The 57,143-nt window shown below is 63.5% G+C and carries 51 protein-coding genes and 1 tRNA gene (2 of these 52 running past the window's edge); 28 read left to right on the top strand and 24 right to left on the bottom strand.

The annotated features are described in order from the left end of the window. Both acnD and prpF read left to right on the top strand, forming a co-directional pair. On the top strand, positions 1 to 2,488 hold the 3' portion of the coding sequence (gene acnD, locus FPB55_RS15890) for a Fe/S-dependent 2-methylisocitrate dehydratase AcnD (RefSeq protein WP_054881603.1). It extends 101 nt beyond the left edge of the window; only the last 2,488 of its 2,589 coding nucleotides appear in the window; the start codon falls outside the window, past its left edge; it ends in the stop codon at positions 2,486 to 2,488. Positions 2,489 to 2,652: 164 nt separating this feature from the next. Then, the gene (gene prpF / locus FPB55_RS15885; RefSeq protein ID WP_144188638.1) at positions 2,653 to 3,843 is read left to right on the top strand and encodes a 2-methylaconitate cis-trans isomerase PrpF; all 1,191 of its coding nucleotides are present in this window, start codon (positions 2,653 to 2,655) and stop codon (positions 3,841 to 3,843) included. Positions 3,844 to 4,448: 605 nt separating this feature from the next. On the opposite strand, the gene acnB is transcribed toward prpF, so the two are convergent. Further along, complete coding sequence (gene acnB, locus FPB55_RS15880) at positions 4,449 to 7,058, bottom strand: bifunctional aconitate hydratase 2/2-methylisocitrate dehydratase (protein ID WP_047149740.1); 2,610 nt, start codon at positions 7,056 to 7,058, stop codon at positions 4,449 to 4,451. 406 nt (positions 7,059 to 7,464) lie between these two features. On the opposite strand from acnB, the gene FPB55_RS15875 reads away from it, so the two are divergent. Both FPB55_RS15875 and FPB55_RS15870 read left to right on the top strand, forming a co-directional pair. Next, the gene (locus tag FPB55_RS15875; RefSeq protein ID WP_009685942.1) at positions 7,465 to 7,932 is read left to right on the top strand and encodes a DUF1289 domain-containing protein; all 468 of its coding nucleotides are present in this window, start codon (positions 7,465 to 7,467) and stop codon (positions 7,930 to 7,932) included. A 128-nt stretch (positions 7,933 to 8,060) separates the two neighbouring features. Continuing rightward, positions 8,061 to 8,657 carry a hypothetical protein gene (locus FPB55_RS15870; protein ID WP_144188636.1) on the top strand — a complete coding sequence of 199 codons (597 nt, stop codon included), beginning with the start codon at positions 8,061 to 8,063 and terminating at the stop codon, positions 8,655 to 8,657. Between the two features lie 13 nt (positions 8,658 to 8,670). Here FPB55_RS15870 and queD read toward each other — a convergent pair whose 3' ends face one another. Together queD and FPB55_RS15860 are read right to left on the bottom strand one after the other, a co-directional pair. Next, entirely contained in the window at positions 8,671 to 9,027 is a 357-nt protein-coding gene (queD, locus tag FPB55_RS15865; protein WP_009685940.1) for a 6-carboxytetrahydropterin synthase QueD, read from the bottom strand. 53 nt (positions 9,028 to 9,080) lie between these two features. Continuing rightward, positions 9,081 to 10,160 (bottom strand): patatin-like phospholipase family protein, encoded by a 1,080-nt coding sequence (locus FPB55_RS15860; RefSeq protein WP_054881342.1) that lies wholly within the window; start codon positions 10,158 to 10,160, stop codon positions 9,081 to 9,083. Between the two features lie 201 nt (positions 10,161 to 10,361). Between FPB55_RS15860 and FPB55_RS15855 the strand changes: the two genes are divergently transcribed. From FPB55_RS15855 to FPB55_RS15835, 5 genes are all read left to right on the top strand, one after another. Beyond that, positions 10,362 to 10,670, top strand: coding sequence for a PepSY domain-containing protein (locus FPB55_RS15855; protein WP_009685938.1), 309 nt, complete (start codon positions 10,362 to 10,364; stop codon positions 10,668 to 10,670). Next, positions 10,670 to 10,984 (top strand): PepSY domain-containing protein, encoded by a 315-nt coding sequence (locus FPB55_RS15850; RefSeq protein WP_009685937.1) that lies wholly within the window; start codon positions 10,670 to 10,672, stop codon positions 10,982 to 10,984. The genes FPB55_RS15855 and FPB55_RS15850 overlap by 1 nt, the downstream gene beginning before the upstream one ends. After that, positions 10,985 to 11,653, top strand: coding sequence for a response regulator transcription factor (locus FPB55_RS15845; protein WP_009685936.1), 669 nt, complete (start codon positions 10,985 to 10,987; stop codon positions 11,651 to 11,653). It begins immediately after the preceding gene. After that, on the top strand, positions 11,650 to 12,966 hold the full coding sequence (locus tag FPB55_RS15840) for a sensor histidine kinase (protein WP_115294379.1): 1,317 nt from the start codon (positions 11,650 to 11,652) through the stop codon (positions 12,964 to 12,966). The genes FPB55_RS15845 and FPB55_RS15840 overlap by 4 nt, the downstream gene beginning before the upstream one ends. 252 nt (positions 12,967 to 13,218) lie before the next feature. Continuing rightward, positions 13,219 to 14,376 carry an HPP family protein gene (locus FPB55_RS15835; protein WP_115294378.1) on the top strand — a complete coding sequence of 386 codons (1,158 nt, stop codon included), beginning with the start codon at positions 13,219 to 13,221 and terminating at the stop codon, positions 14,374 to 14,376. On the opposite strand, the gene FPB55_RS15830 is transcribed toward FPB55_RS15835, so the two are convergent. Continuing rightward, entirely contained in the window at positions 14,350 to 15,216 is an 867-nt protein-coding gene (locus tag FPB55_RS15830; protein WP_144188634.1) for a LysR family transcriptional regulator, read from the bottom strand. The genes FPB55_RS15835 and FPB55_RS15830 overlap by 27 nt on opposite strands. Before the next feature lie 178 nt (positions 15,217 to 15,394). Here FPB55_RS15830 and FPB55_RS15825 point away from each other — a divergent pair, with 178 nt between their 5' ends. Beyond that, complete coding sequence (locus tag FPB55_RS15825) at positions 15,395 to 17,284, top strand: propionyl-CoA synthetase (RefSeq protein WP_047149738.1); 1,890 nt, start codon at positions 15,395 to 15,397, stop codon at positions 17,282 to 17,284. Here the strand turns inward: FPB55_RS15825 and zapE are convergent. Further along, complete coding sequence (zapE, locus tag FPB55_RS15820) at positions 17,281 to 18,357, bottom strand: cell division protein ZapE (RefSeq protein WP_009685929.1); 1,077 nt, start codon at positions 18,355 to 18,357, stop codon at positions 17,281 to 17,283. The two genes, FPB55_RS15825 and zapE, sit on opposite strands and share 4 nt — an antisense overlap. Positions 18,358 to 18,488: 131 nt before the next feature. Further along, positions 18,489 to 18,731: a DUF465 domain-containing protein gene (locus FPB55_RS15815; protein WP_009685928.1), complete on the bottom strand. Its 243-nt coding sequence runs from the start codon at positions 18,729 to 18,731 to the stop codon at positions 18,489 to 18,491. A 257-nt stretch (positions 18,732 to 18,988) separates the two neighbouring features. On the opposite strand from FPB55_RS15815, the gene FPB55_RS15810 reads away from it, so the two are divergent. Next, positions 18,989 to 19,063: transfer RNA gene (locus FPB55_RS15810), tRNA-Gln, on the top strand. Positions 19,064 to 19,204: 141 nt separating this feature from the next. Here FPB55_RS15810 and FPB55_RS15805 read toward each other — a convergent pair. The 3 genes from FPB55_RS15805 to FPB55_RS15795 are packed head-to-tail and all read right to left on the bottom strand — an operon-like array spanning position 19,205 to position 24,344. Then, positions 19,205 to 21,604, bottom strand: coding sequence for a response regulator (locus FPB55_RS15805; protein WP_047149737.1), 2,400 nt, complete (start codon positions 21,602 to 21,604; stop codon positions 19,205 to 19,207). Positions 21,605 to 21,617: 13 nt separating this feature from the next. Next, on the bottom strand, positions 21,618 to 22,079 hold the full coding sequence (locus tag FPB55_RS15800; protein WP_009685925.1) for a response regulator: 462 nt from the start codon (positions 22,077 to 22,079) through the stop codon (positions 21,618 to 21,620). Between the two features lie 6 nt (positions 22,080 to 22,085). After that, positions 22,086 to 24,344, bottom strand: a complete 2,259-nt coding sequence (locus FPB55_RS15795; RefSeq protein WP_054889819.1) for an ATP-binding protein — start codon at positions 24,342 to 24,344, stop codon at positions 22,086 to 22,088. Positions 24,345 to 24,611: 267 nt separating this feature from the next. Between FPB55_RS15795 and FPB55_RS15790 the strand changes: the two genes are divergently transcribed. Genes FPB55_RS15790 through FPB55_RS15760 form a run of 7 tightly spaced genes read left to right on the top strand, consistent with a single transcriptional unit; the run spans position 24,612 to position 30,949 of the window. Then, positions 24,612 to 25,139: a spore coat U domain-containing protein gene (locus tag FPB55_RS15790; protein ID WP_009685923.1), complete on the top strand. Its 528-nt coding sequence runs from the start codon at positions 24,612 to 24,614 to the stop codon at positions 25,137 to 25,139. 30 nt (positions 25,140 to 25,169) lie between these two features. Further along, positions 25,170 to 25,706: a spore coat U domain-containing protein gene (locus FPB55_RS15785; RefSeq protein WP_029886960.1), complete on the top strand. Its 537-nt coding sequence runs from the start codon at positions 25,170 to 25,172 to the stop codon at positions 25,704 to 25,706. 18 nt (positions 25,707 to 25,724) lie between these two features. After that, positions 25,725 to 26,255 (top strand): spore coat U domain-containing protein, encoded by a 531-nt coding sequence (locus FPB55_RS15780; protein WP_009685920.1) that lies wholly within the window; start codon positions 25,725 to 25,727, stop codon positions 26,253 to 26,255. Positions 26,256 to 26,258: 3 nt separating this feature from the next. Next, entirely contained in the window at positions 26,259 to 26,762 is a 504-nt protein-coding gene (locus tag FPB55_RS15775) for a spore coat U domain-containing protein (protein WP_009685919.1), read from the top strand. A 39-nt stretch (positions 26,763 to 26,801) separates the two neighbouring features. After that, positions 26,802 to 27,578 carry a molecular chaperone gene (locus tag FPB55_RS15770; RefSeq protein ID WP_144188632.1) on the top strand — a complete coding sequence of 259 codons (777 nt, stop codon included), beginning with the start codon at positions 26,802 to 26,804 and terminating at the stop codon, positions 27,576 to 27,578. Positions 27,579 to 27,638: 60 nt separating this feature from the next. Then, positions 27,639 to 29,981, top strand: coding sequence for a fimbria/pilus outer membrane usher protein (locus FPB55_RS15765; protein WP_144188630.1), 2,343 nt, complete (start codon positions 27,639 to 27,641; stop codon positions 29,979 to 29,981). After that, on the top strand, positions 29,978 to 30,949 hold the full coding sequence (locus tag FPB55_RS15760; RefSeq protein WP_144188628.1) for a spore coat U domain-containing protein: 972 nt from the start codon (positions 29,978 to 29,980) through the stop codon (positions 30,947 to 30,949). Before FPB55_RS15765 ends, FPB55_RS15760 begins: the two co-directional genes overlap by 4 nt. Positions 30,950 to 30,970: 21 nt before the next feature. Here FPB55_RS15760 and FPB55_RS15755 read toward each other — a convergent pair whose 3' ends face one another. From FPB55_RS15755 to FPB55_RS15740, 4 genes are all read right to left on the bottom strand, one after another. Continuing rightward, complete coding sequence (locus FPB55_RS15755) at positions 30,971 to 32,119, bottom strand: M14-type cytosolic carboxypeptidase (protein ID WP_110677749.1); 1,149 nt, start codon at positions 32,117 to 32,119, stop codon at positions 30,971 to 30,973. Between the two features lie 96 nt (positions 32,120 to 32,215). Continuing rightward, entirely contained in the window at positions 32,216 to 33,019 is an 804-nt protein-coding gene (gene dkgB / locus FPB55_RS15750; RefSeq protein WP_144188626.1) for a 2,5-didehydrogluconate reductase DkgB, read from the bottom strand. Positions 33,020 to 33,279: 260 nt separating this feature from the next. After that, complete coding sequence (locus FPB55_RS15745; RefSeq protein WP_009685913.1) at positions 33,280 to 33,774, bottom strand: DUF934 domain-containing protein; 495 nt, start codon at positions 33,772 to 33,774, stop codon at positions 33,280 to 33,282. Continuing rightward, a complete protein-coding gene (locus FPB55_RS15740) occupies positions 33,758 to 35,410 on the bottom strand; it encodes a nitrite/sulfite reductase (protein WP_009685912.1) in 1,653 nt (550 codons plus the stop codon). The genes FPB55_RS15745 and FPB55_RS15740 overlap by 17 nt, the downstream gene beginning before the upstream one ends. Before the next feature lie 214 nt (positions 35,411 to 35,624). Between FPB55_RS15740 and FPB55_RS15735 the strand changes: the two genes are divergently transcribed. Beyond that, entirely contained in the window at positions 35,625 to 36,701 is a 1,077-nt protein-coding gene (locus FPB55_RS15735; protein WP_009685911.1) for an ABC transporter substrate-binding protein, read from the top strand. A gap of 277 nt (positions 36,702 to 36,978) precedes the next feature. On the opposite strand, the gene FPB55_RS15730 is transcribed toward FPB55_RS15735, so the two are convergent. Then, positions 36,979 to 37,197 (bottom strand): DUF2970 domain-containing protein, encoded by a 219-nt coding sequence (locus tag FPB55_RS15730; RefSeq protein WP_009685910.1) that lies wholly within the window; start codon positions 37,195 to 37,197, stop codon positions 36,979 to 36,981. Positions 37,198 to 37,357: 160 nt separating this feature from the next. Beyond that, complete coding sequence (gene metH / locus FPB55_RS15725; protein WP_144188624.1) at positions 37,358 to 41,065, bottom strand: methionine synthase; 3,708 nt, start codon at positions 41,063 to 41,065, stop codon at positions 37,358 to 37,360. Positions 41,066 to 41,245: 180 nt separating this feature from the next. Between metH and FPB55_RS15720 the strand changes: the two genes are divergently transcribed. From FPB55_RS15720 to FPB55_RS15700, 5 genes are all read left to right on the top strand, one after another. Next, on the top strand, positions 41,246 to 43,546 hold the full coding sequence (locus tag FPB55_RS15720; protein WP_033691013.1) for a fatty acid cis/trans isomerase: 2,301 nt from the start codon (positions 41,246 to 41,248) through the stop codon (positions 43,544 to 43,546). Positions 43,547 to 43,659: 113 nt separating this feature from the next. Continuing rightward, on the top strand, positions 43,660 to 44,694 hold the full coding sequence (locus tag FPB55_RS15715; protein WP_009685907.1) for an acyltransferase: 1,035 nt from the start codon (positions 43,660 to 43,662) through the stop codon (positions 44,692 to 44,694). Positions 44,695 to 44,752: 58 nt separating this feature from the next. Continuing rightward, positions 44,753 to 45,337: a Fe-S biogenesis protein NfuA gene (gene nfuA / locus FPB55_RS15710; protein WP_003250416.1), complete on the top strand. Its 585-nt coding sequence runs from the start codon at positions 44,753 to 44,755 to the stop codon at positions 45,335 to 45,337. Positions 45,338 to 45,639: 302 nt separating this feature from the next. Further along, entirely contained in the window at positions 45,640 to 46,248 is a 609-nt protein-coding gene (locus FPB55_RS15705) for an SCO family protein (RefSeq protein ID WP_009685906.1), read from the top strand. Next, the gene (locus tag FPB55_RS15700; RefSeq protein WP_009685905.1) at positions 46,249 to 46,731 is read left to right on the top strand and encodes a copper chaperone PCu(A)C; all 483 of its coding nucleotides are present in this window, start codon (positions 46,249 to 46,251) and stop codon (positions 46,729 to 46,731) included. Positions 46,732 to 46,763: 32 nt separating this feature from the next. Here the strand turns inward: FPB55_RS15700 and FPB55_RS15695 are convergent, their stop codons facing one another. From FPB55_RS15695 to FPB55_RS15660, 8 genes are all read right to left on the bottom strand, one after another. Continuing rightward, complete coding sequence (locus FPB55_RS15695) at positions 46,764 to 46,991, bottom strand: hypothetical protein (protein WP_029884913.1); 228 nt, start codon at positions 46,989 to 46,991, stop codon at positions 46,764 to 46,766. A gap of 72 nt (positions 46,992 to 47,063) precedes the next feature. Further along, entirely contained in the window at positions 47,064 to 47,897 is an 834-nt protein-coding gene (locus FPB55_RS15690) for an AraC family transcriptional regulator (protein WP_125854537.1), read from the bottom strand. Then, positions 47,894 to 48,208: an AzlD domain-containing protein gene (locus FPB55_RS15685; RefSeq protein WP_009685903.1), complete on the bottom strand. Its 315-nt coding sequence runs from the start codon at positions 48,206 to 48,208 to the stop codon at positions 47,894 to 47,896. Before FPB55_RS15685 ends, FPB55_RS15690 begins: the two co-directional genes overlap by 4 nt. Further along, entirely contained in the window at positions 48,205 to 48,897 is a 693-nt protein-coding gene (locus FPB55_RS15680; protein WP_029884915.1) for an AzlC family ABC transporter permease, read from the bottom strand. The genes FPB55_RS15685 and FPB55_RS15680 overlap by 4 nt, the downstream gene beginning before the upstream one ends. 121 nt (positions 48,898 to 49,018) lie before the next feature. After that, a complete protein-coding gene (locus tag FPB55_RS15675; protein ID WP_047149981.1) occupies positions 49,019 to 49,714 on the bottom strand; it encodes a hypothetical protein in 696 nt (231 codons plus the stop codon). A gap of 139 nt (positions 49,715 to 49,853) precedes the next feature. Beyond that, the gene (locus FPB55_RS15670; protein ID WP_009685900.1) at positions 49,854 to 50,936 is read right to left on the bottom strand and encodes a hypothetical protein; all 1,083 of its coding nucleotides are present in this window, start codon (positions 50,934 to 50,936) and stop codon (positions 49,854 to 49,856) included. Positions 50,937 to 50,975: 39 nt separating this feature from the next. Further along, positions 50,976 to 51,614: a LysE family translocator gene (locus FPB55_RS15665; protein ID WP_115294176.1), complete on the bottom strand. Its 639-nt coding sequence runs from the start codon at positions 51,612 to 51,614 to the stop codon at positions 50,976 to 50,978. Positions 51,615 to 51,616: 2 nt separating this feature from the next. Continuing rightward, positions 51,617 to 52,405 (bottom strand): YqcI/YcgG family protein, encoded by a 789-nt coding sequence (locus FPB55_RS15660; RefSeq protein WP_047149980.1) that lies wholly within the window; start codon positions 52,403 to 52,405, stop codon positions 51,617 to 51,619. 160 nt (positions 52,406 to 52,565) lie between these two features. On the opposite strand from FPB55_RS15660, the gene FPB55_RS15655 reads away from it, so the two are divergent. Together FPB55_RS15655 and FPB55_RS15650 are read left to right on the top strand one after the other, a co-directional pair. After that, positions 52,566 to 53,486: a LysR substrate-binding domain-containing protein gene (locus tag FPB55_RS15655; protein ID WP_029884919.1), complete on the top strand. Its 921-nt coding sequence runs from the start codon at positions 52,566 to 52,568 to the stop codon at positions 53,484 to 53,486. 117 nt (positions 53,487 to 53,603) lie between these two features. Then, the gene (locus FPB55_RS15650; protein ID WP_144188622.1) at positions 53,604 to 54,095 is read left to right on the top strand and encodes a GNAT family N-acetyltransferase; all 492 of its coding nucleotides are present in this window, start codon (positions 53,604 to 53,606) and stop codon (positions 54,093 to 54,095) included. A gap of 52 nt (positions 54,096 to 54,147) precedes the next feature. On the opposite strand, the gene FPB55_RS15645 is transcribed toward FPB55_RS15650, so the two are convergent. Then, positions 54,148 to 55,236 carry an asparaginase gene (locus FPB55_RS15645; protein ID WP_009685895.1) on the bottom strand — a complete coding sequence of 363 codons (1,089 nt, stop codon included), beginning with the start codon at positions 55,234 to 55,236 and terminating at the stop codon, positions 54,148 to 54,150. Positions 55,237 to 55,634: 398 nt separating this feature from the next. Here FPB55_RS15645 and FPB55_RS15640 point away from each other — a divergent pair, with 398 nt between their 5' ends. Together FPB55_RS15640 and FPB55_RS15635 are read left to right on the top strand one after the other, a co-directional pair. Then, complete coding sequence (locus FPB55_RS15640; protein ID WP_009685894.1) at positions 55,635 to 56,588, top strand: sugar ABC transporter substrate-binding protein; 954 nt, start codon at positions 55,635 to 55,637, stop codon at positions 56,586 to 56,588. Positions 56,589 to 56,614: 26 nt separating this feature from the next. Further along, positions 56,615 to 57,143: the 5' end (the start) of a sugar ABC transporter ATP-binding protein gene (locus FPB55_RS15635; protein ID WP_009685893.1), read on the top strand. Its footprint extends 1,025 nt past the window's final position; the window shows 529 of its 1,554 coding nt (coding positions 1-529); the start codon lies at positions 56,615 to 56,617; its stop codon lies beyond the right edge, outside the window.

Raw genomic sequence — 57,143 nt, 5'->3', positions numbered from 1 at the left:
GCCGTACACCTCGCGCGTTCTCGCCGAAAACCTGGTGCGTCGCTGCGACCCGGCCACCCTCGACGCCTCGCTGAGCCAACTGATCGAGCGCAAGCGCGACCTCGATTTCCCGTGGTTCCCGGCGCGCGTGGTGTGCCATGACATCCTCGGCCAGACCGCGCTGGTCGACCTCGCCGGCCTGCGTGACGCCATCGCCGACAAGGGCGGCGACCCGGCCCAGGTCAACCCGGTGGTGCCGGTACAACTGATCGTCGACCACTCGCTGGCTGTCGAGTGCGGCGGTTATGACCCGCAAGCGTTCGACAAGAACCGCGCCATCGAAGACCGACGTAACGAAGACCGCTTCCACTTCATCAACTGGACCAAGAAAGCGTTCAAGAATGTCGACGTGATCCAGCCGGGTAACGGCATCATGCACCAGATCAACCTGGAGAAGATGTCGCCGGTGGTGCACTGCGAACATGGCATCGCCTACCCGGATACCTGTGTGGGCACTGACAGCCACACCCCGCACGTCGATGCCCTGGGCGTGATCGCCATTGGCGTGGGTGGCCTGGAAGCGGAAAACGTGATGCTTGGCCGAGCATCGTGGATGCGCCTGCCGGAAATCGTCGGCGTCGAGTTGACCGGCAAGCTGGCGCCGAACCTCACCGCCACCGACCTGGTGCTGGCCCTGACCGAGTTCCTGCGCAAGCAGAAAGTGGTCGGCGCCTACCTGGAGTTCCACGGTGAAGGTGCGCGCGCCCTGACCCTGGGGGACCGCGCGACCATCTCCAACATGGCCCCGGAGTACGGCGCCACGGCGGCCATGTTCGCCATCGACCAGCAGACCATCGATTACCTGCGCCTGACCGGCCGTGAAGAACAGCAGGTCAAACGGGTGGAAACCTATGCCAAGGTCGCCGGCCTCTGGGCCGACAGCCTGGCCGGCGCGGTATACGAGCGTACCCTGAGCTTCGACTTGTCGAGCGTGGTACGCAACATGGCCGGCCCGTCCAACCCGCATGCCCGCGTGGCCACCAGCGAGCTGGCGGCCAAAGGCATTGCCGGTAGCTGGCAGCAAGTGCCAGGGCAGATGCCTGATGGTGCGGTGATCATTGCCGCCATCACCAGCTGTACCAACACCAGCAACCCGCGCAACGTGATCGCCGCAGGCCTGATTGCACGCAACGCCAACAGGCTGGGCCTCACCCGCAAGCCGTGGGTCAAGTCATCGCTGGCCCCGGGCTCCAAGGCGGTGCAGCTGTACCTGGAAGAGGCTGGCCTGGAGAAAGAACTGGAGCAACTGGGCTTTGGCATCGTCGCCTTCGCCTGTACGACCTGCAACGGCATGTCTGGCGCCCTCGACCCGGTGATCCAGCAGGAAATCATCGACCGTGACCTGTACGCCACCGCCGTGCTGTCGGGCAACCGCAACTTCGACGGGCGTATCCACCCGTATGCCAAGCAAGCCTTCCTGGCCTCGCCACCCTTGGTGGTCGCCTATGCGATTGCGGGCACCATTCGCTTCGACATCGAGAAGGACGTGTTGGGCGTGGTCGATGGCCAGGAAATCCGCCTCAAGGACATCTGGCCCAGTGACGAAGAGATCGACGCCGTGGTGCGTGCGGCGGTCAAGCCGGAGCAATTCCGCAAGGTGTACATCCCGATGTTCGCCATCGAGGAAGACCGCGGGCCGAAAGTGGCACCGTTGTATGAATGGCGGCCAATGAGCACCTATATTCGCCGGCCGCCGTACTGGGAAGGCGCCTTGGCCGGTGAGCGGACCCTGCGTGGCATGCGGCCGCTGGCGGTGCTGCCGGACAACATCACCACCGACCACCTGTCGCCATCCAACGCGATCATGCTCGACAGTGCTGCGGGCGAGTACCTGGCGAAAATGGGCCTGCCAGAAGAAGACTTCAACTCTTACGCCACCCACCGCGGTGACCACCTGACCGCCCAGCGCGCGACCTTTGCCAACCCCAAGCTGTTCAACGAGATGGTGCGCAACGCAGACGGCAGCGTGAAGCAAGGCTCGCTGGCGCGAATCGAACCGGAAGGCAGGGTGACCCGCATGTGGGAGGCGATCGAGACCTACATGCAGCGCAAGCAGCCGCTGATTATCGTGGCCGGTGCCGACTATGGCCAGGGCTCATCGCGTGACTGGGCGGCCAAGGGCGTGCGCCTGGCCGGTGTCGAGGCCATTGTCGCAGAAGGTTTCGAGCGCATTCACCGCACCAACCTGGTAGGCATGGGCGTGCTGCCGCTGGAGTTCAAACCCGGCACCGACCGCAAGACCTTGGGGCTGGACGGTAGCGAAACCTATGACGTGCTGGGTGCGCGTACGCCGCGCGCTACGCTGACCCTGGTGATTACCCGGGCCAGCGGCGAGCGCATCGATGTGCCGGTGACCTGCCGCCTGGACACGGCCGAGGAAGTGTCGATCTACGAAGCGGGCGGGGTGCTGCAACGCTTCGCCCAGGACTTCCTCGAAGCTACCGCCTAACCCTAAGAGCAGGGGCCGCGTTGCGGCCCATCGCCGGCGAGCCAGCTCCCACAGGAGTCGCGCAATCTCGATGGCAGCACGGTCCCTGTGGGAGCTGGCTTGCCGGCGATGGGCTGCAAAGCAATCCCGAGGGTCTCATGCCCATCAGACAGGACAGCAAAGCAATGGCTCACGTACCGCAAACAAGAATACCCGCCACCTACATCCGTGGTGGCACCAGCAAAGGCGTGTTCTTCCGCCTGCAAGACCTGCCCGAGCCGGCGCAGGTCCCAGGCCCTGCCCGCGACGCGCTATTGCTGCGGGTCATCGGCAGCCCCGACCCTTACGGCAAGCAGATCGACGGCATGGGCGGCGCGACCTCCAGCACCAGCAAGACCGTCATCCTGTCGCCCAGCATCAAGCCGGGCCATGATGTCGATTACCTGTTCGGCCAGGTCAGCATCGACAAGGCCTTTGTCGACTGGAGCGGCAACTGCGGCAACCTCTCTGCCGCGGTCGGGTCGTTCGCCATCAGTAGCGGCCTGGTCGACAGCGCGCGCATTCCACCCAACGGCGTGGCCACCGTGCGTATCTGGCAGGCGAACATCGGCAAGACCATCATTGCCCACGTGCCGGTCACTGAAGGCGAGGTGCAGGAAACCGGTGACTTCGAGCTGGATGGTGTAACGTTCCCGGCAGCGGAAGTGCAGTTGGAGTTCCTTGACCCGGCTGCGGACGAGGACGGCGCCGGCGGTGCCATGTTCCCGACCGGCAACCTGGTCGACGACCTTGAGGTGCCGGGTGTCGGCACCTTCAAGGCCACCTTGATCAATGCCGGCATCCCGACCATTTTCATCAATGCTGCCGATATCGGCTACACCGGCACGGAGCTGCAGGACGCCATCAACGGTGACCCGCAAGCGCTGCTGCGCTTCGAGGCCATCCGTGCCCATGGCGCCGTGCGTATGGGCCTGATCGACCATGTCGACCAGGCTGCCGGGCGTCAGCACACACCGAAAGTGGCCTTCGTCGCACCACCCAGCACGTACACGGCGTCCAGTGGCAAGGCGGTAATGGCAAGCGAGATCGACCTGTTGGTACGGGCCTTGTCGATGGGCAAACTGCACCATGCCATGATGGGCACCGCGGCGGTGGCGATCGGTACGGCGGCGGCCATTCCCGGTACGCTGGTCAACCTGGCGGCGGGCGGGGGCGAGCGCAGCGCCGTGCGTTTCGGCCATCCCTCGGGCACGCTGCGGGTCGGCGCCGAAGCCCGCCAGGTAAACGGCGAGTGGACAGTGACCAAGGCAATCATGAGCCGCAGTGCTCGCGTGCTGATGGAGGGCTGGGTTCGCGTGCCTGGCGACAGCTTCTAACTTACCCCTTTCGCTCGGCCTCAAGCGGGGCCGCTGCGCGGCCCTATCGCTGGCAAGCCAGCTCCCACAGGGAGCGCACCAGGGCTGACAGGTGTTTGCCACAAGATGTCACACGCGCTGAAGATGCAGTGGCGAGCACCTGACAACCCTGGTGCGCCACCCTGTGGGAGATTCTATGGTTTCTGGCAAGGGTAGCCGGAGCATCTTCAGCGCCTGTGAGATCGAGCGCCGCCCGCGCGGCGCAATCGCGAGCTGCGCTCGCTCCTACGTTTGTTTCGGGCCAGTTATTCCTGTCGGATTTGCGCGCGAACGCCTTGGCGCATGCCTCAATATCGCGCCGTACAAACAAGGCGGCCGCGCGCGCCTGTCACAGGCGTTACTGGCCCGAAACAAACGTAGGAGCGAGCGCAGCTCGCGATTGCGCCGCGCGGGCGGCGCTCGCTCTAACAGGCGCTGCCATACCTTGTGGCAAACACCTGTCAGCCCTAAGGCGATCCCTGTGGGAGCTGGCTTGCCAGCGATAGGGCCGGCGAGGAACAAAAAAGCCCCGGCATTTCTGCCAGGGCTTCTTCTTGTGGCTTGCAGCTTACAACTTGCCGCTCAGCTTACGCCTGTACCACCGGGATCTTGGCGTTGGCAGCCGCTTCGCGGAACTCGGCGATCTGGTCGAAGCTCAGGTAGCGGTAGACGTCGGCAGCCATGCTGTCGATGTCTTTGGCGTACTGCATGTACTCTTCGACGGTCGGCAGCTTGCCGATGATCGAAGCCACGGCAGCCAGCTCGGCCGACGCCAGGTACACGTTGGTGGCGTCGCCCAGGCGGTTCGGGAAGTTACGGGTCGAGGTGGAGACCACGGTCGAACCGGTCTGCACACGTGCCTGGTTACCCATGCACAGCGAGCAGCCTGGCATTTCCATGCGTGCACCGGCCTTGCCGTAGATGCCGTAGTAGCCTTCTTCGGTCAGCTGGTGTGCGTCCATCTTGGTTGGCGGGGCCAGCCACAGACGGGTCGGAATACCGCCCTTGACCTTCTCCAGCAGCTTGCCGGCAGCGCGGAAGTGGCCGATGTTGGTCATGCACGAACCGATGAACACTTCGTCGATTTTCTCGCCCTGAACCGAGGACAGCAGGCGCGCGTCGTCTGGGTCGTTCGGCGCGCAGAGCACAGGCTCTTTGACGTCGGCCAGGTCGATCTCGATGATTTCGGCGTACTCGGCATCGGCGTCGGCCGACAGCAGCTCAGGCTTGGCCAGCCAGGCTTCCATGGCCTGGGCGCGGCGCTCGAGGGTACGGGCGTCGCCGTAACCTTCGCCGATCATCCAGCGCAGCAGGGTGATGTTGGACTTCAGGTACTCGGCGATGGCCTTTTCTGGCAGCTTGATGGTGCAGCCGGCAGCAGAGCGCTCGGCCGAAGCGTCGGACAGCTCGAAGGCTTGTTCGACAGTCAGTTCGTCCAGGCCTTCGATTTCCAGGATGCGGCCGGAGAAGGCGTTTTTCTTGCCTTTTTTCTCGACGGTCAGCAGGCCTTGCTTGATGGCGTAGTAAGGGATGGCATGGACCAGGTCACGCAGGGTGATGCCAGGCTGCAGCTTGCCCTTGAAGCGCACCAGGATCGACTCTGGCATGTCCAGCGGCATGACGCCGGTGGCCGCAGCGAACGCAACCAGGCCGGAACCGGCCGGGAACGAGATGCCGATCGGGAAGCGGGTGTGCGAGTCGCCGCCAGTACCCACGGTGTCGGGCATCAGCATGCGGTTCAGCCAGCTGTGGATGATGCCGTCGCCTGGGCGCAGCGACACGCCGCCACGGGTGCGGATGAAGTCTGGCAGGGTGTGGTGGGTGGTGACGTCGATCGGCTTCGGATAAGCCGCGGTGTGGCAGAACGACTGCATCACCAGGTCAGCGGAGAAGCCCAGGCAAGCCAGGTCTTTCAGCTCGTCACGGGTCATCGGGCCGGTGGTGTCCTGGGAGCCGACGGTGGTCATCTTCGGTTCGCAGTAGGCACCTGGGCGCACGCCCTGGCCTTCAGGCAGGCCACACGCACGGCCGACCATTTTCTGCGCCAGGGTGAAGCCCTTGCCGCTGTCGGCTGGCTGCTCCGGCTTCTTGAACAGCCCGGATGGGCCTTGGCCCAGTTCGGCACGGGCTTTTTCGGTCAGGCCACGGCCGACGATCAGCGGGATACGGCCGCCAGCGCGCACTTCATCCAGCAGCACTTCGGTTTTCAGGGCGAAGGTGGTGACCAGCTCGTCGCTGCCATGGCGGCGCACTTCACCTTTGAACGGGTAGACGTCGATGACGTCGCCCATGGCCAGGTTGGTGCAGTCGAACTCGATCGGCAGGGCGCCGGCGTCTTCCATGGTGTTGTAGAAGATCGGGGCGATCTTGGTGCCGAAGCAGAAACCACCGGCGCGCTTGTTCGGCACGTACGGGATGTCGTCGCCGAAGAACCACAGCACCGAGTTGGTGGCGGATTTACGCGAGGAACCGGTACCGACCACGTCACCGACATAGGCAACCGGGTAGCCTTGGGCCTTGACCGCTTCGATCTGGGCGAGTGGGCCTACCGAACCCGGCTGCTGCGGCTCGATGCCGTCACGGGCCATTTTCAGCATGGCCAGGGCGTGCAGCGGGATGTCAGGGCGCGACCAGGCATCGGGTGCAGGGGACAGGTCGTCGGTGTTGGTCTCGCCAGGCACCTTGAACACGCTCAGGGTGTACTTGTCGGCGATGGCCGGGCGCGAGGTGAACCACTCGCCGGCAGCCCAGGACTCCAGCACGGCCTTGGCGTTGGCGTTGCCAGCCTTGGCTTTTTCGGCCACATCGTGGAAGGCATCGAACATCAGCAAGGTGTGCTTGAGCTGTTCGGCCGCGACGGCGCCCAGTTCGGCGTCATCCAGCAGCGCGACCAGCGTTTCGATGTTGTAGCCGCCCTGCATGGTGCCCAGCAGTTCGGTGGCGTGCTTGCGGTCGATCAGTGGCGATTGGGTTTCGCCCTTGGCGACAGCAGAGAGGAAAGCCGCCTTGACATAGGCAGCTTCGTCGACCCCTGGCGGTACACGGTGGGTGATCAGTTCTACGAGGAAGGCTTCTTCGCCGGCCGGCGGGTTTTTCAGCAGCTCGACCAGGCCTGCGGTTTGTTCGGCGTTCAGCGGCTGGGGCACGATGCCCAGGGCGGCGCGCTCTTCGATGTGTTTGCGGTAGGCTTCAAGCACAGTTATTTCCCTCATCAGTGGTCCCTAAAGGGGGTCCGGGACGCTCATCCAGCATTCAATGCACCCATGCGCCGCCACGGCTTTTTGAGCCGCCCGGCCAGGGCCGCAAAGAATCCTTACGGAAGCTGCTTTCAAAGTTTTACGCCTGCAGAACGGGGTGCTGATGAGGGCTGGCGCGGGCATGCGAGGGATGCATGGCCCGGGCCAACGCCGTTCTACCGGATCAACTGTGCTCGTGACGCTTTGAAAACAGCTTCCTACGGACATTGTTGCCTGTGAAAAGGCGGGATGATTCTACGGCAAAAAAAGCCCGAAGGTAAGGCGCAGAACATCACTTTAACGAGTGACCCTGGTTAGACAAAGGGCTAACATGGGCGCGTGTTCCACCGCCATGCTGTTGTTTTTCATGTCCAACAACTCCATCAAGACCCCTTGCGTCGGCCTGTGCTCCACGGTGTATGGGGACACGGTTTGCCGCGGCTGCAAGCGCTTCCACCACGAAGTGATCCACTGGAACGGCTACGATGACGCGCAAAAGCGCGCCGTGTGGCTGCGCCTTGAGCAGTTGCTGGTGCAGGTCATGATGGCCAAGCTCGAGGTGTTCGACAAAAGCCTGTTGCGCCAGCAACTGGAGCAGCGCTCCATCCGCTTCGTCGACCAGCAGTCGGAATATTGCTGGGCGTACCAGCTGATCGCCCGCGGTGCGCGGATGATCCGTGATCTGGAAGCCTACGGCATGGTACTGCTGCCGGAATTCCGCGATTGGGAACTGCCGCAGTTGCGCGATGCCATCGACCGCGAATTCTTCCTTTTGTCCGAAGCGCACTACCAGCGTTACATCGCTCCTGCGTTTCTCGACAGCTCGCTGGGCTAAGCGCTGGCATCAGCGCCTTCGCCGCGTTCACGCCTTGTTTGCATGGCCTGGGAGCGGGTTCCGGCTGCAAGCGGGCAACAGCACTCACTACTGTCTCCCTTTTCCGCCAGTGAAGAGGGCTCGACGGCATGTCCCACTACCAATTCCAACCTCAGAAAAGCTTCATTGCCAGGCTGTACTGGCAGCCACGCCTGAGTACGCAAGGGCAGGTTCAAGGCGTGCCCATCGGTGACACAGGTAATGGCGATTCGCCCTTTACCAGTGGTGGCTGGCTGCACGCCGGCGAAGACCATTACACCGACACGGTGGCACCGGCGTATGTGATCTCACGGCGCAAATTTCGCACGCTGTTCTGGTTCGGCTGCTACGAGACCGATGGTGAGTACGACTTCGAGATCCGCGGCGTGGGGGACGAAGACAGCCATCCGCACTGGCGGCGGCGCGGTCACCGCCTGGATGTCAGCCGCAACGGCTATCTGGCCCTGTACTCGGCCGCGCAGGCCGTTGGCCATGACGCCCTGGCCGCCGGTACCATGCTCTGGCGCCTCGATGGCCTGGCGCCAGCGCAGCTTGCCGAAGGCGATGCGGTCAGCGACGTGAGCCTGGTCAGCCTGCATGGCAAGACGGTCAGGCGGCTGGTCGAGGATGGCTTTCCCTACCTCAGCGAGGTGCAAGGTGAAGCAGGCTACCTGCACCTGCAGGTGCTGAGCATAGGGGCCGCCTGACCTTGGCGGTGTTTCAGTCGCCGTAGTATTCGCACCCGCTGGTGCAGGTCTCGTGGATGCGGACTTTGGACAGCTCCGGCAGCAGCGGCTTGACCTGATCCCAGATCCACTTGGCGATTACCTCGCTGGTGGGGTTTTCCAGGCCGGGAATGTCGTTCAGGTAATTGTGGTCGAGCTGCTCGTAGATCGGCTTGAAAATGGCCTTCACCTCGGCGAAGTCACGGATCCAGCCGGTGTGCGGGTCCAGCGGGCCGGTCAGGTGCAGGCCGACCTTGAACGAGTGGCCGTGCAGGCGGCCGCATTTGTGCCCGGCAGGCACGTGGGGCAGCCGGTGGGCCGATTCGAATGTAAATTCCTTGAAGATTTCCACGCTGTCAGAACTCTGAGTGAATCAATAATGCGCGCAGTTTAACAGCATGACCGCTACAAGGCTTGCAGGCGTTCATGCAGCCGCCCGGTGGCGACCAGTTCCAGCAATTCGTCGCCCAGCCGCTGGCTTTCGGCAATGGCCTTGTACCAATAGCGTTTGCGCCCCGCGGCATCGCCCATGAAACGCTTGAAGTCGTTGCGGTCTGGCAACTTGCCGAAGGGCAGGGCGGCCAGATAGTGCGGCGAGGGCGTCATCAGCAACACGTTCTGCAGCCGCCTGGCATCGCCCTTGCGCCAGGGCAGCGCCTTGTCGAACCAGCCGGGTATGACCTTGTCGGTGAAGTGCGGGTACAGCACCAGGTCGTCGCCGTGGTAAGGCAGGTCGAGGTGGTAATCGAGCAAGCCGCCGTCGCGGTAAGTACCGGCGCCCGCCCCAGGAATATCCTTCACTCCCTGCATGACCATCGGGATCGAGCCCGAGGCGAGCAGGGCCTGGCGCAGGTTGGCCAGGTCCAGCGGCAGGCAGCGCGAAGGGAAGTCGGTCAAGGCATCGAGCGGCGGCGCGCTACGCCCGTCATGCAGGATGATGCGCTCGAAGTGGCGCGCCAGGCGTGCCCGGCCCAATAGATTGCTGGCGACCACCGAGCCCAGGCCGAGGCCCAGGCGGGCACGCTGGTCGTGGGCGAGCTGACCATGGCTTTTCACCACCAGGATGTTCAGGCGATAGTGCGGGTTGGCCAGCAACTGGGCGTCGCGGCCCTGCAGCAGGTCATCGAGCATTGTTGCGCAACTGCGGCTGATTTCTGCCGGTGTAACCCCTTTGGCGAAGTCTTGCTCGGTATACAGTTCGCCAAGCCGGCGGATGCCGGCCACCGGGTCTTGCAGGCAGGCACTGGCGAAGCGCCAGGCGCCGATCGAGGCGCCGATCAGTGCGCGTTGGCGGGGTGCCGACGGTAGCCACTCACCGAACAGGGCCAGGTCCAGGCCTTGGATGCCGAGTGGCTTCGGCCCGCCCGCTGCGCCTGGCAGCACACCTACATCGGCCGCCTGTAGCCCGCGCTCGCGGATGTGCTGCAGGGCACGTTGGCCCGCCTTGAACGTGAGCGCAGGGTATTTGATGTGGATGGCGCTCATGACGGATCTCCTGGGTATCGAGCCGGTGATTATAAGGTTCGGTGAAGCGAATACTGCGTGCTGATGCAACGGCTCGGTGGAACATCACACGGCCCCGCAGGCTGCGCTATCATGCCGCCCGTTGCTTTCAGGTTGAATTAAGGACCGCCGGGTAATCTTAACCCCGTAGACAACTTGTACAGCTCTCAGGAGAGAAGCACGATGAAAACCTTGACTGCCCTGTTCACCGCCGCCGCCCTTGCCCTGGGCGCCAATGCCGCTTTCGCCAAGGATGTGCAGCCCGACGAAGTGGTCAAACTGGTAAACGCCAAGACCATCAAGTCGCTGGATGAACTCAAGGCCACTGCCGTCGCCAAGCACCCCGGCGCCACCGTTACCGATTCCGAGCTGGAAGACGAGTACGGCCGTTACATCTACAAAGTCGAGCTGCGCGATACCCAGAACGTGGAATGGGACGTGGCACTGGACGCCAAGACCGGTGAAGTGGTGAAGGACGAGCGAGACAACTGATGCGTCGCTTACCACGGCCAGCGCGCTACCTGGCGCTGGCGCTGCTGGCCGTGTGCTCGCTGGCAGCCGCCCGCGACCTCGATCAGGATGAAGCCCTTAAGCTGCGGCAAAAGGGCGTCATCCTGCCACTCGAACAGTTGCTGGAAACCGCCCTGGGGCGTTACCCCGGGGCGCGTTTGCTGGAAGCCGAACTGGAAGAGGACGATGATCGCTACGAATATGAGGTCGAGCTGCTGACACCTGCTGGCGTGGTTCGCGAAATCAAGCTTGACGCCAGCACCGGCGCCCTGCTCAAAGATGAGGAAGACGACTGAATGCGCCTGTTGCTTGTCGAGGACAACGTACCGCTGGCCGATGAGCTGATTGCCGGCTTGCAACGCCAGGGCTATGCCGTGGACTGGCTGGCCGATGGCCGTGACGCGGTGTACCAGGGCCAGAGCGAGCCTTATGACCTGATCATCCTCGACCTCGGCTTGCCGGGCATGCCGGGCCTGGAGGTACTCGCCCAGTGGCGTGCCGCTGCGTTGGCCACGCCGGTGCTGATCCTGACCGCGCGCGGCTCCTGGGCCGAGCGTATCGAAGGGTTGAAGGCAGGGGCCGATGACTACCTGAGCAAGCCGTTTCACCCCGAGGAGTTGCAGTTGCGCATACAGGCGCTGTTGCGCCGTGCCCGCGGCCTGGCCAACCAGCCCAGGCTGGAAGCGGCCGGCTTGCACCTGGATGAAGGCCGCCAATGCGTGAGCCGCGACGGTGTAGATATCCAGCTGACCGCTGCGGAGTTTCGCTTGCTGCGCTACTTCATGCTGCACCCGCAGCAGATCCTGTCCAAAAGCCACTTGGCCGAACACCTGTACGACGGTGAAACAGAGCGTGACTCCAATGTATTGGAGGTGCACGTCAATCACTTGCGCCGCAAGCTGGGGCGCAGCGTGATCGAAACCCGCCGTGGGCAAGGTTACATCTACGCCGGGAGCGCCGAGTGAAGTCGATCCAGGCGCGCTTGAGCCTGGGCCTGGTCGCTGTGCTGGTGGTGGTGGGCGTGGTGCTGGCACAACTGACCCTGTGGTTGTTCGAAGCCGGCCTGCAACGCTACCTGGAAAACGGCCTGCGCAAGGAAAGCGAGAACCTGCTGGTGGCCCTGGTGCGGGGGCCGTCCGGCCTGCAGCTGGACGAGCGGCGTATCTCGTCGGCTTATCAGCGGCCGTTTTCCGGCTACTACTTCCGCATCGACTTCGACCAGGGCACCTGGCGTTCTCGCTCGTTGTGGGACCTGGATATGCCCAAACCGGCGGCCCCAGGGCTTTCCGACAGCCATGAGCTGCGGCCGGAAGGGCAGCACCTGTTGGCACTGCGTGCCGACTACCGGCGCCTGGGGCAGGATATTTCCATCAGCGTGGCCCAGGACTATTCCCCGGTACGCCAGGGGTTCCGGCGCCTGCAACAGATCGGCCTGGGCATGGGCCTGGTGGCGTTGATCCTGGTGCTGGTGCTGCAGCGCATCACCGTCACCCGCTCGTTGCGGCCGCTGGAGCGGGCACGCCAGCAGATCGCCCAGCTGCAGCAGGGGCAGCGTTCGCAACTGGATGCCGAAGTCCCCAGCGAGCTGGCCCCGTTGGTGGGGCAGATCAACCATTTGCTCAGCCACACCGAAGACAGCCTGCGCCGTTCACGCAATGCCCTGGGCAACCTTGGCCATGCGCTGAAAACACCGCTGGCGGTGCTGCTCAGCCTGGCGTCGAGCGAGCGCCTCAAGGATTTGCCGCAAGTCAGCGCGCAGATGCGTGAGCAACTGGAGCAGATCCAGCAACGCCTGGCCCGTGAGTTGAACCGGGCGCGCCTGGCCGGCGACGCCCTGCCAGGCGCGCAGTTCGATTGCGATGCCGAGTTGCCCGGCCTGCTCGAAACCCTGGGCATGATCCATGGCGAAGGTTTGCTGCTGGCCAGTGATGTGCCGCCTGGGCTGTCACTGCCATGGGACCGTGAAGACGTTCTGGAGCTGCTGGGCAACCTGCTGGACAACGCCTGCAAATGGGCTGACAGCGAAGTGCGCCTGGGGGCCGAGGCGGATGCCGAAGGGTATCGGCTGTGGGTCGATGATGATGGGCCAGGCATCCCCGAGGGGCAGCGCCAGCAGGTGCTGGGGCGCGGGTCGCGGCTGGACGAGCAGGTGGACGGGCACGGCCTGGGCTTGGGCATCGTGCGTGACATCGTGGAGGCCTGGGGAGGGCAGCTGGCGTTGCAGCAAAGCCCGTTGGGCGGGCTGCGGGTGAGCCTGAACCTGCCGCGCAAGGCCTAGTGGTCCCGAGCCGCGCCTGCGGCTGCGGCGGCCTGCTTTGCCGATAGGCACTGCAAAAAAATTGCAGTACAGGCGCATTTTTTTGAATTGGCCCAATCGCGCCGCGGCCGGCACAATGCCTTCACGAAACCGCGTGGTTTCCATTTCTCCACGGACGGAGCCCCTTGTGATATTGCCTGCGCAATACCAGGCCCAGGCAGCTGCCCTGGGCTTTCTTTTCAAACCGAAAAAAACACGACCCCGATAGTTCAAATGCCTGCCTCGCGTTCCGAAAGTCGTCTGCTGCGGCTATTGCCGCCCGCCCTGAATATCCCCCCCAAAGAATGGTTGCGTGCCGGTATTGGCGCACTGCTTGGCTTGTTCCTCGCCGGCTGGCTGACCAGCATGGCCTACGGCCCGGGCATTGCTCTGCACTTGCTCGGCCCGTTGGCCGCGTCGGCGGTGCTGGTGTTCGCGGTGCACTCCGGCCCGTTGGCTCAGCCTTGGCCAGTGCTGGGCAGTTACGCCCTGGCAAGCGCTGTTGGCCTGGCCATGCGCCAGGGGTTCGGCCCCGAGTTGTGGGTGGCCGCCGTGGCGCTGGGGATCTCGATCCTGGTCATGTGCCTGCTGCGCTGCCTGCACCCGCCGGGTGGCGGGGTGGCCGTGAGTGCGGTACTGGCCGACCCAGGCCTGACCGCCTTGGGCGACCACCTGTTGCAACCGGTGTTGCTCAATGCACTGATCCTGGTAACGGTGGCAGTGCTCTACAACCGCCTGACGGGCGTGCGCTACCCCAAGGGCGCGGTAATCCGCAAGGACCTGCACCATACCCATGACCCGCTGCCTACCGAGCGCGTTGGCGTGCGCAGCGAAGACCTGGACCATGCCCTCGAAGAGCTGGGCGAGTTCGTGGACGTCACCCGGGACGAACTGGAGCGCATTATCCTGGCCACCGAGCAGCATGCCTTGCAGCGCAGCCTGGGCGGCATCACCGCGGCGTCAGTGATGTCTCGCGATGTGCAATTCGCCAGCCCCGACACGACGTTAGAGCAGGCCTGGGCCATGCTGGCCAGCCATCATCTGAAAACACTGCCGGTGCTGCAGCACGGCAAACTGGTGGGCATTGTCAGCCTCAGCGATCTGGTTGGCCCGGCCATGCAACGTGGCCGCTTCACCTGGCGCGGACTGTTCGGCCGCCCGCCCGTGCGCCTGGCCCAGGTGATGATGCAGCCAGTGGTCAGCGTCAGCAGCCAGCACCCGCTGGAGCGCCTGCTGCCGCTGCTGTGCGAACAAGGCCTGCATTGCCTGCCGGTGCTCGACGATGGGCGCCTGGTGGGGGTGATCACCCAGACCGACCTGATTGCCGGCCTCAAGCGCCAGTTGCTCAGCAAGGCCCAACAGGTTTCAGAGAACAGGGTCCCAGCGTTGTGACCAGTCGCTTGCGCCGGCGGCCACCAGCCGGCGCAGCACGCTGAACGCCTGCTGCAGGGCTTCGCTGTCGCGTTTGCGCGGGTAGACCAGATAGGTTGGGTAGGTGAATTCAGGCGCGTGCGGGACTCGCTCGAAAACCCCGCTGTCGAGGTAGGCTTGAACCACCCGTGTGCGGAAGTAGCCGCTACCGCCTTGGTCGAGAATGAACTGCAGCGCCAGTGGTCCGAGGTTGAAGCTCAGCGCCGGGCGCGCGCAGTCGGGCAAGGCGGCGTCATGCTGGCGGCGGAAGGCCTGGCCCCAGTCGATGTAGATATACGGCTCGGGCCGATCGACCCGGCGCACGCGGATCAGCTTTTCTTCCATCAACTGCTCGACCTGCAAACCCGGGCCATAGGTTGGCTGGTAGACCAGCGCAGCGTCCAGCAGGCCCATCTGGACCTTGCGCAGCAGCGCCTCGCCGTCGCTGACCTCGCTGCGGATCGCGTGGCTGGGCAGTTCGCGATGCAGGGCGCTGACCCAATCGAGCATCATCGGGTTGCCCAGGCTCACTTCACCGCCTACATGCAGCACCTGCTGGCAGCCCTCGGGCAGCGGCAGGTCACGGCGCGCCGCCTCCCAGGTCTGCACCAACTGGTTGGCATAACTGACGAAAGCTTCGCCATCGCAGGTCAAGCTGGCGCCACTGCGGCTGCGCACGAACAACTGGCAACCCAGCTGCTGTTCAAGGCGCTGCACCCGGGCGGTGATCGCCGTTTGCGAAACGAACAGGCGCTCGGCGGCAGCGACCAGGCTGCCGCAACGCACGATCTCCAGAAAGGTACGGGCCTGTTCGATATCCATGGGCTGCTCGGTGGCTTGAGGGGGGCCTATTCTAGGGGTTTTGCACCGAAATAGGGCGCATTGGCGCGTTATGCAAATTTGCAGGTCGGTTGTGACTTTAGTCGCCTGGCGAGGCGGGCGGTGCAGGCCATACTTCAGGTTCGCCCTTCAATAACAACAAAATCGGGTTCCTTTCGATATGAGCTACCAGCACAGCTACGCCCAGTCCATCTCCGACCCTGCCGCTTTCTGGGCGGAACAGGCCGCTCACCTGGCCTGGTATCAAAAACCTGCCCAGGTCTTGCAAGAGAACGCCGATGGCACCCACCACTGGTTCGCCGATGGCCGGCTCAATAGCTGCTACCTGGCCCTCGATCACCAGATCGAGCAGGGCCGCGGCGAGCAATTGGCGCTGATCTACGATTCGCCGGTGACTGGCGTGCAGCAAACCTACACCTACCTGCAGTTACGCGACGAGGTGGCGCGCCTGGCCGGCTTGCTGCGCGAGCTGGGCGTTAACAAAGGCGACGGCGTGATCATCTACATGCCCATGGTGCCGCAGGCGGCCATGGCCATGCTGGCCTGTGCGCGGATTGGTGCGGTGCACTCGGTGGTGTTCGGTGGCTTCGCCGCCAACGAGCTGGCCCTGCGCATCGATGACGCGCGGCCGGCGCTGCTGCTGACGGCTTCCTGCGGGCTGGAGTTTGACAAGGTGATCCCCTACAAGCCACTGGTCGACCGTGCGCTGCAACTGGCCAGGCACCAGCCGCGCTCAGTGCTGGTGCTGCAGCGGCCGCAGGTGAAGGCCGATCTGCTGCCAGGGCGCGACCTGGATTGGCAGGTAGCGGTGCAGACTGCCAAGCCGGTTGAGCCGGTAGCGCTGGATGCCGGTGACCCGCTGTACATCATGTACACCTCGGGCACCACGGGCAAACCCAAGGGCATCGTCCGCGAAAACGGCGGCAACGCAGTGGCACTGTGTTACGCCATGCGCCATATCTACGGCATGCAAGCCGGTGATGTGTGGTGGGGCATTTCCGATGTGGGCTGGGTGGTGGGGCACTCGCTGATCGTCTACGGGCCGTTGATGAGCGGCTGCACCACGATATTCTACGAGGGCAAGCCGATTCGCACGCCAGACGCCGCTGCCTACTGGCGGGTGGTCGAGCAGTATCGGGTCAATGCGCTGTTCTGTGCGCCCACGGCCATGCGTGCCATTCGCAAGGAGGACCCGCAGGGCGAGCGGGTGCGCAACCATGACCTCAGCTCGCTGCGCCATGTGTTCCTGGCGGGTGAAAAGCTCGACTCGAGCACCCATCAATGGCTGGAGCAGGTGAGTGGCAAGCCTGTGCACGATCATTGGTGGCAGACCGAGACCGGCTGGCCAGTCACTGCGCCCTGCGTGGGGCTGGAGGGCAGCGCGGCACGGCCGGGTTCGAGCAACCGCGCCGTGCCCGGCTATCACGTGCGTGTGCTGGACGACGAAGGGCGCCTGCTTGGCCCCCACCAGCAGGGCTCGATCGTGATCGCCCTGCCATTGCCGCCCGGTTGCAGCCAGACGCTGTGGGGCGACCACGCACGTTACCTGCAGGCCTATCTGCACAGCTACCCTGGCTACTACCACACGGGCGATGGCGGCTACCTGGACGATGATGGCTTCGTTTACATCATGGGGCGCACCGATGATGTGATCAACGTATCCGGGCATCGGCTTTCCACGGGGGAAATGGAAGACCTGGTGGCGCGCCACCCGGCAGTGGCCGAGTGCGCGGTGATTGGCGTGCATGACGAAATAAAGGGCCAGGTGCCGTTGGCGCTGGTGGTGCTCAAGGACGGCGAGGGCATTACCGAGGCGCAGTTGCTGGTCGACCTGGTGCGCTGCGTGCGCGAGGAAATAGGCCCGTTGGCGTGCTTCAACCGAGTGCGGCTGGTGAAGCGCCTGCCCAAGACCCGGTCCGGGAAGATCCTGCGGGCGGTGTTGCGCAAGATTGCAGATGGGCAGGACTACGTCCCGCCTTCGACCTTGGACGACCCGGCAGTGCTGGGAGAGATCGAGGCGCTGCTGGCTGACTTGCCCAGGGCGGTTTAGCCCTGCGGCCCGACCACCTGCAGCTGCCCCAGGCGGCTGCGGGTGCGCATCAGGTCGGCAAGCGGCCCACCCAGGCTTTCTTCCAGTGGTCGTTTGCCGATCACCGTCACCTGTCTGTCCTGGTCGTACAGCACATCCACCAGGTTGACGAAACGTTGTTGCGCCGCCAGTGAGCAGTCCGCCAGGTCATCCAGCCCATCGATGACCCATTCGTCGAACTGCTCGGCCAGCACCAGGTAGTCGATCACCGCCGTGGCTTTTTCGCACAGGTCGTCGAAGCCGAGCACCACGCGCCGGCCATCCACCGCCAGGGCCCGCAGTGGGCGCTTGTTCACGTTCAGCTGCACTGGCCGTGGCGCGGGTACCTGCAACGCCTGGCGCTGTGCCGCAGTGCCGGGCCATACATAATGCCCCTGGGTGAACCGCTGCTGCTCGCGGTTGGCCGGCAGGCTGCGAAAGTCGGTATCGCCACCGACTTCCAGGACCTCCATCGAGCTGTTGATCAGGCGGATCACCGGCAGGAAACGCTCATGGTACAGGGGGTTGGGCAGCAGCCCCTCAGGCGCGTAGTTGGACGTCACCAGCAAAAACACCCCGCGGCTGAACAAGGCATTGAACAGCCGGGTGAGCAGCATGGCATCGCCAATGTCATGTACATGGAATTCATCGAAACACAGCACCCGGCAATCGCCTATCAGCTCGTCCAGGGTCGCGCCCAGTGCGTCGTCCAGCGCCCGGTGGCGATGCATGCCTTGGTGCAGGCGGGCAAAAAAATCATGAAAGTGCAGGCGCTTCTTGGCTTCGACCGGTACGGCCTGATAGAAGCCGTCGAGCAGCCAGCTTTTGCCCCGGCCGACCGAGCCGTACAGGTACAGGCTACGCGGCTGGCCTTGCTCCAATTGTGCCAATTGCCTGGCCATGCAGTGGATCACCCGGCGCTGGCCATCGCTGAGCTGATAACCACGGCTGTGCGCCTTGTCTTCGAACCAGGCGAGCAGTTCGCTCTGATGCGCGGCAGCGCCGCGCAGGCGTTGGCCAAGTTGGCGCAGCGGGGTAGGGATCCAGGCAGGCAAAAGCACAGCTCCTTGGGCATTGACGGGGCAGTGTGCAGCTTGCCCGAGGGCGGCGATTTTGACCAATAGAGAAATTGCGCGGCAATCATCACTTCTCGCGATAGGTGTCGCCGCCACGGCTGCCCGCTGGGCTATGCCTTGCGTTCCAGCTGGCGCTCGATCATGTACTTCACCGCCAGGCGGCGCTCTTTCAGGTGGCGCAGGTCCTCGTCGACGAAATTGCCTGCCGAGATGGCCTCGGCGGCCAGTACCTGGTTGTCGATATCGACGTACTCATCCAGCAAGCGATCCAGTGCCTTGTCGGCCTGGCGACGTTGCTGAACGATCTCGCGTGGGTAGTGCAGGTCCTGGTAAAGGTCGTGAGAGACAGGCATGGGTTCCTCCTTGGTCAATGCAGATGGGTTATCTGATTTGAAGGGAGGAACGCGAATGTGTTGAAGCGAAGCGAGAAGAAAACGACGGATGGTAGGCGGCGGCGGCAGAAATGACTAAGCCGCTGTTTTTTGGCAATTTTTTTTCATCAGGGGGTTCACAGACCGAAACTTTGTTGTTAAAGTGCCGCGCATTCCAAGACAACACGCAGTTGTCACTCACTTGGAATTGTCAGAGCAGCTCACGCTGCATCCGATACAGGGGCGTCGCCAAGCGGTAAGGCAGCAGGTTTTGATCCTGCCATGCGTTGGTTCGAATCCAGCCGCCCCTGCCATTTCCCAGTTCCAAACGTAACTTGCCCGGTGCTTATTCTGATGAGCGTCGGGTTTTGTCGTTTCTGCGCGTGCGAAATGCCACACCCACTGTGGCCGCAGCGTTGCGTTGGCCCAGGGCCGCAAAGCGGCCCAGCCATTGGTCAGCCCTGGCGCACTGCCAGGCCGCCCAGCATCTCGTTGAGCACCCGCGCCAGTTCATCGGCTTGCACCGGTTTCTGCATCACCAGGCTGCCCGGCAATTCCAACCCTTGCAACTCCGCATAGCCAGTAAGAAACACCACCGGCAGGTGCGGGCGCCGCTCGCGGGCCGCTAATGCCAGTTGCCCACCGTTGAATTCCGGCATGGCGAAATCGGTCAGCAGCAAGTCGATCTCGTCATCCAGCAACGCCAGTGCCTGTTCGCCGCTGTGCGCCTGGCGCACCTGGTAGCCGTACTGGCGCAGTACATCGCCGAGCATGTCACGTACCAGGTGGTCATCGTCCACCAGCAGTACGGTCCGGTTACGGCCGCTATCGTTGATCGAAAGGCTGAGCACGGCAGCTGCCGGTTCACTGACCGCGCGGTCTTTCACTGCTGGCAGGTATACCGCCACCTCGGTACCACGCCCTGGCTTGGTGTCGATGCGCACACCACCACCGGACTGTTTGGCGAAACCAAAGACCTGGGCCAGCCCAAGCCCTGAACCCTTGCCGATATCCTTGGTGGTAAAGAACGGCTCGAACACCTTGGCCACCACCTCTTCGCTCATGCCGCACCCGGTGTCGCGAATGCTCAGCATCACGTATTCGCCCCGCTCTGGGTCTTCCGGGCGCTGTGGGGCGGTGTCGATGCAGGTGTTGTGGGTCGCCAGGATCAACTGGCCGCCATCGGGCATGGCATCGCGGGCATTGATGGCCAGGTTGAGGATGATCATTTCAGTCTGGGTCGGATCGGTCAGCGCCTGCCACAAGCTTGGGTCCAGGTCCAGGCGCACCGAGATGTTGCCGCCCAAGGTGCGGCGTAACAGTTCCTCAAGGCCCGCCAGGGTGCGGTTGAGGTTCAGCGGTACCGGTTCCAGGCGCTGGCGACGGGAGAAGGCGAGCAATTGCGAGGTCAACTTGGCACCGCGCTCACCCGCTTCGCGAACATGCTTGAGGCGCGACCGGGCTTTGTCCAGGTCGCCCCGGGTCAGGTCGCGCTCAAGGAAACTGGCACCGGTGAGGATCACGGTCAGCAGGTTGTTGAAGTCGTGCGCCACGCCGGCAGTCAGCTGGCCGACCGCTTCCAGGCGCTGCATCTGCTGCAAGGCGGCCTCGATGCGCTCGCGCTCATCGATCTGCTCGCGCAGGCGAGCATTGGCTTCGGCCAGGCCCAACGCGGTTTCGCGCTCGCTGGTGATGTCCCGGGCGACCACGTAAAGCAGGGTGTCTTCGGGCACCACGACCCACGACAGCCAGCGTTGCTGGCCACTGGCGTGAAGGATGCGGCCAACGAAACGCACGCTGGTACGGCCGTGCGCGAGCGCGGCCAGTTCGGTCAACAGCAGTTCCTGATCGCTGTCGGGCAACAGGTGCAACAGCGACGACTGGCTCAGGCGCTCGCGGGAAAAGCCCAGGCTGGCTTCCCAGGCGGGGTTCAGCGCCACCGGGGTCAGGTCCTTGTTCAGCACTGCCAGCAGATCCTGTGACAGCTCCCAGGCGCGGTCGCGTTCACGGGTACGGCGTTCCACCCGCTCGCCCAGCATCTCGTTGAGCTGGCGCAGTGCCTGGGTGGCCAGGCGCTGGGTGTTGATGTCTTGCAGCACGCCGGAAAAGCGCACGCACTGACCGTTCACGAACTGGCTCTGGCCACTGCTGAGCAACCAGCGCGGCTCCTGGCCACTGGGTTGGGCAGTGCGAAATTCCACCCGGTACTGGCCACCACTTTCGGGCAGCATGGCGTATTCGACGGCATCGCGCACCAGCGCCAGGTCGTCTGGGTAGATGCCGTCGTAGAATACCTGCATGGTCATGTCGGCGCTGGCGGGCAGACCGAACAGGGTCTTGCAGCGCTCGTCGCATATCAACAGGCCATCTTGCGGGCGCAGGTCCCAGGTGCCCATGCCCGCGGCGTCGATGGCGATGCGCGCCCGCGCCTCGACATCGACCAGCGCCTCCTCGGCGCGGCGCCGGCGCTGGCGCTCCTGCACTTCGGTCATTGCCCGGCGTACCGCCTTGGGCAGTAGCTGCAGGTTCTTCTTCAGCACATAGTCGGTAGCACCCAGGCGGATCATTTCCACGGCGTGCTCTTCGCCGTAGATCCCGGATAGAAATATGAACGGGGTGTCGGCAGCCAGGCGCTGGGCGATGGCCAGCACCTCGGTGCCGGACGAGCCCGGCAGCACGCAGTCGCAAAGGATCAGATCGTAGTGGTCCTGCTTCAGGGCATGCTCGACCCCCGTATGGTCGAATACCAGATGCGATTGCACATGCAGCCCGCTGCGCTCCAGGCGCATCAAGGTCAGCTCGGCGTCCATCGAGCTGTCTTCGACCATCAGTAGTTTCAACGGCGTTTGCGGCATCGTTGCGGCGGCCTCAATTGCTACCGCGACGGTTCAGCCGCAGCGAGCCAGGTGGTGGTTCATTCAGTACGGCCCAGAAGATTCCCAGGTCGGAAATGGCGGCGACGAATTCCTTGAATTCCACGGGTTTGACCACATACGCGTTGACCCCTAGCTCGTAGGCGCGCAGCAGGTCGGGCTCTTCGCGGGACGAGGTCAGCATGACCGTGGGGATGCTACGTAGCTCGGCAGTGGCGCGCACTTCCTTGAGCACCTCCAGGCCGTCGACTTTGGGTAGCTTCAGGTCCAGCAGCATTACAGCAGGGTTGCCGTCATCACGATCGGCATAGGCGTTGCGGCGCAACAGGTAGTCCAGCGCCTCGGCACCGTCGCGCAGGACGATGACCTCGTTGGCCAACTGGCTACGCTCCAGAGCCAAAAGCGTCAGCTCCAGGTCTCGTGGATTGTCTTCGACCAGCAGGATGGGTTTGAGCATGATTGTTCAGGTGCCTCGGGTAGTCGCGGGTTGGCGCGGTAGAGAAAAGTGGAAACTGGCGCCATGGTCGATCTGGCCCTCGGCCCAGACACGGCCATCATGGCGCTCGATGATACGGCGTACGCTTGCCAGGCCAATCCCTGTGCCTTCGAACTCTTCCATGCGGTGCAGGCGCTGGAATACCCCGAAAAGCTTGTTGGCGTAGGCCATGTCGAAGCCCACGCCGTTATCGCGGATACAGATTTCGGTTTCTTCCGGATGTTGCTCGGCGCTGATCGAAATGCGCGCGGGCTCACGACCGCGGGTGTACTTGATGGCATTGGCGATCAGGTTGTGCAATGCCAGGTTGATGAATGCCGGGTCCCCGATCACCTTCGGCAGTGGTGCAATGTCCCAGATGATCTCGCGGCCTTGGTAATCGGGCGCCAGTTCGCTGCGGATAGCCTCGACCAGGGCGTTCAGGTCGACATCGGACATGCGCAGGGCAGAGCGGCCCATTTGCGAGAAGTTGAGCAAGTTGTCCACCAGGCTGCCGGCGAAATTGGCGGCTTCACCGATGTGCTGCAGGAAGCGCTGGCCACGCTCGCTCAACCCTGCGCCCTCGATTTCGCCGAGCAGCTCGGTATAGCCGGCAATGTGCCGCAGCGGCGCGCGCAGATCGTGGGAAACGCTGTACGAAAACGCCTCGAGTTCCTTGTTCGAGCGGCGCAGTTCACCGGCCAGCTGTGCCAACTCCTCGGCCTTGCGCAGCACAATGCCCAGCACCGCCGTGCGCAGATCCTGCACGCCCTCGACCACCAGTGGCTCCCAAGGTGCGCAGTAGCCATGCAGTCGCTCCTGCCAGCGCTCGAAACTGTGCCGCGGGTCGAGGTTGCCCTGTGGCCCCACCTGCTTGGTCGGCTGGCCTGCCCAATTCACCGTGCGTACCTGTTCGGGGCGGAACCACAGTAGGTAGTGCGAATGGATCTGCGAAATCGCAACGGCCAGCACGCCACCGGCATGGTCTGCCAGCTCGGGCAACTCGTCGATGTCGCGGCGCACGTTGTCGGTGCAAAATACATGTTCGTCGCCACGCTGGCTCAGCCAGTGCACCAGCGCCGTGACCTGGGCGGTGGGCGGCGTCTGGCCGAACAGGTCGCAGCGCTCTGCCGAGATCACCGCGGCGCCCTGGGCGTCGGCAAAGGTCAACAGGACGTCGGGCACGTCGCGCAGGCCATCGCTGACGCTGTCATGGTCGGCCATGGACGAAATCATGCGGACAATGTGCTGGCGCAACTCCAGTACCTTGCTGGTGCTGGCGTGCGACTCGCGGGACTCGACCTGCAACGACAGCACGCTGGCCAGCAGCTCGCAGGCGGTGCGCGTACGCAGGTCTACAGGCCTGGGCTGCTGATGGTGGCAAGAGATCAGCCCCCACAACTTGCCATCGGCCACGATCGACAATGACATCGACGCCAGGGTGCCCATGTTGCGCATGTACTGCAGGTGCACCGGTGAAACGCTGCGCAGTGTCGCAAAGCTCATGTCCAGCGCCTTGCCGGTACGCGGGTTGGCTGCCGGCAGCAGCGGCGAAGGCTGGTAGTTGGCGTCCTCGATCACGCGGATACGGTTGACCCGGTAGAGTTCGCGCGCCTGGCGCGGGATGTCCGAGGCCGGAAAGCACAACCCCAGGTAGCTGGGGTAGCCCGGGTCGGCGACCTCTGCCAGAACCTGGCCATTGCCTTCTGCATCGAAGCGGTAAGCCTTGACCCGGCCAAAACCGGTGATGCGCTTGAGTTGAGCCACCGTTTGCTGCAGCAGCTCTTCAAGGCTGCCGGCCAGGTGCAGGGTGCTGACGAAGTTGCGCACCAGCGGGTAGTAATCGCCTTGCCCGATGAGGTCGGACGGCAGCCGCGGTGGTTCGAATTCGGCGATCAGCACCTGATCGTGACGGTGGGCCAGCAGGTGCAAGGCGGCGGTGTGCGGTGCCCCTTCGCACAGGTGCACATCACCAATGTGAAAGGGGAATACTTCGTCTTCGGGTAACCGCGAAAGGTGCATGCGCAAGTCGAACCCGCCACTGACCAGCTCGGCGAAATGGCAACCGATAAGCTCCCTGGCCGGCTTGCCCAGCCACTGTTCGACGTTTTCACTGGCCTGGAGTACCCGCAAGTCGGCTTCGTCGACGACCACCAGGAAACCGTGGGGCTGGACGCTGCCGGGCACCTGGATCGGTTCCTGAGCGCAACGCTCCACGGCTTGGGCGAGCGTGCTATCTGCAGTCATCAATTGAAAGCTCCTGTCTTGTCGGTCCATGCTTGCCGCACGAGTTTGAGGCAGGATGATGGAGGTACACCTTATCAGAATATCGGCCCATTCGCCGGCTTCTGGCCATTTGAGGTCTGTGAGTCACGATGGGTTCTGCCCCTTGCAGGTTTTTTTTCATCGAACGCTATCGCTTTGTTGCTAATACCAAAAAACGGTCGGTTGCAGCTTTTGGCGCCGTGCCTCGCTGCTAGGCTCAACTGAGCATAGAGCGATAAGGACAACAAGGTGAAGGAGCGCTTACTGGCCGGGTTGTTTGGCCTGTTACTGAGCAACGCTGGGGCAGCGGCAGAATTCCTGGTGGAGGTGCGGGTGCTGGTGCAGCGCGGCTGCATGCTGGTTACCCAGGCCCGCGACGCGGGCGCGCAGGCTGCTGGGCGAATCGACCTGGGTGCTGCGCCGCGGCTGGATGGCCCGGCGGCACCGCTGGCCGGGGTGTTGCTGAGCCAGCGCCCGCCGCGCCTAGAGTGCAACCCCGACACGCCTTATCAAGTACAGGTCGACGGCGGCCAGCACGGCGGCACTGGCGACGTGCGTTTCCTGGCCAGCGACGACGCCCCGGGCCGGCCTATTCCTTATCGGCTCTATCGCGACGCGGCCTGGCGCGAGCCACTGCCAGTGAACGTTGCGCAGGCGGCCCGGGTGCCCGATAGCGGCTCGGCCGAATTGCCGCTGTATGCGCGAATCGACACGCTGGCCTGGGTGCCGAAAGCCGGCCTGTACGCCGACCTGTTGAAAGTCACGGTCACTTGGTGAGGATGCTGCCATGCACAAGGACGCGCAGCCATGAACCGCACCTCGATCCTGCTGTTGACCCTGGGGCCTTTACTGGTACCAGGCGGTGCAGCGCATGGCAGCGCCACTGGCTTCATTCAGGCGCGGCTGGTGATCAGCGCCGCCTGCCAGATCAGCAGCAACGAAGCGCAACCGGCGACCCTGGCCAACCCGGGCTTGCTGGACTTCGGCGAGCGGGGCCCGAACTGGGACCAGCCGCTGCGTAGCCGGGTGGATGAAGCGGGCGGCGAGGGCAGCCTGCAAATCAGTTGCACCCCCGAAGTGCGTGCATTCAACGTGCGCATCAATGGTGGCATGCATGGCGACGACGGCATTCGTCGCCTCAGCAACGGCAGCCAGCTGATTCCCTATCAGCTGGCAGTGGACCCGGGCGGTAACAGCCGTTACGGCATCGGCCAGGCACGGGCCTTCGTCATCAGCAGCACGCAACAGATACCGATCCCCATCTACGGCGTGGTGGTGGCGCAACCGCGTGCGCTGCCAGCCGGGCTGTACCGCGACACCCTCCGGGTGACCCTGGACTGGTAACCACGCAAGGAGACTCCGATGCGAACGAACCTTTCATGCTGCATCCTCGCCGGCCTGGGTTTGGCCCTGGCCACGCAGGCCCAGGCCGCCACGGTGACCGGGACCATCAACTCGACGCTGACCTTGACGGCGGCCTGCCAGGTGAATGGCAGTTCAGGCACCTCGGGGTTGAACTTCGGCTCGCTGGATTTCGGCACCCAGGATGCCTTGTTCACCACGGCCAACGCACAGGTGCTGGGTAGCGGTGGCGCGCTGAGCATTCTGTGCTCAGCGGGCACGGTGCCGGCGATTCGCGTGCGTGCAGGGTCGCATGATGGTCAATCGACCGGCGGCACCCGTGCACTGGCTGATGGCGCGGGGAATTTCGTGCCCTACGACTTCTATACCGACTCCGGGCGCACCACCGTGTTGGCCATCGATGGCACCATCACCCTGCCAACCAGTACCGGTGTGGCGCAAACCGTCAACCTGTACGGCCAGGCGCGTGGCAAGGCCGGGTTGCCAGCTGGGGTGTACACCGACACGGTAGCCGTCGAGTTGTCGTTCTGAGCCATGCGCCATTGGCTGACGGTGGGCCTGGCTGGCCTTGGTGCGCTACTGGCGGCGCCACTGGATGCGGCCACTACCAGCACCTTCACGGTCGCGGCGCAGGTCGCTGCCGGTTGCCTGGTGGTGGGCGGTGTCAGCCAGTATGGGGTGCTGAACTATGGCACCCAGTCGGCGTTGTCCACCAGCGTGCTCAGTACCTCGCTGGGCGGCACCACGGTGACCTTCCAGTGCACCCCGGGTGTGGCGGTGAGCATGAGCCTGGGCGGAGGCCAGAACAGTACCAGCGGCACGCGCTATCTGAAGAACACCAGCGGCAGCCAGGTCCTGGCCTACCAGTTGTACCGGGATGCCGCCTACAGCCAGCCGTTGGGCATAGGGCAGAGCGCCACCGTGAGCTACAGCGACGCCACGGCGATCAAGCTGCCGGTGTATGGGCGGGTTCAGCTGACCGGCAAGCTGCCGGCAGGGACTTATACCGATGTTGTGCAAGTGATGGTGACCTGGTGAACGCCAGCGGCGCCAATGACCAGTGCTAAGGAGAGCTTGATGGCAGTAGGCGCGAAGTGGGCGCAAGGGCTGATCGGGTTGTGGTGGTTGGCAAGCCTGCCGGCTGGTGCAGCCACCTCGGTGTTGATCTGGCCGATCGACCCGGTGCTGGAGGCCGACCAGAAGGCCGGCGCACTGTGGCTGGAGAACCGCGGTACCGAGGCTGCCAACTTGCAGGTGCGGGTGTTTGCCTGGCACCAAGGGCGTTACCAGGAGCAGTTCCAGGCCCAGCGCGAGATCATCGGCAGCCCCCCGGTGGCCAATATTCCCCCTGGACAGAAGCAATTGATCCGCCTGACCCGCACCGGCCCTTCACCTGCCGGCCAGGAAAAGGCCTATCGCATCATCATCGACGAAATTCCGCCGGCCATCCCGCTCGACAAGGCCGGCCCCGGCACCACGGCCGCCATTCGGCTGCAGATGCGCTATTCCGTACCGCTGTTCGTCTACGGCGAAGGGCTGTGGGGCAAGGCGGACCCCGAGGGCGGGCGCACCGCCGCCAGCATGGGCAAGCCCCAGTTGAGCTGGCGGCCTGTCACGGTGCAGGGCAAGCCTTATGTGGAACTGCGCAATACCGGCCCGGTGCATGCACGGCTGACCGACGTGGTGCTGCAGCAGGGCGGCCAACGCAAGGCGCTGGCCGAAGGTTTGCTGGGCTATGTGCTGCCGGGTGCGAGTATGCGTTGGCCGGCACCCGTGGCGCTCAATACAGGCAGTGTGCTGCAAGGCCGGGTCAACGGCCAGGCCACGGCCGGCACCCTACCCCAGGGGCAGTGAACCAGCACCAGAATGCAGCGCAGGGGCCAAGGAGGACCCGGCAATGGTTGGATACCGTGTGTGAAATGGCTAGCGCTGAGTTTGCGCCGCGGGTGCCTGCAGTTGGCCGTGCTTGGCCCAGCGCTGGCGCTGGCCGACGACCTGCCGCCGCCGCCCACGGAGCTGTCCGCCATCGCCGACGCCACGCTGTTCCTCGACCTGATGGTGAACCGCATGCCCAAGGCTGAGCTGGTGCCGGTGCAGCAGCGGGCCGGCCAGTTGTACCTGGACAGCGCCGTGTTGCGCGCGGCGGGTGTGACACTGCCCGGCGACCCGCAGGGCGAGGTCGCCCTCGACGCGGTGAGCGGGCTGCACGCCGATTACGACAGCCGGAACCTGCGGCTGTTGCTGCAAGTGCCGCCGGCCTGGTTGCCCGAGCAACAGGTCGGCGATCGTAACCTGTACCCGCCCAGCGATGCGCGGAGCAGCTTCGGCGCGTTGTTCAACTACGACCTGTACCTGAACGACACCGATGACGGCGGCACCTACCTGGCGGCCTGGAACGAACTGCGCGTGTTCGATGGCTGGGGCACCTTCGCCAGCACCGGGCAATGGCGCCAATCGTTCAATGGCGCGCAGGCCGACCCGGCAAGGCGGGGCTTCCTGCGCTACGACACCACCTGGCGCTTCACCGACGAGCAGCGCCTGTTGACCTACGAGGCCGGCGATTTCGTTACCGGGTCACTGCCCTGGACCCGTTCGGTACGGGTGGGCGGCGTGCAACTGTCGCGCGACTTCGCCGCGCGGCCGGACCTGGTCACTTACCCCTTGCCGGCGTTTGCCGGCGAAGCCGCGGTACCGACCTCGCTCGACCTGTTCATCAACGGCTACAAGGCCAGTTCCAACGAATTGCAGCCAGGCCCCTACACGCTGACCAACGTGCCGTTCATCAACGGTGCCGGCGAAGCGGTGGTGGTCACCACCGACGCCCTGGGCCGGCAGGTTTCCACCACCTTGCCGTTCTACGTCACCAGCAGCCTGTTGCAAAAAGGCCTGTCAGACTATTCGATAGCGGCCGGGAGCCTGAGGCGTGACTACGGTGTGCGGGACTTTGCCTACGGCGCGGGGGCGGCCAGCGCCAGCCTGCGCCATGGGGTAAGCGACACGTTCACCGTGGAAACCCACCTTGAAACCGCTGCCTCGCTGATGCTGGGTGGCCTGGGTGGCAACCTGCGGCTGGGCAACTTCGGTGTGCTCAATGCCGCGCTCGCGCAGAGCCGTTTCGACGGCGATCAGGGGCAGCAGGTCGCGCTGGGTTACCAATACAACAGCCAGCGCTTCGGTTTCAGCTACCAGCGCCTGCAACGCCGTGCCGACTATGCCGACCTAAGCCGGGTCGACACCCCGGACATACAGGCAAGCACACGCAGCGAGCAGGTCAGCCTCAGCCTCAACCTTGACAGGTACGGCAACGTCGGTGCCGGCTACTTCGACGTGCGCGCTGCAGACGGCACGCGTACCCGGCTGATCAACCTGAGCTACAGCAGGCCGTTGTCAGGCAGCAGCAGTGTGTACCTGTCGGCCAACCGCGAAATCGCTGGCGGGCAGTGGGCCGTGCAGGCGCAACTGGTGATTCCGTTCGACACCCATGGCACGCTGGCGCTAGGCCTGGAACGCAGCAACACCGGTGAAACCCTGCAGCGGGTCAATTACGGGCGCGCCGTGCCGGTAGGCAGCGGCGTGGGCTATAACCTCGGCTATGCCCAGGGTAGCGACCGCGATGCCTATCGCCAGGCCGATGTGACCTGGCGCTTGCAGTCGGTACAGCTACAGGCCGGCGTATATGGCAGCAGCGGCGCAACGACCCGCTGGGCCGATGCCAGTGGTTCGCTGGTATGGATGGATGGGCTGTTCGCCGCCAACCGGATCGACGACGCTTTCGTCGTGGTCAGTACCGACGGCTATGCCGATGTACCGGTGCGCTATGAAAACCAGGAGGTCGGCCGTACCGACGCCGGCGGCCACCTGCTGGTGCCGTACAGCAGTGGTTACTACCACGGCAAGTACGAGATCGACCCCATGGACCTGCCGCCCGATGTGCTGGCGCCGAATGTGGAGCAGCGTGTGGCCGTGCGCCGCGGGAGTGGCTACCTGCTGGAGTTCCCGCTGAAACGGGTACTGGCGGCGAGCATCGAGCTGGTTGATGCCAGCCAGCAGCCGCTGAAACTGGGCAGCCGGGTGACCCACGAGCAATCGGGCAGCCAGGCTGTGGTCGGTTGGGACGGGCTGGTGTACCTGGAGAACCTGTCGCCACGCAACCGCCTGCAGGTCGCGCTGGAGGGGGGCGGGCGCTGCCAGGTCGAGTTCGACTTCCCCGAAGCGCAAGGTTCGATCCCGTTGCTTGGGCCGTTGGTGTGCCGATGACGGCCTGGCAGCGGGGCCTGCTGGCAAGCTTGCTGTGGTTGCCCATGGGGGCCGCCTGGGGGTTGTGCTCATCGGTGGCGACCCTGCCGGCCGCGTTCGGCAGCCTCAATTCCACGCAGGTGCGCACCACGGCACAGAACGCCTCGACCCTGAACTCGGGGTTGCAGTGCACAGGGTCGCTGCTGAGCGTGCTGAGCAACAGCGACCATTTCTATCTCACTATCACGTCGCCCAGCAGCGGCCTGGTAGGCCCGACGGGGGATGTGATTCCTTACACGGTGTACGGCGACAACACCACCAATTACCCGATTGCCCGCGGCGTGGCCTATGACTTCGCCCGTACCGGCATTCTCGACCTGTTGGGTTTGCTCGGCGGCACCACCCCCAAATCGGTGCCGCTGTACATGCGCACCCAGGTGGGCAGCAATGTCGCCGCTGGCCTGTACCAGGAAACCCTGACCATTGCCTGGAGCTGGGACTACTGTTCGGGCGTTGGCTTGCTCGGCGCCTGCCTTGGGCGCGACATCGGTTCAGGCAGCAAAACCCTGACCGTGAGCCTGACAGTGACCAACGATTGCCAGATCACCACGCCCAACATCAACTTCGGCAGTGCCCCGGTGGTGGCAGGGTTCGCCACGGTCAGCCAGAGCCTGAGTGTGTCGTGCACCAAGGGCAGCAACTACACGGTTGGCCTGGACGACGGGCAGAACGTGGCCAATGGCAGGCGGCGCATGAAATCTACCACCAGCAATTACCTGGCATACGACATTTTCAAGGGTGCCGGTACGGTGCGGTGGGGCGCGGTTGGTGCGGCACGCCGCGCGAGCACTGATGCGGATGTGAACCCCGGTGCCGGTACCGGCACCGGCAGCCAGATGTTCAACTACAACGCCAAGGTCTACACCGACCAGGCCACGCCGCCCGCGGCCAGCTATGCCGACAGTGTGATCCTGGATGTGCAGTTTTGAAGGTGTGCGCCAGCCGCGGGGTCAGCGCAAGTCGCCAAGCATGCCTGCCAGCGTCTCCAGCACGGCGCCGGCCAGTGCCTTGGAGCGCGCGCCCGACCAGCCGGTGGCGGCGTTGGGCGCATCATCATGGTCCTTGAATGGCATTTCCAGGGTCAGCGACAGGCAGTCGTACGCCATGCCCACCGCATTGCAGGCCAGGGTGGTGTTCGCCTGGCCAGGCTCGTCGCGGGTGTAGCCATGTACCGTCTGGAAGTCGCGGGTAAGGCTGCACAGGGTGCTGCGGAACTGCGCCTCAAGCTTTGCCAGCCTGGGTGTGTAGCCTGGGTTGCCCTCGCACGCCGCCGTGAATACATGGGGGATTTCTTCATCACCGTGCACGTCGATGAAGGCGTCCACACCATATTGCTTCATCTGCGCCTGGGCGAAGAACACTTCCGGGGTGAGTTCGACACTGGCGTCCTGCCAGGCACGGTTGAGGTCCTTGCCTTTGAAGTTGGTGCGCAGATGGCCAAGGAAGGCGCCGTCGGGGTTCATGTTGGGGATCAGGTACAGATCGGCTTTGCCCAGCAGTTGCTGGATCACCGTGTCGTTAGCCTGCAGGCGGTCTATCACGCCCTCCATGAACCATTCGGCCATGTGCTCGCCGGGGTGTTGCTGGGCGATCAGCCATAGCTTGCGCTTGCCCTCGGCACCATCACCCGCCCGTAGCAGGGGAATGTCCCGGCCTTGCACGCTGCGGCCGCTGGCCAGCAATTCGACACCGGGCAGTTGCCGGGCCCGCTCGATCAACTGGTTATGGCGAGCGCGCGGGTAAGGTTCGAAGTAGGCGAACCAGACCTGCGGCTGCTCAGCCTTGAGCTCGAACGAAAGCGCGCTGCCATCGAACTGGCTGGGTACCCGGAACCAGCGTTGCTGGTCGTAACTGGCAACGGCGTTGTAGCCGCTCCAGGCATGCTTGTACGAAGCGCCAGAGGCGTTGTCGAGGCTGAAGCGGTGGACCTGGCCCGGCGTCAGCCCGCTGACCCTGAAGTGGAACCACTGGTAATGGTCGCTGTGGGTGTCCGGGCGGATGGCCAGGCGCACCTGCGCCGGGTTGCTGGCATCCAGTACCTGGATATTGCCAGAATCGAAATCGCAGTCGATGTGCAGGGGGGACAGCGTTACGCTCATGGGCCGGGCTCCTTTGTGGGCATTGTTGTAGGCGTACTGTACACGGCTTGGCCGTGCAAAGTGGCGCTCGGTCCCATGCCCCCCCTGCAGAGTGTCTCAGTCCCAATCAGGGGCAAGGCCCGGCGGGCTGACTTCACGGCCATTGCGTTCCAGCGTGGCGATGCGTGCCATGTCCTGGTCATCCAGCTTCAGGCTACGGGCCAACAGGTTGCTGGCCAGGTTCTCGCGCTTGGTCGACGAGGGGATCACCGCGTAGCCCAGTTGCAGTGCCCAGGCCAGGGCAACCTGGGCCACGGTGGCCTTGTGCTTGGTGGCGATCTCGGTCAGCACCGGGTCCTTCAGCACCTTGCCGTAGGCCAAGGTCATGTAGGACGTGATAGTGATGCCTTGCGCCTCGAGATAGGCAGCCAGCTTGCTGTTCTGCAAGTACGGGCTGAGCTCGATCTGGTTGGTGGCGATTTCGCCTTTGCCCACCACCTCGATGGCTTGCTCGGTCAACGCGATATTGAAGTTCGACACCCCGATCTGGCGGGTCAGGCCCGCTTTCTTGACCTCGGCCAAGGCGGCCATGTAGGCGGGCAGGTCAACGCCGTTGCCCGGGGCTGGCCAGTGGATGAGCAACAGGTCCACGTAGTCGGTGCGCAGTTTTTTCAGGCTTTCCTTCAAGCTGTCTTGCAGCTTGTCATGGGCATAGTTGTCGACCCAGATCTTGGTGGTAATGAACAACTCACCGCGTGGTACACCGCTCTCGGCGATGGCCTGGCCGACCTCTGCTTCGTTCTTGTAGACCTGCGCGGTGTCGATGGCCCGGTAGCCCAGCTTGAGGGCGGCCTTGACCGAGTCGATGACCGTCTGGCCTGTGAGGCGAAAAGTACCGAGACCAAAAGATGGAATGCTCATGAGGTGGCTCCTGCTAGGTGAGGGAAGGGGCTGGAATTCAGCCAGGGGGGCAGCCCCGTCCGTTGTTTGAGTGTGGAGCAGTGTGCAAGTTTGATGCGATTTGATTAAGGCGGGGTTCGACCAAGGACATTTGATCCCCAGGCAAAAAAGGGCGCAGGCGTGGGTGGGCTGGGAGGAAGCTGGGGCAGGGTTGAGCGGTACCGGCGGGTACAAATGAAACGGCCCGCCATTGCGGCGGGCCGTGGTGTTGCAGGTGGCAATCAGCGGCGACGGAACAGCGGCAGCGGCTCGTCGGTAGCGGCCTGGTAGGTCACCGAGAAGTCCTTGAGGCCCTGCAATGCGTCTTCCGGGTCCTTGTCGGCACGGATGGCGAATGCATCGAAACCGCAACGGGCCATGTAGAACAATTGGTCGCGCAGTACGTCACCAATGGCACGCAGCTCGCCCTTGAAGCCGTAGCGGTCACGCAGCAGGCGCGCGTTGGAGTAGCTGCGCCCGTCGGTGAAGGCGGGGAAGTTCAAGGCGATGACCTGGAAGTACTGCACGTCTTCACCGATTTCTTCGGCTTCCTGGTCGCTGTCCAGCCACACGCCAAGGCCGCCGTCGCGGGCCTTGAGCACATGGGCATGGTCACGCCACATCTGCAGCGGAACGATGTAGTCGTCGCAGTTGGTCAGCTCGTCGAAAGACGTTTCCTTGGGCAGCAGGTGCCAGGTTTCGTCGACGATCTGATTGTTCTTAATGATTCGCTGCATAGACGCGTTCCTTGAAGGGGTCGATACCGATACGCTGGTAGGTGTCGATGAAACGCTCTTCCTCGGTACGTTGCTCGACGTACACCGCGATCAGCTTTTCGATCACATCGGCCATGTCATCCTGGGCGAAGGACGGGCCGAGGATCTTGCCCAGGCTTGCGCCGCGTGCAGCGTTGCCGCCCAGCGACACCTGGTAGAACTCCTCACCTTTCTTGTCCACGCCGAGGATGCCGATGTGGCCCACGTGGTGGTGGCCGCAGGCGTTCATGCAGCCGGAAATGTTCAGGTCGATTTCGCCGATGTCGAACAGGTAGTCCAGGTCGTCGAAGCGGCGCTGGATGGACTCGGCAATCGGGATCGACTTGGCATTGGCCAGCGAGCAGTAATCACCGCCCGGGCAGCAGATGATGTCGGTCAGCAGGCCGATGTTCGGGGTGGCGAAGCCGCTTTCGCGCAATTCCAGCCACAGCGCGTGCAGTTGGCGCTGCTCGACATCGGCCAGGATGATGTTCTGCTCGTGCGAAGTACGCAGGAAGCCGAAGCTGTAGCGCTCGGCCAGGTCGGCCACCGCGTCCAGCTGCTTGTCGGTCAGGTCACCCGGGGCCACGCCGGTGGGTTTGAGCGACAGGGTAACGGCCACGTAACCCGGCCGCTTGTGAGCGCGGGTGTTGCGCGAGCGCCAGCGGGCGAAGCCAGGGTACTCGGCGTCCTGGGCGGCGAAGTCGACGTTGTCCAGGGCCAGGTATTCGGGGTCGACGAAGTGGCGCGATACCCGCTGCACTTCGGCTTCGGTCAGGGTAGTGCTGCCGCCACGCAGGTGGACCATTTCGGCCTCGACCTTTTCGGCGAACACTTCCGGGGTCAGGGCCTTGACCAGGATCTTGATCCGCGCCTTGTACTTGTTGTCACGGCGACCGTAACGGTTGTACACGCGCAGGATGGCGTCGAGGTAGCTGATCAGGTCTTGCCACGGCAGGAATTCGTTGATGAACGAGCCGACCACCGGGGTACGCCCCAGGCCGCCGCCTACCAATACGCGGAAGCCCAGCTCACCGGCCGCATTGCGCACCGGCTCCAGGCCGATATCGTGCACTTCGATGGCGGCACGGTCTTCCTGCGAGCCATTGATGGCAATTTTGAACTTGCGCGGCAGGAAGGCGAATTCCGGGTGGAAGGTGGTCCACTGGCGCACAATTTCGCACCATGGCCGTGGGTCGATGACCTCGTCTGCAGCAACCCCGGCGAACTGGTCGGTGGTGGTGTTGCGCAGGCAGTTGCCGCTGGTCTGGATCGCGTGCATCTGCACTTTGGCCAGCTCGGCAAGGATGTCTGGAACATCTTCCAGCGCCGGCCAGTTGTACTGCACGTTCTGCCGGGTGGAAATGTGGGCGTAGCCCTTGTCGTAGTCGCGGGCGATCTTGGCCAGGGTGCGAACCTGGGTGGCGTTCAGCTGGCCGTACGGCACGGCGACACGCAGCATCGGCGCGAAACGTTGGATGTATAGGCCGTTCTGCAGGCGCAGAGGGCGGAATTCTTCTTCGCTCAGCTCACCGGCCAGGTAGCGGCGGGTCTGATCACGGAACTGCTTGACGCGGTCCTCGATGATCCGCTGATCGTACTCGTCGTATACGTACATAAAAGTCCTGTCTCAGGCATGCAGCTATTCGCGCGCACGGCCGCGCACTCCGGTACGGAGCCGGGGAACGATAGCAGGTTGCGTTTATGCGCTAAAGTGATGTTTTTGCATATGAAAAGAACCAAATGGACTATGTGAGACTGACTGCCATTTGTGCCCAGTATACCGGCGCGGCGGGTATAATCCGCGGTTTGCGTTACAGGGATGCCAGCCCATGTTGAAGGCGTTGTGCCAAAGCATTTGTCTTGCCTTGCCGCTGGCGGCGAGCGCACAACCGGCTTCGGTGGTGTTCCTCAACCCGGGGCTGTCCAGTGAGACGTTCTGGAACAGCTACAGCCGGTTCATGCAGGCCGCCGCCCAGGAGCTGGGCATGACCCTGCGCGTGCAATACACCGAGCGCAGTGCCGACCAGGCGTTGACCCAGGCAAGGGCGATACTCACCGCGCCGCAGCGGCCCGATTACCTGATAGTGGTCAACGAGCAATACGTGGCGCCGGAAATCCTGCGCCTTTCGCGCGGCACTGGGGTGAAGCTGCTGCTGGTGAACAATGGCCTCACGGCCAGCCAGGAGCGCAGCATCCTGGCCCAGCCCGACAAGTTTGCCGCGCCACTGGGCACACTGACCAGCAATGACGAACAGGCGGGTTTCGAGATGTTGCATCAGATGGTCGCGCGATTGCCACGTGGCCATGGCCCGGTAGAGTTGCTGGCGTTTGTCGGCGTCAAGACCACGCCGGCCTCGCAACTGCGCGAGCAGGGTATGCGCAGGGCGCTGGCCGATTTCCCCCAGGTGCGCCTGCGTCAGGTGGTGTATGGCGGCTGGAGCCGACAGCGGGCCTACGAGCAGGCGCAGCTGCTGCTGCAGCGTTACCCGAACATCGGCCTGGTGTGGTCGGCCAATGACGAAATGGCCTTCGGCGCCATGCAAGCTTTCCAGGAAGCCGGCCATACGCCGGGGCGTGACGTGCTGTTCGGTGCTGTGAACAGCTCGCCCGAGGCGCTGCGTGCGCGCATCGACGGCCGCCTGAGCGTGCTGTTGGGTGGGCATTTCACCCTCGGTGGCTGGGCCATGGTGATGCTGCACGATGATGCCCAGGGGCTGGCGCTGAACCGTGATGGCTTGCGTGTACACACGGCGCCGGTCATGCAGGTGATTGACCCGGCCAAGGCCAGGCGTTGGCTGAAACTGCTGGAGCGGGACGACTATGGCGTGGATTTTCAGCGTTACAGCGCCGAAGGGCGGCCTGCCAGTTACCAATACCCGTTTTTGACGTCGCCGGTCGAATATTGAAAGACCCTGCTTGAGAGAAGGGCATTGCTCGTCTTAACTGCTGGTTGTGAAGTGCATTCCCATAACCACTACAAGAGGCAATGCAATGGGAAACTCAACCAAGGTCCGCAAAGCTGACAGCAGTGTCGATGCCTGGGCGATCCTCTGCCTGATCGTGCTGGTGGTCGTCACCGCCGTTTACTGGGTCAGCCACCAGTGACTTGAACCTTCCGACCGTGATGCAGCCACGGCGCCTGCGGCAGCCATTGCGCAGGTGTTGTGCTTTGCGGCCCCGTGATTAACGCGCGGTAAGGTGTAGCGCCAGTTGCACCAGGCCAATCAGCACGGCAATGAACACCAAGGTGAACAGTGTGCCCATGACGATGAAATGGCTTGCCTTGCCATGGGTGAAGTCGCGGGCGCGGTTCTTGCCGCTTTGCACGCCGAAGGCGGCGGCGAGGATGCTGTGCAGCATCTGCCAGAAGGTCGGCGGTTTGCCTTGGCTGGAATCGTCCATGGTGGCTCCTGAATAATCAGAGGCAATCAGGGACAGTGTAGGTGGGGTTTGCCGCTACCGTGCAACCCGTTCGCGACCCGAGCCCGCGCCTGCCGAAGCAACCGGGCCCGGGCAGCCGCAACCGGGTGTCGCGAAGGGCCGCAAGGCGGCCCCGGCAGACTCAGCTGTCGTAACCCAGGTTAGGGGCCAGCCAGCGCTCGCTGACGCTGACATCCTGGCCTTTACGCGCGCTGTAACACTCGATCTGGTCCTTGTCGACCTTGCCCACGGCAAAGTACTGCGCCTGCGGGTGGGCGAAGTACCAGCCACTGACCGCCGCGGCCGGGAACATCGCGAAGTGCTCGGTGAGGAACACGCCGCTTGGCCCGGTTTCGCCAATGGCCGTGCCATCGAGCAGGCGGAACAGGGTCTCTTTTTCGGTATGGTCCGGGCAGGCCGGGTAGCCCGGTGCCGGGCGGATGCCGCGGTACTGCTCCTTGATCAGCGCTTCGTTGTCCAGTTGCTCGTCGCGGGCATAACCCCAGTGTTCCTTGCGCACCTGTTCGTGCAGCCATTCGGCACAGGCTTCGGCCAGGCGGTCGGCCAGGGCCTTGACCATGATCGAGCTGTAGTCGTCGCCTTTGTCCTGATACGCCTTGGCCACTTCCTCGGCACCAATGCCGGCCGTGGTGATGAAGCCCCCCACGTAATCGGTCACGCCGCTGCCTTTGGGCGCGACGAAGTCGGCCAGCGACCAGTTGGCCTTGCCGTCCGGCTTGATGGTTTGCTGGCGCAGGTGGTGCAGGGTGGCCAAGGTCTGGCCATCTGCACCGTAGACTTCGATATCGTCATCGGCGACCTGGTTGGCCGGCCAGAAGCCGAACACCGCCCGGGCACTGATCAGCTTTTCGTCGATCAGCTTGTCGAGCATTTCGCGGGCATCGTTGTACAGCGCCGTGGCCGCTTCGCCGACCACCTCGTCGGTGAGGATGCGCGGGAACTTGCCGGCCAGGTCCCAGGAAATGAAGAACGGTGTCCAGTCGATGTATTCGGCCAAGGTGCGCAGATCGATGTCTTCCAGCACCTTCACGCCGGTGAAGGAGGGTACCGCTGGCTGGTAGCCGGCCCAATCGTATTGCGGCTTGGCGGCGATGGCCTGGGCGTAGCTCAGGCGCTCGGTACGGGCACTGCGGTTGGCGGTGCGTTCGCGTACTTCCACGTACTCCTGGCGGGTCCGCTCGATGAAACCTGGCTTGAGCTCCCTGGACAGCAGCTGGGTAGCCACGCCAACCGCGCGCGAGGCGTCGGTGACGTAGACCACGGCATCGTTGCTGTACTTCGGTTCGATCTTGACGGCGGTATGCGCCTTGGACGTCGTGGCGCCCCCGATCATCAGCGGCAGCGTGAAGCCCTGGCGCTGCATTTCGCGGGCAACGTGGACCATCTCGTCCAGCGACGGCGTGATCAGGCCGGAGAGGCCGATGATGTCGCACTTTTCGTCGCGAGCGGTTTGCAGAATTTTCTCGGCCGGCACCATCACGCCAAGGTCGACGATATCGTAACCGTTGCAGCCCAGCACCACGCCAACGATGTTCTTGCCGATGTCGTGCACGTCGCCTTTCACCGTGGCCATCAGGATCTTGCCTTTGGCTTCGGGCTTGTCACCTTTCTCGGCCTCGATGAAGGGGATCAGGTGCGCCACTGCCTGCTTCATCACCCGGGCCGACTTGACCACCTGGGGCAGGAACATCTTGCCCGCGCCGAACAGGTCCCCGACCACGTTCATGCCGTTCATCAGCGGGCCTTCGATCACTTCGATCGGGCGTGCGCACTGCTGGCGGCACGCTTCGGTGTCCTCGACGATGAATGCGGTAATGCCCTTGACCAGCGCGTGCTCCAGGCGTTTTTCCACCGGCAGCGAGCGCCACTCTTCGTTTTCCACCTCCTTGGTGGCGCCGCCGCCGCGGTAGTCTTCGGCGATTGCCAGCAGGGCGTCGGTACCGTGCGGGGTGCGGTTGAGCACCACGTCCTCGACCTTTTCGCGCAGCGCAGCGGGAATTTCGTCGTAGATTTCCAGCTGGCCGGCGTTGACGATACCCATGGTCAGGCCGTTCTGGATCGCGTGGTAGAGGAACACCGAGTGGATCGCCTCACGCACCGGGTTGTTGCCACGGAACGAGAACGACACGTTGGACACACCGCCCGAGCTCAGCGCATGCGGCAGGTGGTCGCGAATGTAGGCACAGGCTTCGATGAAATCGACGGCGTAGTTGTTGTGCTCTTCGATACCGGTGGCGACGGCGAAGATATTCGGGTCGAAGATGATGTCTTCCGGCGGGAAGCCCACTTCGTTGACCAGGATGTCGTAACTGCGCTGGCAGATTTCCTTCTTGCGCGCAGCCGTGTCGGCCTGGCCCACTTCGTCGAAGGCCATGACCACCACGGCGGCGCCGTAGCGTTTGCACAGGCGGGCATGGTGCTTGAACTGCTCCACGCCTTCTTTCATGGAAATGGAGTTGACGATGCCCTTGCCCTGGATGCACTTCAGGCCCGCCTCGATCACTTCCCACTTCGACGAGTCGATCATGATCGGCACGCGCGAGATGTCCGGTTCGCCAGCGATCAGGTTGAGGAAGCGGACCATGGCGGCCTGGGAGTCGAGCATCCCTTCGTCCATGTTGATGTCGATCACCTGGGCGCCGGCTTCGACCTGCTGCAGGGCGACTTCCAGGGCTTCGGTGTAGTTCTCTTCACGGATAAGCCGGGCGAACTTGGCGGAGCCGGTGATGTTGGTACGCTCGCCAACGTTCACGAACAGCGACTGGCGGTCGATGGTGAACGGCTCCAGGCCCGACAGGCGGCAGGCCTTGGCGATTTCCGGAATCTCGCGTGGCGGGTATTTGGCGACCGCTTCGGCAATCGCCTGGATGTGGCCTGGGGTGGTACCGCAGCAACCGCCGATGATGTTGAGGAACCCGCTGGCGGCGAACTCCTCGACCACCGCGGCCATTTCGGCAGGGCTTTCGTCGTATTCACCGAAGGCGTTGGGCAGGCCGGCGTTGGGGTGTGCCGAGACATGGGTGTCGGCCTTGGTCGACAGTTCTTCCAGGTACGGGCGCAGGTCCTTGGCGCCCAGGGCGCAGTTCAGGCCCACGGAAATCGGCTTGGCGTGGCGTACCGAGTTCCAGAACGCTTCGGTGGTCTGGCCCGACAGGGTGCGCCCGGAGGCATCGGTAATGGTGCCGGAGATCATGATCGGCAGTTCGATGCTGTCTTCCTCGAACACCTGTTGCACGGCGAAGATCGCCGCCTTGGCGTTGAGGGTGTCGAAGATGGTCTCGATCAGGATCAGGTCGGCGCCGCCTTCGATCAGGCCACGGGTGGCCTCCACATAGTTGACCACCAGCTCGTCGAAGGTGACGTTGCGGTAGCCAGGGTCGTTGACGTCCGGTGAAATCGAGCAGGTGCGGCTGGTAGGGCCGAGCACGCCAGCAACGAAGCGCGGCTTGTCGGGGGTTTCCAGCGTCTTGGCATCGGCCACCTGGCGGGCAATGCGCGCACCTTCGACGTTCAGCTCGTAAACCAGCGATTCCATGCCGTAGTCGGCCTGGGAGATTTGCGTGGCATTGAAGGTGTTGGTTTCGAGAATATCCGCGCCCGCATCCAGGTAGGCTTTCTCGATGGCAGCGATCACGTCTGGGCGGCTGAGCAGCAACAAATCGTTGTTACCCTTGACATCGCTTGGCCAATCGGCGAAACGCGTGCCACGATAGTCGTGTTCCTCGAACCGGTAGCTTTGGATCATAGTGCCCATGCCGCCGTCGAGGATCAGGATGCGCTCTTTGAGGGCGTTCTGGAGTGCTTGGAGACGAGCGCTGCGGTCGGACATAGGAACTACCTGGTCGGGCGAATATCAGAAGGGGCCGAATCATAACAAAGCTGCGCGGTTTTTAGGTGCATCGCCCATTTCCATGAATTCTGCTCATGTTGGCCTAGCCGGTGAAAAACGGTGGCCAAGGACGACCAGGCAACAAATCGTGATGGCTTCAAGAACCAGGACTTTCCGCACATGGTGCAACGTATCCTTGCCGGCGCTTTCGCCCTGCTCCTCAGTGGCGCGGTGCTTGGGCAAGCTCCCCAGTCGAGCCCGGCCATATCCTACACCCGGGACATTCAACCCATTTTCACCGAGAAATGCGTGGCCTGCCACGCCTGCAACGATGCCGCCTGCCAACTGAAGCTGGAAAGCCCCGAAGGCGCAGTACGCGGGGCCAGCAAGGTTCCGGTGTACCAGGGCGAACGCAGCCAGGCAGTGCCCACCACGCGGCTGTTCTACGACGCCCACAGCGAGAGCGAGTGGCGCAAGAAAGGCTTCTACTCGGTGCTCGACAACCAGGGCAGCCAGGCCGCGCTGATGGCGCGCATGCTCGAACTGGGGCACAAGACGCCACTCACGCCCAATGCCAAGGTGCCTGACGAGATCGTCCTGGGCCTGAACCGCAACAACATGTGCCCCTTGCCCCATGAGTTCGATGCCTACGCCGGCGCCCATCCCAGGGAAGGCATGCCGCTGGCCGTGACCGGGTTGACGGACCAGGAATACGACACCATGCGCCGTTGGCTGGCCGCCGGCGCGCCGGTCGAATACCAGCCGATCCAACCCAGCGCTGCCGAAGCCCGGCAAATCGCCGAATGGGAGGAACTGCTCAACCGCCCGGGCTCCACCGAAGCACTGGTTGGCCGCTGGCTGTACGAGCACCTTTTCCTGGCGCATATCTATTTTACAGGGGGTGAGCAGGGCCATTTCTTCCAGTGGGTGCGCTCGCGTACGCCAAGCGGCCAGCCAGCAGACATCATCGCCACGCGGCGGCCCAACGACCCGCCCGGTACCGACTTCTACTACCGGTTGATCCCGGTGCAGGGCGTGATCGTGCACAAGACGCACATCACCTACCCAATGGGGCCGCAAAAGCTCAAGCGGGTGAAGCAGCTGTTCTATGCCGGTGACTGGCATGCCAGCGCGCTGCCCGGCTATGGCCCACGCCACCGCGCCAACCCGTTCGAAACCTTCGAGGCCATCCCGGCGGTGGCGCGCTACCAGTTCATGCTGGATAACGCCGAGTACTTCGTGCGCACCTTCATCCGCGGGCCTGTCTGCCGGGGGCAGATCGCCACCGACGTGATTCGCGACAACTTCTGGGCGTTGTTCCAGGAGCCCGCGCACGACCGCTACATCACCGATGCGCACTACCGCGGCGAAGCCACGCCGTTGCTGGCCATGCCAGGCCAGAACGACGACGTGGGCAGTGTGCTGAGCCTGTGGCACGCGTACCGCGACAAGCGCAACGCGTATGAAAAGCTGCGCCGGGAAGCCTATGCCGAGCTGCCGGCCCCAGGCTGGGCGACGCTGTGGGCCGGTAACGACAATGCCTTGCTGAGCATATTCCGTCATTTCGACAGCGCCTCGGTCACCAAGGGCCTGGTCGGCGACGTGCCCCTTACCGTCTGGCTGTTCGACTACCCGCTGCTCGAACGCACCTATTACCAGCTGGCAGTCAATTTCGATGTGTATGGCAACGTGTCCCACCAGTTGCAGACGCGCCTGTACTTCGACCTGATCCGCAACGGTGCCGAGGTCAATTTCCTGCGCCTGATGCCGGCAGACCAGCGCAAGGCGATTCTTGGCGACTGGTACCAGAACAGCGGCAAGGTCAAGATGTGGCTGGACTACGAGGACATCGACAGTGACACGCCGAGCGGTATCAAGCTTGACCCGCGCAACCCCACGCGCGACTTCGGCCTCAAGCTGTTGCAGCGCACCGGCAGCCTGAATGCCGCGCCCGACCCGATCAACCGCTGCCAGGGCGCCTTCTGCTCGCGGCCGCAAATGAGCGAAGAGTTCCGCAATGCCGAGCAGTCGCTAAGCCGCCTGGTCTCGCGCCCGGCGGCCGGGCTGAAGGTGATCAACCAGCTGCCCGAGGCGACGATGTTGCGCATCGAAGGGCAGGGCGGCCAGCGCCAGGTGTACAGCCTGCTACGCAACCGCGCGCACAGCAACGTGGCCTTCCTGCTTGGCGAGGCCTATCGCTACCAGCCTGGCCTGGACACCCTGACCCTGTACCCCGGTGTGCTCAGCAGTTACCCCAACTTCATGTTCAACATCCCGACCAAGGATGTGCCGGAATTCGTCGAGGACATGGAGTACGCGAAGGACGATGCGGCGAAGTTCGAACGCATTGTCATGCGCTGGGGCGTGCGCCGCAGCCACCCAGAGTTCTGGCGCTACTTCCATGACCTGAACAGCTTCATCAAGGAAACCGAGCCGCTCGAGGCCGGGGTGCTGGACATGAACCGCTACGAAAACCTCTGATCGGTTTGGCTGACCTTTCCGATACACCTGCGGTCGGAAAGGGTTAGGTGGCCTGTATCGGTGCTCACGCAGCCGATACGGGCCTCAATGCACCGAAAAGCGCAGGTTCTTTCATGTTGTATTCGCTTCAGGCATTGCGGGCGTTCGCCGCTTGGGTGGTGGTCTGCCACCATTTCATGCAGATCTTCTTCGATTTCCATGCCACGGGCCCCGTCGGCCAATTGCTCACTGACCGGGGCGCCGTGGGCGTGGACATCTTCTTCGTGATCAGTGGGCTGGTCATCTACCTGTCGACCTGCGACAAGCCGGTCGAGCCGCGCCAGTTTCTGCTCAACCGGGTGCTGCGCATCGTTCCCGCCTACTGGTTCTATACGGCCCTGATGGCCTTGCTGTTGCTGGCGTTTAGCCAATGGATGCCGCACCAGGTGTTCAGTTGGCATCACCTGCTGCTGTCGCTGCTGTTCATCCCGGCGGAGAACCCCGGCGGTTATGGCCTGTATCCCACCTTGAACGTGGGCTGGACGCTGAACTTCGAAATGTTCTTCTACCTACTGTTCGGCCTGGCTTTCCTTGTGCGCAAACGGCACCACCTGTTGCTGGTGGCTGGCGCCTTGCTGCTGGTCAGCGAGGTGCTGGGGCGGTTTGGCTTGCTCAGCCGCTTTTACAACAACGACATCATCTATGAGTTCCTGCTCGGCATCGGCCTTGGGGTCTTGTACCGCCATGGGCTGATCCGCCAGGGCCGGGTGCTGGCGTTGCTGTTGCTGGGGGCGGCAGGCCTGGCCATCTATCACCTCGATGCATCGCAGCGTTTGCTGCATTGGGGCGTGCCGAGCGCAATGATCGTGCTGGCCTTCATCGCCCTGGAACCGATGTTCAAAGGCAACCGGCTGCTCAAGGCGCTGGGCGACTGCTCGTATTCCGTGTACCTGATCCATGTGCTGGTGCTGTATGCCGGCTGGTTCGCCAGCCAGCGGCTGCAGTTGAATCCTTACTGGGTATTCGCCGTGTGCGTGCCGTCCATTGGACTAATGTCGTGGTTCAGCTATTGCTGGCTGGAACGTGGCCTGTACCGGCGCATGCAGGCGTGGCTGGCGGCGCCGCGAGGGGGCGAGCCGGCCTATGCGCTTTCCCGAGTCAAATACTAGGACTTTGTTCGATGCGCCGGTTGGCGTACACTTGGCGGCAAGTCTGTGAGGAACCTACATGAGCGCTATAACCATTACCGACGCCGCCCATGACTACCTGGCCGATCTGCTCTCCAAGCAGAACACGCCTGGCATCGGCATTCGTATTTTCATCACCCAGCCGGGCACCCAGTACGCCGAAACCTGCATCGCCTACTGCAAGCCGGGCGAAGAGAAGCCTGACGACACCGCCGTTGGCCTCAAGAGCTTTACCGCTTACCTGGATGCGGTCAGCGTGCCGTTCCTGGAAGATGCCCTGGTCGATTACGCCACCGACCGCATGGGTGGCCAGCTGACCATCAAGGCGCCGAACGCCAAGGTGCCGATGGTCAATGAAGACAGCCCGATCAACGAGCGTATCAACTACTACCTGCAGACCGAGATCAACCCTGGTCTGGCCAGCCATGGCGGCCAGGTCAGCCTGGTAGATGTAGTGGACGACGGCATTGCTGTGCTGCAGTTTGGCGGTGGTTGCCAAGGGTGCGGCCAGGCTGACGTAACTTTGAAAGAAGGCATCGAGCGCACCCTGCTCGAGCGTATCCCGGAGCTGAAGGGCGTGCGTGACGTGACTGACCACAGCCAGAAAGAAAACGCCTACTACTAAGCCTTCCGGCAGCTGCTGGGCTGCAGCAGCACCGTTGCCTTGGCTCATGCTTGCTCTGGCTGCGTTGCAGCCCGATCGCGACACGAGGCCGCGCCTGAACAGGCCGCTAAAGTCCGCACACTTAGCAATAAAGTGTTACGTTTTCAAGCCCTGCGACAACAGGCCGCAGCCCGTATTTCAAGGGCTGCAGGCCTTACCTGCCCAAGTCGGGTAGAACCCCTCTGGGTGTCATGCCAGAATGCCCCGGTTTTTTCGACCGGCCCGTCCCGAGGGCCGGCACCTTCCCTGTAAAGGATGGTTTCATGAATGATCTATATAGCCGGCGGGCAGTCGTCGCCGGCATGGGCGTTCTCGGGCTCGGCCTGCTGGCGGGCTGCAGCCCGGCGCGGGGGCTCGAGTTCAAGTACGGCAAGAACATGAGCAACGAGATCCTCGGGCGCAAGTTCAGCCTCAAGGACCCGCAAGGCAACGTGCGTACCCTGTCGAGCTTCTACGGCAGCATGCCCATGATTTTCTTCGGTTTCACCCAGTGCCCGGCGATCTGCCCGACCACGCTGGCGCGTGCGGCGCAGATACGCAAGACGCTGCGCGGCCGCGACCGCGACCTGTTCCAGGTGGTGTTCATCACCCTGGACCCGGAGCGCGACACCCCCGAGGTGCTCGATGCCTACGTCAAGGCCTTTGACCCCACGTTCATCGCACTGACCGGCACCCCCGAAGAAATTGCCGCAGTAGCCAAGGAATTCAAGGTGTTCTACGAGAAAGTCCCGGCCGGGGACACCTACACCATTTCTCATTCGTCCACCAGCTACGTCTACGATACACGTGGCACCCTGCGCCTGAGCCTGGGCCATTCCCTGACAGCCAAGGAATGCGCCGAAGACCTGGTCACCCTGATGGAGATCTGCTGAATGTTGATGCAACCGATCAAACGCGGCTTGGCTGCCCTGGCCCTTGCCGGGCTGGCACTGCCGGCCCTGGCCCAGACCACCGTGAGTGAAGCCTGGGTGCGTGCCAGCGTGCCGCACCAGCAGTCCACCGGCGCATTCATGACCCTGACCGCCAGCAGCGACAGCAAGCTGGTGAGCGTGGCGTCGCCAGTTGCCAAGACCGTTCAGGTACACGAAATGACCATGAACGGCGATGTGATGGGCATGCGTGAGGTGAAGGCTGTCGAGCTACCCGCGGGCAAAGCCGTTACGCTGGACCCGAATGGGCTGCATGTGATGCTGATGGGCCTGAACGGCCAGGTCAAGGAAGGCGAAAAAGTACCGCTGAGCCTGACCATCGAAGACGCCACAGGCGCCAAGGAAACCTTGGAAGTGCAGGCTGAAGTGCGCGCGCTCACCGCCGAGGCGGGCGGCGGCCACGACCACATGCACATGCAGCACTGACAGGTTCCAGCAAGGCAGCCTTGGCGCGCCGGTCAACTGCGAAACTTGGGCAGTGGCCGGTCGAGGGTCAGCGAGGTCAAGGTCTTGCGGACTTGCGCCTCGTCGGCTTCCAGCGCCCGTAAACTCGCGCGAATCTTGCCTGCGGCGGGCACATCGCCCTGCCGGTCGATCCAGTCGGCAATCTCCTTGCACGCGCTACTCAGGCAGGCCTGGCGCTGGTTCATCAGCGACAGTAGGGTGGTGAGCTCTCTTTGGGACATGGCAGGATCCTCCGTTCAGCCCTGTTAGTGTAGCAGTGGCTAGGCGGCCTGCCTGTGGCGAGGTGCCACAGCTCAGCCTGACCTCCAGGCGCTGCGATAAACGCCCGGCGGCACGCCGTAGGCCTGCTTGAACTGCCGGCTCAGGTGGCTCTGGTCGGCAAAGCCCAAGTCGAACGCGACCTGCGACGCTACCAGGCCGCTTTTCAGCATTTCCCGTGCACGGGCCAGGCGCCGCTGTTTGAGCCAGGCATGCGGCGGCAGGCCGGTAGCCTGGCGAAACACCCGGGCGAAGTGAAATGGCGACAGGTTGACCGCCGCTGCCAGCGCCTCCAGCGAAGGCGGGTCGGCCAGCCGGCTTTCCAGCAGTTCGCGCGCGCGGGCCACTGCCAGGGGCTCTTGGCCCGGGGCCGAAGGCGCCGCGCATTGCCCATGGCGCTGCACCAGCGCCAGCACCGCCTGGCGCCAGGCGGTTTGCTGCTGCAGGGCGCTGGCACCGGCTTCTGACAACTGGTGCAGTTGGCTGAATGCAACGGCCAGCGCAGGGTCTTGGATCACGCTGGCCTTGAAGCTGGGCATGCCGTGACGCCCCAGCTCCAGTTCCTCGAGCACCCCTGTGACCCGTTCATGATCGGGGTAGAAACCGCGATAGCGCCAACCTGCTTCGTGAGCGGTGGCGCCGGTGTGCAGTTCGTCCGGATTGATCAACACCATGCTGCCGACCGGGGCCAGGTGCTCGCTGCCGCGGTGCCAGAAACGCTGGGCCCCGGACTCGATCACGGTGAACACATAACCCTCGTGGACATGCGGGGCAAAGCGCTGCTGAACGTAACGCGCGTGCAGCATCTCGACGTCACCCAGCGCTGGCGCCTGCCAAAGGTGTGTCTGCTCGCGCAGTGCCCCGCTCATGCCAGCCAACTGCGCAACAGGAAGAAGATCAACATGCTCACCAGCATGCTCAGCACTACGCTGCGGGTCAACAGCACCAAGGTGATGGCCGCCAGTGAGCCCAGCAGGTAGGGGTTGAGCAGGCTCAGTTCGAGCTGGTGCTCGGGCAGGAAAATGATGGGGCCGCAGATAGCCGTGAGCATGCCCGGCACGGCAAAGCCCAGAAATTGCCGCGCGTTGGAGCTAAGCCGTAAGGGCAGGCGCGGTTCCAGAAACGCGTAGCGATTGAGAAACACGATGGCGCCCATGGCAAAAATCAGCACCCAGGTCATGTGCGTGCTCCGGCAAATTTCTGGCAGATGAAACCGGCGCTCATGCCCAGCAGCCCGGCGGCGACCAGGGCGGTCTCCCAGTGCCAGTAGCTGAACAATACCGAGCAGAACAGCGACACGGCTACGCACGCCAGCGTGGCGAGGTTGCGCACCAGTGGCGCGATCAAGGCCACGAAGGTGGCGACGATGGAAAAGTCCAGCCCGTACTGGTCCAGGTGTGGAATGCTCTGGCCCAGCAGGATGCCGGCCAGGGTGAACAGGTTCCAGGCAACGTAGAAGGTCAGGCCCACCCCTAACGCGTACCAGCGGTTGAACTGCTGCTGGTCGTACTGGCTGGTCAGGGCGAAGAATTCGTCGGTCAACAGAAAGCCCAGGCCCAGCCGCCAGCGCAGCGGCTGGTTGGACAGCACTGGGCGCATCGACAGGCCATACAGCAGGTGCTGTGAGGTCAACAGCAAAGTGGTCAGCAGTATCGATGCCAGGTTCGCGCCGCCCTTGAGCATGCCGATGGCCACCAGTTGCGCGGCGCCGGCAAAGACGATGGCCGACAGCCCTTGGCCCTGCCAAGGGCTTAGGTTGGCCTCGATGGCCATCGACCCGGCGAGCAGGCCCCAAGGGGCGACGGCAAGGGACAGCGGCAGGATGGCGATGGCGCCGTGGAGAAAGGCTTGGCGAGCAATGGTGGGCATGGTGTCTGCAATGCGTTTACAGGGCAGGCCAGCATGCCAGACGGGCAGGGGGTTGGCTTGAACGATCTTGCTGGTCGACAGCGCTTTTGGCATGGGCGCCCGTAATGCCCCCGGGCACCGGCTAGGGGTGTCGGGTCAGGTGTTGCTGCGCTGTCACGCAGCCATTGATGTCGACCGCCTTCTGCAGCAGGCTCAACCGGTGCTGTGGGTCCAGTTCGCTGAGCAGGCGGTACACCTCGGCCTGGTAGTCACGCTGGCGGCCCCACAGCATTTCCAGGCCTTGTGGCTGGTTGCGTCGGCAGGCCAGCTGGGTGGCAGGCTGCGGGTAATAGGGGGCGTACACGGTGGCCATGCTGGGGATGGCCTCCAGGGCTGTGCGGTAATCGCTACTGGCATTGTAGGGCTGGCACCAGGTGGCGATGGCCGGTGCGGGTGCGGCAAAGCCCTGCTTTAGGCTGGCTTCGAGCAACGGGCAGGCAGCTTCAGGGATCTGCGCCGCGGGAAGGTAGGTCATGTAGTACAGGGCCAACCGGTACTGGGCGACCGGGTGGCCCAGCTCGACCGACTTTTTCAACAGGGCCACCGCTGTAGGCAAGGTGTGAGCCATTGCCTGCCCCTGGCGGCTGAGCTCCGGGTCGGCGCCCAGCGACGTGCGCAGGGTGCTGCTGCCTTCTTCCTGATTGTCGGCCTGTTCCAGCAATGGCAACGCCTGGCGGTAGAGCAGGTCGGCATGCGGGTCGATATTAACCTCCAGCGCCTGGGCAGCCAGCGGCAGTAACGCAACCAGCAGCGCGGGCAGGCGCATGGCCAGGCTCACAGGTGAACCCCATGGGCGGCCAGGTGAGAGTGCACGGTTTCGACGGTCATGGCGGTCAAGCATTGCGCCTCGGGGAAATCGGAACGACCACGTATTCTAGCCAGCCAAGGGGCCTGGCCGAAAGGCCGCTGTGCAAATGTCAGACGAGTCTGATAGGGGTGACATTACGTTGGGCGTGTTTTTCCTGGGCCAGGCCCAGCTTGGCGGTGATCACCTTGGCCAAGGCATTGTTGCCCAGGTCGTTCAGGTGCAGGCGATCGATGAACAAATCTGCCCCGAACACGGGCGAGCTGCTGAGCATGCCGTTCATGTCGTAGCAGGGGACCGGATCGGCCTGGCTCTTGATGCGGCGAAAAAACGCCGAGTGCAGTTGGCTGTCGAACGCGCCGTCGAGCAGCCGGTCGAAGTTGCCCGGCTGCTGCTCCAGTGCCGCCAACATGGCCTGTTCACCGGCAGGCAGGGTTTCCCGGCACCAGGGCAGCAACGGTTGCAGGATGAAGGTCAGGGTCGCATGGCTGTCGGCCAGCAACCGGTCCCACTGCCGCAGCGTGCGGCCAATGGTGTCGGCGGCGCGGGCCAGGCGCTTCTCCGGGGCGGATAGCGGCCAACTGCCCACGGCTTCGGCTGGCGGCGGCGGCGCCAAGGCTTGACCAATGCGCCGCCACAACGATTGCCGGCGGGCGGCGGTGGCAGGCTGCAGGCCTTCGCTGAAGCTGTTGAGAAAGTCTTGGTAAGCCTTGCCATGGGCCGCTGCGGGGCTGGCAAGCACTTCGCACAGGGCTTCGTGGGCCAGGCTGTTCAGGCCGCTGAGCACGACCACGTGGCCGAGCTGGCCCAGGCGATGCTGGTGGGTCAGGAACAACAGCAGCTCCTGGCTGGCATTGAGCCCGCAACCGGCCAGGCTCAGCCAGACTTCGCCGGTGAGCATCGACAGGTGCGAGGCCACGGTGTGCTCGTCGGAGCTGGCGCCGATGCCCAGGGCTGTCGAGCCACCCACCAGCAAGTTGATGCGTGAAGCGCCGCCGCGCTCGCCCGCAGAAAAGCGCTTGCCGGCGCAATGGCTGTAGCGCAGGCCCAGGGCATCGGTGTTGATGGTGCCGGAGCGGTAGCTGGTTTCGTGCACATGCATGGTGTGTGGCGCGCGGCGGCTGCCGCGCAGCAGAAAGCGCTGGTAGTCCTGTGGTAGCGGCGAAGGAGGCGGGCTGGTGTGGGTGGGGTTCATGAATGCTCCTTCAATGGCGCCGTAGGGTGCACAGCAGTTTCAGGCCGCCAGTTCTTTCAGGTTGTACAGCAGGCCGCCTGCGGCGATCAGCAGCAGCGCCACTCCGGACGCCAGGCTGATGACCCGGTTGCTACGCTGCGAGGCGATCTTGCCGATGGCGAAGATGTACAGGCTGAGCACAGCGAAGTCGATGGCCACCCAGAGCAGCGACAGGACCACCATGCTTTTGCCGAACGACTCGGTGATCTGGATGAACTGCGGGAAGAAGGCGATGAAGAAGATGATGTCCTTCGGGTTGGAAATGCCCACCATGAACCCTTGCAGCAGCCCGCCACGGCCGGGCTTGGCCGCCTCGTTCGGGGCCTCGTTCGAGGCCGCAGCAGCCGGCGCCTGCAGCGCCTCGCGCAGGGTACCCACGGCAATGTGGCCGATGAACAGGCAGCCCAGCAGGCTCATGATGTTGAGCCAGGTCTTGTCGATGGCCGCGCTGGTGAGGATGATCCAGGCGGCTGCGCCAATCAGCACCAGGGACGCCCAGTTGGTGCCGACGGCGGTGAACATGGCCTTGCGCGAGCCCGAAGCGGCCGCAGTGTTGACGATCAGTGCCACCACTGGGCCGGGCGTGGCGATCAGCAGCAGGACGGTGAGGGCATAAGTGGCGGTGAGTGCGGTATTCACGGTCAGTTCTCGATCAGTATGTCGGGTGTCGGCTGGTGTGCGGTGTGGGTATGAAACGGGCAGCGCGACGGGTTCAGCGAACCTGCCTCCTGCAGCTGGTACTGCTTCCATTCGTAGTTGTCGGCATCGCCAAAAGCGCCAAGGGTGTCGGGCACGACGCCATCGTTGTAGTGGTGTACCCGCTCGCGGATGCGCGCGCGGATGCGCCGGCCGCTTTCGCTGCTGGTGTCGGCCACTTCGTCGAAGTTTTCCCGGGGGTTGATGACGAAGGTGATGTGCTGGCCCAGGTTGCGGCTTTTCATGCGCTGGTGGCCGGGGAAGTTCATGTTGATGAACAGCGGCATGCCGGCGTAGCAGAACGACCAGCCGGTATCGGCGGGGTCGGTCGGTATGCCCTGTGGCCAGGGGTGGGGGTCGCGCGCATGCACCCCGCGCAGCACCTTCCAGGCCAGCGCCTGCTGTTCGCTCAGGCTGCTGTCGGCTGCCGTCTGCAGAAACACCACCAGTGGGCTGCCGATGCGCTGCCGGGGTGTGATAGGTGCGATGAGGCGCACATAATCGGCCAGGCCCTGTGCGATATCATCCGCCAGTTGCTCGGCGCGTGCGAACAGGATGTAACAGGTTTCGCCGTTTACCGCCTTGCGGCCGAACAGGCACGGAAATTCGGGGTTGGCGAGAATGGTGCGAAATTGTTCTACGGTGGTGTACGTCCAGTGTTGCATGTCATGACCATGTTCAGCGGCGAGCTCTAGCGCATCCAGGCGATAGCAATTTCCATATCCCGTAAACATGATTTCCCCAGGCGTGAATTTAAATGAACGTTCCAGTCATATGCAGGCAGGATCTTGGTTATATTTGTTTTTTACCTGCATTTTCCGAGACGCACTTCACGTTGTAAAACGCGTGGAACTATGACCTACTATTAGTCTCACTCATGCTCGGGATATCGCCATGTCGGAACGCATCCAGGCCCTGCACGCATTGCGTGCCTTCGAGGTGGCGTCACGCTATGGCTCCTTCACCCGTGCGGCCGAAGAGCTTGCCTTGACCCAGGGTGCGGTCAGCCACCACATCAAGACCCTCGAAGCCATGTTTGGTTGCGACCTGTTCGAGCGCCGTGGGCCCAAGCTGAGCCTGACCGAGCATGGCCGTGTGCTGGCCCAGGAACTGAAAGTGGGCTTCAAGATCATCGAAAATGCCTGCGCGTTGTTGCGCCAGGACCGTTATGGCTTGCGCCTGAAGGCGCCTTCCACGCTGACCGTACGCTGGCTGTTGCGGGCGCTGGATGCGTTCAAGAAGCACGAAGACCACTGCAGTGTGCAGCTGTCGAGCGTGTGGATGGACATCGACAGCGTCGACTTCTATTCCGAGCCTTACGACTGCGCCATTCTTCTGGCCAGCGGGCGCTTCCCTGCCGACATCGACAGCTTCAAGCTGTTCGACGAGTGGCTGATACCGGTATGCCACCCCGATTACATGGCGCAAGCGCAGCCAGCCCTCAGCGACCTGCCGCAGTGCGAGTTCCTGCACCCTTCCCCCGACCGGCGCGACTGGCGGCGCTGGTTGGCGCGGATGGACGCGCTGCACATCAGTATCGACCAGGGGCAGGTATTCGACACGCTGGACCAGGGCATTTCGGCTGCCCAGCAGGGCCTGGGCATTTCGGTCGTCGACCTGGTACTGGCCAGTGCCGACCTGGCGGCCGGGCGCCTGGTTACGCCATTCAAGCATGCCGTGGCCACCGGCGACGGGTACTACATGACCTGGCTCAAGGCCAGCCCCAAGGCGCGGCAGATGCACAAGCTGCGTGACTTCCTGATGGGCCAGGTGCCGCCGCTGGCCTACAAGGATATCGACTACCTGTACGGTTGAGCCGTACTGCTTCGCGGTGGCAGAGCGCTGTGGCCAAAGTGCCTTGCAACGGCTGCGCGCATGCCAGCCAGCGGTTTAGAATGGCCGGCTTGCCATTTTGTTACCCGGAGCCTGCCCATGAGCAACCTGCAATTCCGCCAGCCCGTCATGACCGACGCCGAGCGCTGCTACCAGATTGAGGTGAGTGCCTACGAGGGCGACGAGGCGGCCACCCTGGAAAAGATCCGCACCCGTATCAGCCAGTATCCACAGGGCTTCCTGTTGCTCGAAGAGCAGGGCGGCATCGTGGGATTCATCAACAGCGGCTGTGCCCATGCCGTGGTGATGGCTGACGAGGCGTTCAAAGAGTTGGTCGGGCATGACCCGCAGGCAGCCAATGTGGTGATCATGTCGGTGGTGGTGGACCCTGCGCACCAGGGCAAAGGCTACGCCAAGCGGCTGATGGATGAATTCATTGCGCGGACCAAGGCGCAAGGCAAGCAGACCATTCACCTGATGTGCAAGGACCAGCATGTCGAGCTGTACCGCAAGATGGGCTACCAGTACGTGCGGCCTTCGCCCTCCGACCACGGCGGCATGGCCTGGCACGAAATGGTCATGGCCCTTTAGGCAACCGTGAAGCGGGCCTCAGCAGCCTGTGGCTGCTGAGGTTGCTGGGGTATCAGTACTCCCAGAAGATCCGCTGCAGCTCCTTGCTGTCCTGGGTCTTGGTCATCGCCACCATGGCCAGAATCCGCGCCTTCTGGGGGTTCAGGTCGTGTGCCACCACCCAGTCGTTCTTGTCATCTGGCTGTTCGGCGTTACGCAGCACGAGGCCACCCTGGTTGACGTGCGACGAGCGAATGATCTGCACACCCTCCTTGCGCAGTTCCTGCAGCGCCGGCACTACCCGTGAAGACACCGAGCCATTGCCGGTACCGGCGTGGATCAGCGCCTTGGCGCCATGTTGCGCCAACGCTTTGTAGGCGGTGTCGGTCACGTTGCCATAGCCATAGGCAATGTCCACCTGTGGCAGGCTGCTGATCTGTTTGATGTCGAACTCGGAGTTGACCGTGTGACGCTTGGCCGGCAGGCGGAACCAGTACGACTTGCCTTCCACGACCATGCCCATTGGCCCCCAGGCGCTCTTGAACGCTTCAGTCTTGATGTTGACGGCCTTGCTTACGTCACGGCCAGACTGGATCTCGTCGTTCATGGTCACCAGCACGCCCTTGCCTCGCGACTGCTGGTCGCCGGCCACGGCCACTGCGTTGTAGAGGTTGAGCATGCCGTCGGCGGACATGGCGGTGCCCGGGCGCATCGAGCCGACTACCACGATTGGCTTGTCGGTCTTCTCGACCAGGTTGAGGAAGTAGGCGGTTTCTTCCAGGGTGTCGGTACCGTGGGTGATGACGATACCGTCCACATCCTTGCTGTCGGCCAGTTCGGCGACGCGTTTGGCCAGCTTGAGCAGGTCATCGTTGCTGATGCTTTCCGAGGCGATCTGCATCACCTGCTCGCCGCGCACATTAGCGATGTCGGCGAGCTCCGGCACGCCGGCGATCAGCTTGTCCACCCCCAGCTTGGCAGCTTGGTAGGTGGCGCTGTTGGCGGCGCTGGCGCCAGCGCCGGCGATGGTGCCACCGGTGGCGAGGATGACCACGTTGGCCAGTTTCTGCCGGGTTTCGGCTTCCTTGGCCGAGGCGGCGGTGGGCAGGACCAGCAGCAGGGCGAGGGCGCTGGGGGCAAAGGTTTTCAGTGCGGCATTCATCGTTCTTGTGCTCTCTTCCAAATGAGATGGTTTTTGAATCGCGCAGCTTGCAAGGCATCTTTCATACCAGCTTGCGCGCGCAGTGGTGCAGGCACCGCCATGTGTTGCAGTGCTGTGCGCAGCAGCCCCGAAACCACGGCCGCAGCGCAGGTTGGCGCAGGTGCAGCGCAGCCCGGCGCGACCCAGGGGGGGCGTTGCGGGGGTAGTGTTCCATTCGAGAATCCGAACAGGCGTAGGAAAAGGTGTTCGGTTTTGCGGAAAGATTCTGGATAATCAGCGCCAACGGTTTCGGCCGCTGACCTGAAAAACGGATTTGACAAACCCTGGTACTGTTTCCATAGTTACGTACCGCAAACGTTTGCGATCCGATAAAAAAACAAGATTCGGAGTCATCGTCCATGAAGCTGCCGTTCCCCGGTCGTCTGCTCGCCCTCGCTGTCGTTTCCTCACTCTCCCTTGCCTTGCCGTTTTCTGCCGCCCACGCCGAAGACAAGCCCAAGGTCGCCCTGGTCATGAAATCGCTGGCCAACGAGTTCTTCCGCACCATGGAAGACGGTGCCAAGGACTACCAGAAAAGCCACGCCGCTGAGTTTGATTTGATTGCCAACGGCATCAAGAACGAAACCGACACTGGCGAACAGATCCGCATCGTCGAGCAAATGGTCAACGCCGGCGCCAAGGCGCTGGTGATCGCGCCGGCCGATTCCAAGGCGCTGGTATCAGCGGTGAAGAAAGCCATGGACAAAGGCGTGGTGGTGATCAACATCGATAACCGCCTGGACCCCGACCTGCTCAAGAGCAAAGGCATCAGCGTGCCCTTCGTCGGCCCTGACAACCGCAAAGGCGCGCGTATGGTGGGCGAGTACCTGGCCCAACAGAAGCTCAAGGCCGGTGACCAGGTGGGCATCATCGAAGGGGTGCCAACCACCACCAACGCCCAGCAGCGCACCGCAGGCTTCAAGGACGCCATGGAAGCCGCCAAAATGAACATCGTCTCGGTCCAAAGCGGTAACTGGGAGATCGACAAAGGCAACGCCGTCGCCGCTTCCATGCTCAACGAATACCCCGACCTGAAGGCGCTGCTGGCCGGTAACGACAGCATGGCGCTGGGTGCGGTTTCGGCTGTGCGTGCCGCCGGCAAGGCGGGCCAGGTGCAAGTGGTCGGCTATGACAATATCAACGCCATCAAGCCCATGCTGGCCGATGGCCGCGTGCTCGCCACCCTTGACCAGGCCGCCAGCCAGCAAGCCGTATTCGGTATTCAGGCAGCATTGAAAATGGTCAAAGGCGAAAAGCCTGACGTGGATGCCGACAACGTCATCCAGACCCCAGTCAAGCTCGTTACCAAGTAGCCCCGACCCTGCCAGGAGAACCGGCCATGCCTGCATCGGCCAATGAAGTGGTGCTCGCTGCCAGCGGCCTTGGCAAGACCTACGCCCAGCCGGTGCTGGGCGAGGTCAGCCTGAATCTGCGTGCCGGCGAAGTGCTGGCCCTGACCGGCGAAAACGGTGCGGGTAAGAGCACGCTGTCCAAGTTGATCAGCGGCCTGGAAACCCCCACCACCGGGCACATGACCTACCGCGGCCAGGCCTACGCCCCCGCCAGCCGCAGCGAGGCCGAGCGCCTTGGCGTGCGCATGGTCATGCAGGAACTGAACCTGCTGCCAACCTTGACCGTGGCGGAAAACCTGTTTCTCGACAACCTGCCCAGCCGCTTTGGCTGGATCAACCACAAACGCCTGCGCCAGTTGGCCACGGCGGCCATGGCCAGGGTCGGGCTCGATGCCATCGACCCGGATACCCCAGTCGGCGAACTGGGTATCGGCCACCAGCAAATGGTCGAAATCGCCCGTAACCTGATCGGCGACTGCCACGTGCTGATCTTCGACGAACCCACCGCGATGCTGA

It is taken from the genome of Pseudomonas sp. BJP69, assembly GCF_007633355.1.
GTDB lineage: Bacteria > Pseudomonadota > Gammaproteobacteria > Pseudomonadales > Pseudomonadaceae > Aquipseudomonas > Aquipseudomonas juntendi.
The sequence above is the reverse complement of the archived record's forward strand: the minus strand, read 5'-3'. Positions and strand labels throughout refer to the sequence as shown.

Coding starts and splice junctions, on each gene's coding strand:
- prpF (WP_144188638.1), top strand. CDS start 2,653: ATGGCTCACGTACCGCAAACAAGAATACCCGCCACCTACATCCGTGGT.
- FPB55_RS15875 (WP_009685942.1), top strand. CDS start 7,465: ATGTCCAACAACTCCATCAAGACCCCTTGCGTCGGCCTGTGCTCCACG.
- FPB55_RS15870 (WP_144188636.1), top strand. CDS start 8,061: ATGTCCCACTACCAATTCCAACCTCAGAAAAGCTTCATTGCCAGGCTG.
- FPB55_RS15860 (WP_054881342.1), bottom strand. CDS start 10,160: ATGAGCGCCATCCACATCAAATACCCTGCGCTCACGTTCAAGGCGGGC.
- FPB55_RS15855 (WP_009685938.1), top strand. CDS start 10,362: ATGAAAACCTTGACTGCCCTGTTCACCGCCGCCGCCCTTGCCCTGGGC.
- FPB55_RS15850 (WP_009685937.1), top strand. CDS start 10,670: ATGCGTCGCTTACCACGGCCAGCGCGCTACCTGGCGCTGGCGCTGCTG.
- FPB55_RS15845 (WP_009685936.1), top strand. CDS start 10,985: ATGCGCCTGTTGCTTGTCGAGGACAACGTACCGCTGGCCGATGAGCTG.
- FPB55_RS15835 (WP_115294378.1), top strand. CDS start 13,219: ATGCCTGCCTCGCGTTCCGAAAGTCGTCTGCTGCGGCTATTGCCGCCC.
- FPB55_RS15830 (WP_144188634.1), bottom strand. CDS start 15,216: ATGGATATCGAACAGGCCCGTACCTTTCTGGAGATCGTGCGTTGCGGC.
- FPB55_RS15825 (WP_047149738.1), top strand. CDS start 15,395: ATGAGCTACCAGCACAGCTACGCCCAGTCCATCTCCGACCCTGCCGCT.
- FPB55_RS15815 (WP_009685928.1), bottom strand. CDS start 18,731: ATGCCTGTCTCTCACGACCTTTACCAGGACCTGCACTACCCACGCGAG.
- FPB55_RS15805 (WP_047149737.1), bottom strand. CDS start 21,604: ATGCCGCAAACGCCGTTGAAACTACTGATGGTCGAAGACAGCTCGATG.
- FPB55_RS15800 (WP_009685925.1), bottom strand. CDS start 22,079: ATGCTCAAACCCATCCTGCTGGTCGAAGACAATCCACGAGACCTGGAG.
- FPB55_RS15795 (WP_054889819.1), bottom strand. CDS start 24,344: ATGACTGCAGATAGCACGCTCGCCCAAGCCGTGGAGCGTTGCGCTCAG.
- FPB55_RS15785 (WP_029886960.1), top strand. CDS start 25,170: ATGAACCGCACCTCGATCCTGCTGTTGACCCTGGGGCCTTTACTGGTA.
- FPB55_RS15780 (WP_009685920.1), top strand. CDS start 25,725: ATGCGAACGAACCTTTCATGCTGCATCCTCGCCGGCCTGGGTTTGGCC.
- FPB55_RS15775 (WP_009685919.1), top strand. CDS start 26,259: ATGCGCCATTGGCTGACGGTGGGCCTGGCTGGCCTTGGTGCGCTACTG.
- FPB55_RS15770 (WP_144188632.1), top strand. CDS start 26,802: ATGGCAGTAGGCGCGAAGTGGGCGCAAGGGCTGATCGGGTTGTGGTGG.
- FPB55_RS15760 (WP_144188628.1), top strand. CDS start 29,978: ATGACGGCCTGGCAGCGGGGCCTGCTGGCAAGCTTGCTGTGGTTGCCC.
- FPB55_RS15755 (WP_110677749.1), bottom strand. CDS start 32,119: ATGAGCGTAACGCTGTCCCCCCTGCACATCGACTGCGATTTCGATTCT.
- dkgB (WP_144188626.1), bottom strand. CDS start 33,019: ATGAGCATTCCATCTTTTGGTCTCGGTACTTTTCGCCTCACAGGCCAG.
- FPB55_RS15745 (WP_009685913.1), bottom strand. CDS start 33,774: ATGCAGCGAATCATTAAGAACAATCAGATCGTCGACGAAACCTGGCAC.
- FPB55_RS15740 (WP_009685912.1), bottom strand. CDS start 35,410: ATGTACGTATACGACGAGTACGATCAGCGGATCATCGAGGACCGCGTC.
- FPB55_RS15735 (WP_009685911.1), top strand. CDS start 35,625: ATGTTGAAGGCGTTGTGCCAAAGCATTTGTCTTGCCTTGCCGCTGGCG.
- FPB55_RS15730 (WP_009685910.1), bottom strand. CDS start 37,197: ATGGACGATTCCAGCCAAGGCAAACCGCCGACCTTCTGGCAGATGCTG.
- metH (WP_144188624.1), bottom strand. CDS start 41,065: ATGTCCGACCGCAGCGCTCGTCTCCAAGCACTCCAGAACGCCCTCAAA.
- FPB55_RS15720 (WP_033691013.1), top strand. CDS start 41,246: ATGGTGCAACGTATCCTTGCCGGCGCTTTCGCCCTGCTCCTCAGTGGC.
- FPB55_RS15715 (WP_009685907.1), top strand. CDS start 43,660: ATGTTGTATTCGCTTCAGGCATTGCGGGCGTTCGCCGCTTGGGTGGTG.
- nfuA (WP_003250416.1), top strand. CDS start 44,753: ATGAGCGCTATAACCATTACCGACGCCGCCCATGACTACCTGGCCGAT.
- FPB55_RS15705 (WP_009685906.1), top strand. CDS start 45,640: ATGAATGATCTATATAGCCGGCGGGCAGTCGTCGCCGGCATGGGCGTT.
- FPB55_RS15700 (WP_009685905.1), top strand. CDS start 46,249: ATGTTGATGCAACCGATCAAACGCGGCTTGGCTGCCCTGGCCCTTGCC.
- FPB55_RS15695 (WP_029884913.1), bottom strand. CDS start 46,991: ATGTCCCAAAGAGAGCTCACCACCCTACTGTCGCTGATGAACCAGCGC.
- FPB55_RS15690 (WP_125854537.1), bottom strand. CDS start 47,897: ATGAGCGGGGCACTGCGCGAGCAGACACACCTTTGGCAGGCGCCAGCG.
- FPB55_RS15685 (WP_009685903.1), bottom strand. CDS start 48,208: ATGACCTGGGTGCTGATTTTTGCCATGGGCGCCATCGTGTTTCTCAAT.
- FPB55_RS15680 (WP_029884915.1), bottom strand. CDS start 48,897: ATGCCCACCATTGCTCGCCAAGCCTTTCTCCACGGCGCCATCGCCATC.
- FPB55_RS15670 (WP_009685900.1), bottom strand. CDS start 50,936: ATGAACCCCACCCACACCAGCCCGCCTCCTTCGCCGCTACCACAGGAC.
- FPB55_RS15660 (WP_047149980.1), bottom strand. CDS start 52,405: ATGTTTACGGGATATGGAAATTGCTATCGCCTGGATGCGCTAGAGCTC.
- FPB55_RS15655 (WP_029884919.1), top strand. CDS start 52,566: ATGTCGGAACGCATCCAGGCCCTGCACGCATTGCGTGCCTTCGAGGTG.
- FPB55_RS15650 (WP_144188622.1), top strand. CDS start 53,604: ATGAGCAACCTGCAATTCCGCCAGCCCGTCATGACCGACGCCGAGCGC.
- FPB55_RS15645 (WP_009685895.1), bottom strand. CDS start 55,236: ATGAATGCCGCACTGAAAACCTTTGCCCCCAGCGCCCTCGCCCTGCTG.
- FPB55_RS15640 (WP_009685894.1), top strand. CDS start 55,635: ATGAAGCTGCCGTTCCCCGGTCGTCTGCTCGCCCTCGCTGTCGTTTCC.